Source organism: Sphingopyxis sp. EU05-FHT14B03 (assembly GCF_058790875.1).
Window position 1 is genome coordinate 170,258 of sequence record NZ_JBYTDC010000004.1, and the last position, 57,671, is coordinate 227,928.

General features: G+C 64.5%; 47 protein-coding genes (2 of these 47 running past the window's edge). 15 read left to right on the forward strand and 32 right to left on the reverse strand.

Going from position 1 to position 57,671, the window contains the following annotated elements:
- The 5 genes from AC3WS4_RS22245 to AC3WS4_RS22265 all read right to left on the reverse strand — a co-directional run.
- Nucleotides 1-1,388, reverse strand: partial view of a recombinase family protein gene (locus AC3WS4_RS22245; RefSeq protein WP_492740445.1) — the 5' portion only. It extends 181 nt beyond the left edge of the window; 1,388 of the gene's 1,569 nt are visible here — the first part of the coding sequence; its start codon is at nt 1,386-1,388; its stop codon lies off the left edge, out of view.
- Nucleotides 1,389-1,927: 539 nt separating this feature from the next.
- Nucleotides 1,928-2,464, reverse strand: coding sequence for a lytic transglycosylase domain-containing protein (locus AC3WS4_RS22250; protein ID WP_492740446.1), 537 nt, complete (start codon nt 2,462-2,464; stop codon nt 1,928-1,930).
- A complete protein-coding gene (gene mobF / locus AC3WS4_RS22255; RefSeq protein ID WP_492740447.1) occupies nt 2,454-5,411 on the reverse strand; it encodes a MobF family relaxase in 2,958 nt (985 codons plus the stop codon). Before mobF ends, AC3WS4_RS22250 begins: the two co-directional genes overlap by 11 nt.
- A complete protein-coding gene (locus AC3WS4_RS22260) occupies nt 5,408-7,402 on the reverse strand; it encodes a type IV secretion system DNA-binding domain-containing protein (RefSeq protein WP_492740448.1) in 1,995 nt (664 codons plus the stop codon). The genes mobF and AC3WS4_RS22260 overlap by 4 nt, the downstream gene beginning before the upstream one ends.
- Nucleotides 7,399-7,701 carry a hypothetical protein gene (locus AC3WS4_RS22265; RefSeq protein WP_492740449.1) on the reverse strand — a complete coding sequence of 101 codons (303 nt, stop codon included), beginning with the start codon at nt 7,699-7,701 and terminating at the stop codon, nt 7,399-7,401. The genes AC3WS4_RS22260 and AC3WS4_RS22265 overlap by 4 nt, the downstream gene beginning before the upstream one ends.
- Nucleotides 7,702-8,163: 462 nt before the next feature.
- Between AC3WS4_RS22265 and AC3WS4_RS22270 the strand changes: the two genes are divergently transcribed.
- Nucleotides 8,164-8,403 (forward strand): hypothetical protein, encoded by a 240-nt coding sequence (locus tag AC3WS4_RS22270; RefSeq protein WP_492740450.1) that lies wholly within the window; start codon nt 8,164-8,166, stop codon nt 8,401-8,403.
- 197 nt (nt 8,404-8,600) lie between these two features.
- Here the strand turns inward: AC3WS4_RS22270 and AC3WS4_RS22275 are convergent, their stop codons facing one another.
- Entirely contained in the window at nt 8,601-9,572 is a 972-nt protein-coding gene (locus AC3WS4_RS22275) for a DUF2493 domain-containing protein (RefSeq protein WP_492740451.1), read from the reverse strand.
- Between the two features lie 438 nt (nt 9,573-10,010).
- On the opposite strand from AC3WS4_RS22275, the gene AC3WS4_RS22280 reads away from it, so the two are divergent.
- The gene (locus AC3WS4_RS22280) at nt 10,011-10,475 is read left to right on the forward strand and encodes an SRPBCC domain-containing protein (protein WP_492740452.1); all 465 of its coding nucleotides are present in this window, start codon (nt 10,011-10,013) and stop codon (nt 10,473-10,475) included.
- Nucleotides 10,476-10,520: 45 nt separating this feature from the next.
- Here the strand turns inward: AC3WS4_RS22280 and AC3WS4_RS22285 are convergent, their stop codons facing one another.
- The 3 genes from AC3WS4_RS22285 to AC3WS4_RS22295 form a co-directional block, all read right to left on the reverse strand.
- Nucleotides 10,521-10,757 carry a DUF6117 family protein gene (locus AC3WS4_RS22285; RefSeq protein WP_492740453.1) on the reverse strand — a complete coding sequence of 79 codons (237 nt, stop codon included), beginning with the start codon at nt 10,755-10,757 and terminating at the stop codon, nt 10,521-10,523.
- A 7-nt stretch (nt 10,758-10,764) separates the two neighbouring features.
- Nucleotides 10,765-11,787, reverse strand: a complete 1,023-nt coding sequence (locus AC3WS4_RS22290; protein WP_492740454.1) for an SLOG family protein — start codon at nt 11,785-11,787, stop codon at nt 10,765-10,767.
- A 74-nt stretch (nt 11,788-11,861) separates the two neighbouring features.
- Nucleotides 11,862-12,329: a DUF736 domain-containing protein gene (locus tag AC3WS4_RS22295; RefSeq protein ID WP_492740455.1), complete on the reverse strand. Its 468-nt coding sequence runs from the start codon at nt 12,327-12,329 to the stop codon at nt 11,862-11,864.
- A gap of 176 nt (nt 12,330-12,505) precedes the next feature.
- Between AC3WS4_RS22295 and AC3WS4_RS22300 the strand changes: the two genes are divergently transcribed.
- From AC3WS4_RS22300 to AC3WS4_RS22310, 3 genes are all read left to right on the forward strand, one after another.
- Complete coding sequence (locus AC3WS4_RS22300; protein ID WP_492740456.1) at nt 12,506-12,697, forward strand: hypothetical protein; 192 nt, start codon at nt 12,506-12,508, stop codon at nt 12,695-12,697.
- A 384-nt stretch (nt 12,698-13,081) separates the two neighbouring features.
- Complete coding sequence (locus AC3WS4_RS22305) at nt 13,082-13,861, forward strand: hypothetical protein (RefSeq protein WP_492740457.1); 780 nt, start codon at nt 13,082-13,084, stop codon at nt 13,859-13,861.
- A 230-nt stretch (nt 13,862-14,091) separates the two neighbouring features.
- A complete protein-coding gene (locus tag AC3WS4_RS22310; RefSeq protein ID WP_492740458.1) occupies nt 14,092-15,702 on the forward strand; it encodes a hypothetical protein in 1,611 nt (536 codons plus the stop codon).
- 145 nt (nt 15,703-15,847) lie between these two features.
- Here the strand turns inward: AC3WS4_RS22310 and AC3WS4_RS22315 are convergent, their stop codons facing one another.
- On the reverse strand, nt 15,848-16,450 hold the full coding sequence (locus AC3WS4_RS22315) for an NADPH-dependent F420 reductase (RefSeq protein WP_492740459.1): 603 nt from the start codon (nt 16,448-16,450) through the stop codon (nt 15,848-15,850).
- Between the two features lie 26 nt (nt 16,451-16,476).
- Nucleotides 16,477-17,229 carry a 3-oxoacyl-ACP reductase family protein gene (locus AC3WS4_RS22320; RefSeq protein ID WP_492740460.1) on the reverse strand — a complete coding sequence of 251 codons (753 nt, stop codon included), beginning with the start codon at nt 17,227-17,229 and terminating at the stop codon, nt 16,477-16,479.
- Between the two features lie 108 nt (nt 17,230-17,337).
- Between AC3WS4_RS22320 and AC3WS4_RS22325 the strand changes: the two genes are divergently transcribed.
- From AC3WS4_RS22325 to AC3WS4_RS22340, 4 genes are all read left to right on the forward strand, one after another.
- Nucleotides 17,338-18,267, forward strand: a complete 930-nt coding sequence (locus AC3WS4_RS22325; protein WP_492740461.1) for a LysR family transcriptional regulator — start codon at nt 17,338-17,340, stop codon at nt 18,265-18,267.
- Between the two features lie 148 nt (nt 18,268-18,415).
- Nucleotides 18,416-19,801, forward strand: a complete 1,386-nt coding sequence (locus tag AC3WS4_RS22330; RefSeq protein WP_492740462.1) for an anti-phage deoxyguanosine triphosphatase — start codon at nt 18,416-18,418, stop codon at nt 19,799-19,801.
- Nucleotides 19,798-22,431: a PD-(D/E)XK nuclease family protein gene (locus AC3WS4_RS22335; protein WP_492740463.1), complete on the forward strand. Its 2,634-nt coding sequence runs from the start codon at nt 19,798-19,800 to the stop codon at nt 22,429-22,431. Before AC3WS4_RS22330 ends, AC3WS4_RS22335 begins: the two co-directional genes overlap by 4 nt.
- Nucleotides 22,428-25,778 carry a UvrD-helicase domain-containing protein gene (locus AC3WS4_RS22340; RefSeq protein ID WP_492740464.1) on the forward strand — a complete coding sequence of 1,117 codons (3,351 nt, stop codon included), beginning with the start codon at nt 22,428-22,430 and terminating at the stop codon, nt 25,776-25,778. The genes AC3WS4_RS22335 and AC3WS4_RS22340 overlap by 4 nt, the downstream gene beginning before the upstream one ends.
- 3 nt (nt 25,779-25,781) lie before the next feature.
- Here the strand turns inward: AC3WS4_RS22340 and AC3WS4_RS22345 are convergent, their stop codons facing one another.
- From AC3WS4_RS22345 to AC3WS4_RS22355, 3 genes are read right to left on the reverse strand one after another with little or no spacing between them, the layout of a single operon-like run.
- Nucleotides 25,782-28,457, reverse strand: a complete 2,676-nt coding sequence (locus AC3WS4_RS22345; protein WP_492740465.1) for an RNaseH domain-containing protein — start codon at nt 28,455-28,457, stop codon at nt 25,782-25,784.
- Nucleotides 28,450-31,989, reverse strand: coding sequence for a pPIWI_RE_Z domain-containing protein (locus tag AC3WS4_RS22350; protein ID WP_492740466.1), 3,540 nt, complete (start codon nt 31,987-31,989; stop codon nt 28,450-28,452). The genes AC3WS4_RS22345 and AC3WS4_RS22350 overlap by 8 nt, the downstream gene beginning before the upstream one ends.
- The gene (locus tag AC3WS4_RS22355) at nt 31,986-33,059 is read right to left on the reverse strand and encodes a pPIWI_RE_Y domain-containing protein (RefSeq protein ID WP_492740467.1); all 1,074 of its coding nucleotides are present in this window, start codon (nt 33,057-33,059) and stop codon (nt 31,986-31,988) included. Before AC3WS4_RS22355 ends, AC3WS4_RS22350 begins: the two co-directional genes overlap by 4 nt.
- A gap of 233 nt (nt 33,060-33,292) precedes the next feature.
- Between AC3WS4_RS22355 and AC3WS4_RS22360 the strand changes: the two genes are divergently transcribed.
- Nucleotides 33,293-33,838, forward strand: coding sequence for a hypothetical protein (locus AC3WS4_RS22360; RefSeq protein WP_492740468.1), 546 nt, complete (start codon nt 33,293-33,295; stop codon nt 33,836-33,838).
- Between the two features lie 13 nt (nt 33,839-33,851).
- On the opposite strand, the gene AC3WS4_RS22365 is transcribed toward AC3WS4_RS22360, so the two are convergent.
- The gene (locus tag AC3WS4_RS22365; protein ID WP_492740469.1) at nt 33,852-34,637 is read right to left on the reverse strand and encodes a hypothetical protein; all 786 of its coding nucleotides are present in this window, start codon (nt 34,635-34,637) and stop codon (nt 33,852-33,854) included.
- The gene (locus AC3WS4_RS22370; protein WP_492740470.1) at nt 34,634-34,906 is read right to left on the reverse strand and encodes a hypothetical protein; all 273 of its coding nucleotides are present in this window, start codon (nt 34,904-34,906) and stop codon (nt 34,634-34,636) included. Before AC3WS4_RS22370 ends, AC3WS4_RS22365 begins: the two co-directional genes overlap by 4 nt.
- 182 nt (nt 34,907-35,088) lie before the next feature.
- On the opposite strand from AC3WS4_RS22370, the gene AC3WS4_RS22375 reads away from it, so the two are divergent.
- Complete coding sequence (locus AC3WS4_RS22375; RefSeq protein ID WP_492740471.1) at nt 35,089-36,807, forward strand: ATP-dependent nuclease; 1,719 nt, start codon at nt 35,089-35,091, stop codon at nt 36,805-36,807.
- Nucleotides 36,800-38,215: a UvrD-helicase domain-containing protein gene (locus AC3WS4_RS22380; RefSeq protein WP_492740472.1), complete on the forward strand. Its 1,416-nt coding sequence runs from the start codon at nt 36,800-36,802 to the stop codon at nt 38,213-38,215. The genes AC3WS4_RS22375 and AC3WS4_RS22380 overlap by 8 nt, the downstream gene beginning before the upstream one ends.
- 24 nt (nt 38,216-38,239) lie before the next feature.
- On the opposite strand, the gene AC3WS4_RS22385 is transcribed toward AC3WS4_RS22380, so the two are convergent.
- From AC3WS4_RS22385 to AC3WS4_RS22460, 16 genes are all read right to left on the reverse strand, one after another.
- A complete protein-coding gene (locus AC3WS4_RS22385) occupies nt 38,240-39,091 on the reverse strand; it encodes a GIY-YIG nuclease family protein (RefSeq protein WP_492740473.1) in 852 nt (283 codons plus the stop codon).
- Nucleotides 39,092-39,099: 8 nt separating this feature from the next.
- Nucleotides 39,100-39,588: a hypothetical protein gene (locus tag AC3WS4_RS22390; RefSeq protein WP_492740474.1), complete on the reverse strand. Its 489-nt coding sequence runs from the start codon at nt 39,586-39,588 to the stop codon at nt 39,100-39,102.
- A 182-nt stretch (nt 39,589-39,770) separates the two neighbouring features.
- Nucleotides 39,771-40,616, reverse strand: coding sequence for a hypothetical protein (locus tag AC3WS4_RS22395; RefSeq protein ID WP_492740475.1), 846 nt, complete (start codon nt 40,614-40,616; stop codon nt 39,771-39,773).
- A 124-nt stretch (nt 40,617-40,740) separates the two neighbouring features.
- Nucleotides 40,741-42,366, reverse strand: a complete 1,626-nt coding sequence (locus AC3WS4_RS22400; protein WP_492740476.1) for an ATP-binding protein — start codon at nt 42,364-42,366, stop codon at nt 40,741-40,743.
- A gap of 157 nt (nt 42,367-42,523) precedes the next feature.
- Nucleotides 42,524-43,456: a hypothetical protein gene (locus tag AC3WS4_RS22405; RefSeq protein ID WP_492740477.1), complete on the reverse strand. Its 933-nt coding sequence runs from the start codon at nt 43,454-43,456 to the stop codon at nt 42,524-42,526.
- Nucleotides 43,456-43,692, reverse strand: coding sequence for a hypothetical protein (locus AC3WS4_RS22410; protein ID WP_492742987.1), 237 nt, complete (start codon nt 43,690-43,692; stop codon nt 43,456-43,458). The genes AC3WS4_RS22405 and AC3WS4_RS22410 overlap by 1 nt, the downstream gene beginning before the upstream one ends.
- Nucleotides 43,682-43,978: a sigma factor-like helix-turn-helix DNA-binding protein gene (locus tag AC3WS4_RS22415; protein WP_492740479.1), complete on the reverse strand. Its 297-nt coding sequence runs from the start codon at nt 43,976-43,978 to the stop codon at nt 43,682-43,684. The genes AC3WS4_RS22410 and AC3WS4_RS22415 overlap by 11 nt, the downstream gene beginning before the upstream one ends.
- 73 nt (nt 43,979-44,051) lie before the next feature.
- Nucleotides 44,052-44,339, reverse strand: coding sequence for a DUF5983 family protein (locus AC3WS4_RS22420; protein ID WP_492740480.1), 288 nt, complete (start codon nt 44,337-44,339; stop codon nt 44,052-44,054).
- Between the two features lie 18 nt (nt 44,340-44,357).
- A complete protein-coding gene (locus AC3WS4_RS22425) occupies nt 44,358-44,549 on the reverse strand; it encodes a hypothetical protein (protein ID WP_492740481.1) in 192 nt (63 codons plus the stop codon).
- Entirely contained in the window at nt 44,546-45,124 is a 579-nt protein-coding gene (locus AC3WS4_RS22430; RefSeq protein ID WP_492740482.1) for a hypothetical protein, read from the reverse strand. The genes AC3WS4_RS22425 and AC3WS4_RS22430 overlap by 4 nt, the downstream gene beginning before the upstream one ends.
- 75 nt (nt 45,125-45,199) lie before the next feature.
- A complete protein-coding gene (locus AC3WS4_RS22435; RefSeq protein WP_492740483.1) occupies nt 45,200-45,394 on the reverse strand; it encodes a hypothetical protein in 195 nt (64 codons plus the stop codon).
- A 63-nt stretch (nt 45,395-45,457) separates the two neighbouring features.
- Nucleotides 45,458-46,648: a DUF932 domain-containing protein gene (locus AC3WS4_RS22440; protein WP_492740484.1), complete on the reverse strand. Its 1,191-nt coding sequence runs from the start codon at nt 46,646-46,648 to the stop codon at nt 45,458-45,460.
- Nucleotides 46,649-46,834: 186 nt separating this feature from the next.
- Nucleotides 46,835-47,539 (reverse strand): hypothetical protein, encoded by a 705-nt coding sequence (locus AC3WS4_RS22445; protein WP_492740485.1) that lies wholly within the window; start codon nt 47,537-47,539, stop codon nt 46,835-46,837.
- 134 nt (nt 47,540-47,673) lie between these two features.
- Nucleotides 47,674-52,002, reverse strand: coding sequence for a strawberry notch-like NTP hydrolase domain-containing protein (locus tag AC3WS4_RS22450; protein WP_492740486.1), 4,329 nt, complete (start codon nt 52,000-52,002; stop codon nt 47,674-47,676).
- A gap of 164 nt (nt 52,003-52,166) precedes the next feature.
- The gene (locus tag AC3WS4_RS22455) at nt 52,167-54,188 is read right to left on the reverse strand and encodes a ParB/RepB/Spo0J family partition protein (RefSeq protein ID WP_492740487.1); all 2,022 of its coding nucleotides are present in this window, start codon (nt 54,186-54,188) and stop codon (nt 52,167-52,169) included.
- A 174-nt stretch (nt 54,189-54,362) separates the two neighbouring features.
- Nucleotides 54,363-55,271, reverse strand: coding sequence for a DUF7146 domain-containing protein (locus tag AC3WS4_RS22460; RefSeq protein ID WP_492740488.1), 909 nt, complete (start codon nt 55,269-55,271; stop codon nt 54,363-54,365).
- 354 nt (nt 55,272-55,625) lie between these two features.
- On the opposite strand from AC3WS4_RS22460, the gene AC3WS4_RS22465 reads away from it, so the two are divergent.
- The 3 genes from AC3WS4_RS22465 to AC3WS4_RS22475 all read left to right on the forward strand — a co-directional run.
- A complete protein-coding gene (locus AC3WS4_RS22465) occupies nt 55,626-55,973 on the forward strand; it encodes a MarR family winged helix-turn-helix transcriptional regulator (protein ID WP_492742989.1) in 348 nt (115 codons plus the stop codon).
- Between the two features lie 243 nt (nt 55,974-56,216).
- Entirely contained in the window at nt 56,217-56,747 is a 531-nt protein-coding gene (locus AC3WS4_RS22470) for an RNA polymerase sigma factor (RefSeq protein WP_492740490.1), read from the forward strand.
- On the forward strand, nt 56,744-57,671 hold the 5' portion of the coding sequence (locus tag AC3WS4_RS22475; RefSeq protein WP_492740491.1) for a FecR family protein. It continues 83 nt past the right edge of the window; only the first 928 of its 1,011 coding nucleotides appear in the window; its start codon is at nt 56,744-56,746; its stop codon lies beyond the right edge, outside the window. The genes AC3WS4_RS22470 and AC3WS4_RS22475 overlap by 4 nt, the downstream gene beginning before the upstream one ends.

The window sequence follows — 57,671 nt, forward strand, 5'->3', positions numbered from 1 at the left end:
GGCGGCTGCAAAGTAAACATTTTGTGGGCCTTCCTCGCAAGGTCGAGCAAGGCAATTCCATCATCGACAAATACGTCTTCCGCATTGTTGAGGAGGTCCGACTGGCGTTGGCAACGCTCTCTTTCCTCGCGCCAAGTGGATGCCATGCGATCGTGCATGTCGGCGGTGATGCGGCCATCAAGGTGGTCGGCGTATAGTTTATCCAATCGGGACTGAAGCCTGTCAGCGTCCGCTCGCAGGCGCGTGATCGTCTCCAGTCGCTCTTTGCTCTTGTCGGCGTGCGATTCGCGCAATGCGCGTTCAATCAGTGCGAACACGCTGTCATTCATCTGCAAACGCGCGAGCTGTTGGGCGAACGCCTCGGCGAGCGTCTCTTCCCGCACATATTTTTCCGGGCATTTCTGTTTGAATCCGGAGCAGTGGTAGTAGATGTACCGGCCTTGCTGCATCTGGGCCACTACCGCGCAGCCGCAATGCCCGCATGTGATGAGCCCGGTGAAAGCGAAGCGCATGGGCTTTGCCCGAACATTGCTGACGCTGCGGCCGTCGAGAACCTCCTGGACATTCTCCCAGGTTTCCGTGGTGATCAGCGGCTCATGCGTGCCCTGGTACAGCCGCCGCCCCCATTCGAAGGCGCCGGCATAGAGCCGATTGCGGAGCATGGAGTGGATGGTGCTGACGCCGACGGGAAGTTGGCTTCGCCGATATCGCAGGCCCGCCTCGCGAGCCAGCTTCGTCACCTCCTTCAGGGAATAATTTCCTGTCTCGAACCACTCGAATACCCGTGCGACGACGGGCGCGAGGTCAGCGTCCGGAACAATGATCTTTTTGCCCTGAGGACCAACGATGTTCAGATAGCCAAGAGGGGCAACGGATGGCCAAATGCCCTGCTTGGCCTTCTCCAACATGCCTTTTCGGGCTTCCTCGGAGAGATTGTCGACATAGTTCTTCGCCATCAGGACCTTGATCCCGTGCATGAACTTTTCGGAGGATCGAGAATCGCGGGAAAGGACGGTCCCTTCCTTGACCAGATGTATCTCGATGTCGAATTCGTCGAGCGTCACCCAGTCTTTCAGATTGCGATAGAGGCGGTCGGTTTTCTCGACCAACAGGTGCCGGACGCCCGGATGCCCTTTCAGATATTTGAGCATCGCCTCGAACTGCGCTCGCCCCGTCTTCTTTGCCGATTCGACGTCGACATATTCCTCGGCGATGATCAGGCCGCTCTTGGCGGCATACTCCCGAATGAGCGCGATCTGCGCATCGATCGAAAATCCTTCCTTCTCCTGCTCCGCGGTCGAAACCCGCGCATAAAGAACAGCCTTCTGGGCGGTCGTCGACCGCTCACGGCGGCTCGCCTGGGATTTTGCCTTACGGGGTCTCGCCATTGCCTTCCTCACTTCACAAAGCGTGTTGCTCGGCCCCCTCCTCCCTCTTTTTCCGGACAGGGCGGTTGAGCCTCAGCAGCCGTCGTCATCGGCCATAGACGCCGTAGGAGGTGGAACTACGGGGTTCTTGCGCGGCCGCCCGCGGGGACGAGGCGGGCTTTCAGGCACAGGTTTTTTTCGGGGTCGACCTCGAGGCCGCGGCTTTGGATGGTTGCGAGCTCCCTCACCCGGCTCGTGGTCGGAAACGACAGGCTCGCCGGCGGCCCGGCCGACCTCCCACTTCACCAGCATCCACATATAATCCGCGAGATTGCCGAGGAAGTTGCGGGCCTCGTTCTCCGAGACCGGACGCTTGAGTTGGTCCTCGAAGACCGCCTGTGCATCGAGCACGAGTTGACGCGAGAGCGCGCTTCTCCGGATGACCCAGCGATCCGTCCTTGGCCGATCATCATCGGCGAGCCGGCGAGCAGCGGTGATGTCCTCCGCCTCCGCTACGGCTGGCACCTCGCCATATGCGGTGCCGTTCAGACGTACGCGCCTCATTGCGCGTCAGCCCCGTTTCGCACTGGGCTGAAAACATCAGCCCCGAATCGGTGCGTCAGATGGCGCACGACACTCGACGCATAGCGCCGCTGCCGCCAGCCGGTCGGGCTGTGATAAACGCCGATCGCCTTCCAATAGTCCCCCGTGACCGCGAGACCCGAAAGGAAGATCCAGCGTGCGGCATCGACGTTGAAGCAGGCATCGTTGGTGAGCCACCAGCGAATCCGTTCGGGAGGACTGCGGGTCACGGACGCAATTTTGCCAACCCACCAGCTATTGATCTGGAGCGGCCCCAGATCATGGCTACCATCGCTATTCCGGACTTCGGCCCCAATCCAGCCGCCTTCCTGATCGCGCAAGCCCCAGAGCGTCTTCTCGAGCCATTGACGGCCGCCGGCCGCCGCACGGATGCATCGACCGATTCTCTCCTCCGCGACCGGCCTTTCCGCCTTGGCGCGCGTCGCGCCGGCCGGGCACGGCGCGGCGAAAGCGAAAACAATCGCCAGCACCAGGCAGCGACGACTAGCGGTCATGGCCGCCTCCCTGGTGCGCATGGTCAGGGGCCGGCTGCTGAGGCTGCCGGATCTCGGACGGTTCGCCATGCGAAGGTGGCGCCCGGCCACCATCGAGAATCGACTGGACAAATCTGTCCATCGTCTCGGCGGCCGAGAGCATGCGGTTCGCGAGGAAGACGCCGATCCCTCGCGGCTCGGGCTGTTCGCGCAACGCACGTTCGAGCGCTATCCTCGCCCGCCGCTCCTCACGGTCGCTCCGCTGCTGGTCGCGCAGCGTGTCGAGACGTTCGCCATGGCGGATGGTTCTGCCGCGCACATTGTCGCGACCCAGGCGCCCCAGCCCCTCCAGCGCCGAGGTTTTTTCGCCCGACCTACGCTCGAGTCGATCGACAAGCCGTTTCTCGTCCTCGGTCCAGAGCTTTACCCCGAACCGGGCGCGGGTGATGGCGGTATAATAATTCTGGCCCGTAACCAGCGGCGAGTTCACCGGCGCGAGCACATAAACACGGTCATAGGTCTTGGACTGCGCCGAATAAACGGTCTCGGCATAGCCATGGTCCCAATTCTTGTGATGGCCGAGATCGATCGTCTGCACCCGTCCGTCGCGGTCCCAGCGGATCGTCGCCTGCGTGCCCTTCAGCCGCTCGACCGTTCCGCGATCGGCATTGCGAACGCCAAGGTCATGGGCGACGAGGCGCCACTGAATACGATCGCCCGCCGCAAGATCGCGTTCCTCCGCCTTGAACACATTGGCCTGCGAGGCCCGCCCAAGGCTCGGATCCCAGCCAATGATCCTCCCATTCTCGTCGACGAGCCGGACGATCTGGCGGCCGCGCGCGTCGCGGGCGATGCCGACAACGCGATATTCGGTGTCGCGGGCGATGCCGAGGCCGGTATGGTCGCGCGCGAAGACGAGCACCTGCCCGCCTGAATAGAAGCGCGCGAAATGCTTCTCCTGATCCGTCATCCCCGAGGGGGTCAGCACGGCGAGACGGGTTTCCTCGGCCGCGACCGCGCCTTCGGTCTTCAGCGCCTCGCGCACCTTGGTATTGACGATGAGCCGGGTCGCATTTTCGAGGACGAGGATATTGGTGTTCGCCCGGCTTTCGGGCTTGAGATGCGTCCATTCGCGGACGAGCCCTTCAGCGAGCTTGTCGGCCCCCTCCCCGCTCGACACCTTGTCGAGATTGGCGAGCGAGGCGGCATAATTGAAAAGCCGGGCCTGGGTGACCGCCGCCTTCATTGCCCGCGTTTCCTGGCGGACCGATTCGGGGAGTTCTGCCTTCGGGAGCCCCAAGCGCTGCATCAGCCAGAAGGCCTTGCCCTGTTCGATCGCACCGGTCTGCCGATTGTCGCCGAGCAGGATCAGACGCGCCCCGGTCAATCGGCTGATTTCGAGGATCCGCAGGGCCTGGCGGTTGCCGAGTTGCCCCGCTTCGTCGACCACGAGCACATAGGAGTCGTCGAGCCCGCGCCCGCCACCGGCCACGAGACTGGCGACGGTCCGCGATTCGATACCGGCGGTCGCGCCAAGATTGGCGGCGGCCGACGAGGTTGGCGCAAGGGCGATGAGCTTTGTGCCGGGATCGGCCGCTTCCTTCAGCGCCTTCACCAGCGTCGATTTACCCGCGCCGGCGACACCGTGGACGCCGACCACCCTGTCCGCCGTCGAACCGATATGGAGGAGTGCGGCCTCCTGCGCCGCATTTAGCCCCGACTCCTCGCTCATCCGCTCCAAACGCTCGCGCGGCGCGATGGGTGTGACGTCGCCGAGCGCCAGCGCAAGATGATCGGCAAGCGCGAGCTCGAGCCGTGCCGTGCGGCGGGTGGTGCGACCACGGGTGTGAACCCCATCGCCTGTTTCCTCTCTCGTCGCGAGGAGCTTGGCGCGTTGCTCGTGCGCCTCGACGAACGGCCGCACGTCGGCCAACCGCACCTCTCCCACATGGCTCGCAAGCGCGGTGCGATAGAGCTCGCCGAGATTGTTGACCGCCTCGCGCCCCTCCGACTGGCGTATCCCGAACAGCATCGCGCGCGCGGCCACCGCAGGGGCCACCGGCAGCGTTCGCTCCCCCGTCAGCTCAGCCGCCGCGATGACCTTGTCGATCGCTTCCCGATGGGGTTGCAGGCGGGCTGCCCAGCGTTGCTGGAGCTCTTCGAGGGAGGCGCGCTGCTTGGCGCCGCGGGTCTCGTAGAAGGAAATGCGGCGCGCGGCCTGCCCGGTGAGAGCATGCTCCCGGGCGTGCTCCTCGATCTGCGCCACCCGCGTCGAATAGGATTCGATGATCTCGCGCGCGATGCCGGAGATCTCGAACAGGCCCTTGCGGGGATCGAACGCGATGCCATGCCCGATCTCGCGCAAGTCATGCGCCAGCGCGTTGCGGTACACCTGCCCCGCGGCCATCTGCCCGGCGAACATGGCCCGGGTCTCAAGGCTGGCCATGGCCGCCCCGTCCTCGCGATTGGTCATGTTCATCACGACGACATGGGTGTGGAGATGGGGATCATGCTCGCGCGAGGCATGTTCGGTGAAGCGCGCGAAGATCAGGCGGCCGGTCGTCTCATGGACGATCTTGCCCTCCTGCCGGTGCCGTAGCGTGGCGTGCTCCTCCAGATAAGCGAGCGCTGTCCCAACGGCGCGTTCATGCGCTTCGAGAATTCGGCGATCCCCCGACACCAGCGCGAGGATCGACACCGACTTGGGGGCGTTGATCGAGAAGTCCCATCCCGGATGATGCTCGATCCCGCCGTCCTGCCGGTGCCGGCCGAGTTGCTGTCCGGCGACAGTTCCGGAAAGCAGGGCTTCGAAAATGGCGGGATCGACCTTGCCTTCGAGCCCAAGCTCGGCGGCGATCCTGCCGCCCCACTCCGAATGCTCGTCAGCGCCTTTGGTATAATAATCGCCCACCGTATAATAGCGGGCAAGGTTCCGGGGCGTGCCCTTGAGGCGGCGGGGATGGATCATGCCGGCCTCGCTTCATCCCGGTCGCCGTCGCGGCGGCCATGCTGGCGCAGGCGGAATCCCGCGGGCTTGCCGAACAGGCTGATCTCGGGCTGCGGCCTCGGCGGCGGCGCCCCCGGCTCCTGGGGTGCGGGCGACGATCCGCTCTCGGGCGGCTGCGGCTCGGGAAGCGGCAGGGTCGGCGCATCATCCCCCGCGCGGCGGCGTTTCGGCTTGCTCGCCGGCGGCTTGACCTCCGCTTCGGCTTCCGCGGCACCCGCCGCCGCCAACCTGACCGGCGGCAGGGTGCGTTCCTCATAGCCGACCGCGATCGAAGCAACCCTGTTGTAGCGGTCCTCGAAGCGGACCACCGGAAGGTTGCGGCCGAACCGGAGATAGCCCGCGAGGTTCGGCAGATTGGTGACCTCGGTGTGCATGACCAGCGGGCGGGTCACCTGCATCCGCGAGAGATTGACCCCGTCGCGCATGTCGTTGACGCCGTAGCTCATACCTTCATTGGCCTCGACCTGCTCGACCTGGCCGAGATTTTCGCTGACATGCTTCGCGGTCGGGGTGTCGTTGGCGCGCAGCGCCACCCAGGTCGAGCAATAGCCGGTGATCGCGGCCGCATCCTGGATCCCATAGGTCGCCTCGAGCTGCGGGTAGCTCTGGAAACCGAGGATACCGCATCCGCCATATTTCCTGGCACGGGCGAGGAAGTCGGAGAGCGACGGCAGCTTCTGGAGGGTCGGAAGCTCGTCGATGACACAATAAAGGCGCCGATCGCGGTCGGGCGCCATGCTCATGATCGCGCTGATCGCAATGTCGAGCCAGACCGTGATGAGAGGCCGGAGCGAGGGAAGCTGGTCGGCCTTCACGGTGATGAAGAGCCAGCTATCGTCCTTCTCGTTCGCTACCCAGTCGCGGATCGAAAGCCCGTCGACCGTGTCGTCGAGATAGGAGAAGCTGCGCATCACCGAAGCAAGCTCGGCCTGGATGCCCGCCGAGGTCCGCTCGCCCTCCGTCGAAATGAAGGCGGCGGCGTCGGTTCCCGCGGCGAACGCAGCGAGGTCCTTGAGCTTCGAGCGCAGCAGCGTGTCGAGCAGGATCGACACGAGCGTGCGTTCCTGCCGGGCGAGCTTCCGCAGCACCGCAACGAGCGTGCCGCGCGCGGCCTTCGCCCAGAAAGGATCGCCCGCCTTGTCGGGAATCGTGGACTCGGCGATCTGGTCATAATGATAGTCGCGGGGCACATCGACCCAGGGCGACCAGGGGTCCGCACGGGCGTCGAGCGGGTTCAGGAGGATATCGATCCCGGGGCGGTAGAATTTCTCGACGAAGGTGCCGGCGGTGTCATAGACGATCGCGCGGCGCCTCTTCCTGCGGATGCCGTCGAGCATCTTGACGATGATGTTGGTTTTGCCGGTGCCGGGGGCGCCGCAGATCAGGATATGCTCGGGCTCGAAGGCGTCGGGCACCCGGACGCCGCCGATCTCGAAGCTCCCGCGCCGCTGCCAGCGCAGCGCGCGGCGGACCTGCCGGACGGTGCCGAAGCGAGCCCCCCGAAGGAACTGGTTGGAACCGAGCCCCCGTCCCGTCCGGGTAAAATAGAACCAGGCCCAGGCGAGGACGGCGAGCGCAAACACCCCCGAGAGCGCCGCCCCGTGGAGGAGATAGGTCTCGAAGGCATGGAGCGTCTTCTCGGCAATGTCGGAGTCCAGGAGTGCCTTGGGACTCGTCCAATATTCCCGGCCTGCTGGCGTCCTGAACAAGATGGGTGCGGCGCCTCCGGGAACCGCGTCGCCCACCATCGCCGCCTGGCCGAGCTTCAGGAGCACGAAGCGCTCATAGTCGGTGGACTTCTCGAACGCGTACCAGAGGATGCCGCCGATCCAGATGACGATCCCGGCGAGGCAGGTCTGGTAGAAGACCTGGGTGGCCATCCGGACATTGTGGACGATCGCCTGTCCGCCCCGGGTCCAGGACCCCAATGTGTCGTGACGGAAGATGCTCATGCGCGGTCCTGCTCGGGATCGAGCAGCCCCCTTTCGCGGAGCAGGCGCCGGGCGTCGTCGAGTCCCTCTTCGAGGGCCTCGGGCGATCGCCGACCAATCGACTTGGCGAGGATCGCTAGCGTCTGGATGCCGGTCGCGTGAAGCTCGTCGAACCGGGCGTGATAGCCGGCCGGATCATGGCCCTCATAGCGGTCGAGGACATCGCGGATATAGGCGGAAGGGGTGGTCCCGCTGGTGCGGGCGGCATCGATGAGACGGTCGTGAAGTGCGTCGTCGAGACGAAGGGTTATTCGGGCCATGCGCTGTTCCTGAGCAGCGCCGGCGCATGATGAAGCGCGGCATGTTTAGCAGAATAAGATCACTATCTCAACTATTTATGCCGGCAGACGCTGTCTGACGCCGTATGACAAGCCGGATCAGCGGCTTAGCCCGCGCGACGCGCGCTCATGTCAGACGCTGTCCGACGATCGGTGACATCGCGTCGAACGCGCGGTGACGCCGGAAACCCACGCATTCCCGGCGATTCCGCGCCCGCAGCACCCGTGCGTACGGTGCATTACAAACGCCCTTGCGGCGTGCGTCCTTTCTTCGCAGCGCCTTGTGCGCTGCGCCGCCTCGTGCCGGAAGGCGCGGGGCACCCCGGAGGGGATTTTCTCTCTTCGGCCGGCGGCACGCCGGCCCTTCCTGTGCTTGCATCGACGGAGCCTTTTTCGGATAAGGGAAAGCGGCGGGCGGACCTCCTTTTTTGAAAGGTGTGATCCATGTCCAAGATGACCGATCGAGAGCGTCTCGCGAAGATCGACAGCGACCAGAGAAAGCTTGCCGAGGAGGCCGAGGCGGTGCGCCGTCAGCTCCGCGCCCGCTATGGCGCGCTCACCGCCGATATTCCGGTGGAGCTTCTGACCGAACGCGAATATAAGGACGTACTCGCCTTAGCGACCAAGGCGGGCGGTGCGGCCGCTGTGGCAGCGCTGAAGGCGCTCCCCGCGGCCGCCACCTGATCCCGATCATCGCCGGAACGGCGTCCCTGCGACGAGCACGGCGGAGCCGCGCGCAGGAGGCCGATGGCGCTCTCCAGAGCGGTATCGCATCGCCCGCGCGAGGGACCCCAAAGGGGTCCACGAACGCGGGCGAACCTCCCCCCACCGACAAAAAAGGCCGATCCGGGACGACCCGGACCGGCCCTTACGTGAGGCGCTCAGGCGGCGAGGCGCTGATCCCTCAGCCGGAAGAAATGCGCCGGAACGCCCTTCCCTCGTACCAGCCGGGCGAGATGCGACTGGAGCCCGTTGCCTTCGCAGACGACGGCCTCGACCGGTTCCAGTCCGAGCAGCGCCTCGTTGCGCGCGAACCCCGCCCGCTGCCCCAGATGCCGCCACTTGCCGAGGGTGAAGGCGATGAGCGGCACCTTGCGGCTCGCGGCCCAGGCGGCGGCGATGGCGTCGCACCCCTTGTCCTGTGCGGTCGTCGCCAGCACCATCATCGGAATGCGCGCACGGATGTCGTCGAGCCGGTCCCAGAGCATCCGGTCGTCGGCCCATTGCTGCCCGCCCGAGAAGAGGACGATGGGTCCCTCCGGTGCGTGGCGGTCGATCCGCTGCTGGCGCCGGGCGGCAAGGAAGTCGGCGGCGGCGACCACCGATGCGGTGCGCTTGCTCGACACCAGCGATCCCCTCGGCGCGGACCAGGGGCGGCCGGTCTCGGCGGCGAAGGTCTGGGCGGCATGGTCGCGCAGGCAGGCGACCGCGTCGCGCGCTTCGTCGAGGGACTGGCAGAAGGTCTGCGCTTCCTCCAGCTCGGCGGTCAGCACCTCGCTGCCGTCGGCGTCGCGGACGAGATCTTTGACCTTGCGCGCCGCCTTGTCGGCCTCGGCGTCGAGCTGGTCCGCAACCTTGTGGAGGCTGTGAACCATGCCCCAGGCGATGTGGCCGGCGAGGCTTTCGAGGCGGGTGTCGCGGAAGAGATCGAAGAAGGTGCGGACCACCATTTCGGTCGCCAGTTCCGCCTCGCGGGCGAGCGGGAGCCCGGCATCAGTCTCGTCATCGGCATAGCTCATCCGGAACCCGTCGACGGTTTCGGTGAAGGCGTGCTCGAAGGTCGGGCTTGCGGTCTCCTCGGCGATGAGGTCGGCGATTTCGTCGTCTGTGCGGATGGAATTGAACGTCGTCATGAGAACCTCCTTGAAACGAAAGAGGTCTTTTTCCCGGCACGGGCTCCGAGCGACGGGGTCAAGGATCGGGCGCAGCCCGACCGCGCAGCGGCGATGGGGGTCACGATTTTCCTTGGCGGCGCGCCGACGCCGGATCGGGTGCGCGACGCCTGCTCCGCCAAGGAAAATGGTGGGGCCCCGTCGTCCTTGAGGCCGGCGCTGTCCCCGTGCCACGCTAAAAAGAGTTGAGAGAGAAGAAGAGGCTTGCGAAGCGGGGGCTCGACGCCCCCGATTCGCAAAAGGGGTGCCCCATAGCGCTGGCCCCAAAAGGACCGGGACGGGCTCGACACCCGGGCCGGGCCTTTGGCCCTTCGAAGGACGCTGGCGCTCCGGCAACAATGACAGCAGCCCGTCACCGGGTGGCGGGACAGCCCAAGGGAAGGAAGAAGGGATTTGGAGGTGGGGGAACAGGCAGAGCGGGTCGACAGCGCGTCGCGGATCATTCTCGCGACGCCGCGGGTGCTGTTCAGGACCTTCCTCGATGCCGAGACGTTGAAGGCGTGGCGCGTTCCCGAAGGGGTCGCGGGCAGCTTCACCGCGCTCGATCCGCGCACCGGCGGCGGCTATCGCCTGAAGCTCCTTTATGACGATGAGACCCATGGCGTCTCCGCACCGGGCATGGACCTGATCGAGGGCCGCTTCGTCGATTTCCTGCCCGACGAACGTGTGCTTGAGGCGGTCCGCTTTCTTGGGCTGAACGGACATGATGCCGGGTCGATGACGTTCGAGACGCTGATCGAGGCGGCGCAGAGCGGGACCAAGGTGACTCTCCGCGCGACCGGGATGTCCGAGGCAATCGACGCGGACGCGCATCGCGAGGCGCTCGCCGCGTCGCTCCGCCGGCTGGCCATGCTCACCGAATGACGACAAAAGGCGGCCTCTCCACTTGGGAGGGCCGCCTTCAGGGGATTAATGCGCCGTCGTCGGGCTGTGCCCGGGCGGCCAGATGAGATCGTCGGGCTTCCCGTCATGGAGCATGGCGAGCGGGGTGATGCCTTGGATGCCGCCGTCGCGCCACATATCGCAGACGACATAGACAAGGGCGCCGGTCGCGCGGTCGGTGCATTCCATCAGCGCGAGGTCGCCCCGTTCGGCGGCGCGCAGCAGCAACGAATAGTTGCGGATGCAGAGGCTGGAGAAGGCCATGGTCGCCTCACGCCGCCCGGGCGAGCGGGATCGCGGCCCCCGGCCGCACCGCCGCCCCCGCCGGGATCGCCGCCTCGCTCTTGCGGAAGGCGTGGATCGGAACGCCCGCCTTGCGCAGCAGCTGATAGAGGTTCGCCTGGAGTCCCGATCCTTCGCAGAGCACGGCCTCGACCGGCGCGAGGTCGACGAGCTTGCGGTTGCGATTGAAGGCGACCTTCTTGCCCGAGCCGTAGAGGCCATAAGCGACGAGCGGCACGCCATTCTCCGGGCGCGCCGCCCAGGCCGCCGCGATCGCGTCGGCGCCCTTGCGCTGGCCGGTCGTGACCAGCGTCATATGCGGCACGCGCGCCTTGACCTGGTCGAGCCGGTCCCAGATAGGTTGCCAATTCTCCCAGATTGCTGGGCCGGAGAAGACGACGATCGGCCCCTGCGGCAAATGGCGCTCGCGGCTCGCGAGCTGCCGCGCGCGCAGGAAATCCTGCACCGCGATCTGGCTCGCGATCGAGACGGTCGAGGCGCGCGTGCCCTTGGCCGGAGACCAGGGCCAGCCCGAGAGCGCGCGATACATCTCGGCGGCATAATCGCGCATGCATTCGATCGCATCGCGCTGCTCGGCGAGCGAGCGGCAGAGAAGCTGCTTGTCCTCAAGGCTCGTCGCATAGACCTCGCTGAGATCGGGCCGGCGCGCGAGGTCGCCCAGTTCCTCGGCGATCGCATCCTCGCGGCGCTCGATCTTGCCGGCGACGAAATGGAAGGAGTTGACGACGCCCCAGGCGATGTCGGGGGCGAAGGGTTCGAGCCGGGTTCCGGTGAACAGGTCGAAGATGGCGGCGACGATGCCGCCGCATTCGGCCTGCGCCGCGATCGGTTCGGGCATGTCATGCTCGCCGGCTTCTTCGCCCGGTTCGACGATCGAGAGCGGCATGGGATCGCCGAAAGCGGCCTGGAATTCGGGGGTAGCGACGGCTTCGGCATAAAGCTGCTTGAGATCGGCGAAGCGGTCGATGCTCGGAGGACGGGTGCGGGTCATGGCCGGACCTTTCTGATGCTGGATAAGAAAAAGGCCGGGAGCGCTGACGCCCCCGGCCCGGTCGGGATCGCCCGTCAGAAGGGGATCTCGTCATCGACGGGCGCCTGGCTGCCCGCCATTTCGTCATTGCTGCCAGCGGTGCTGTCGCCGAAGCCGTCGCCCGCGCCCCCGCCATCATAATCGCGGCGCGCCGAGCGGACCGCAGGCCCGAAATCGTCGCGGCGCTGCGGCCGACGCCAGGCGACGCGGTAGCCGTCCTCGTCGCTGCCGAAGAGCGCGATCGGCAGCGCCTCGGCGAGGCTCGGATCGTCGATCGAGCCCTGGAGGAAGATTTCGCCGGTGGTGTGCTTGGCGACCGCTTCCCAGAGCGCACCGACCTGCACCCAGCGATTGCCGACATTGAGCGCGACGATCTCGAAGACCGGGGCGCGGTCATTGTCGCTTTCAACCGGGCGGAGACCGAGGCGCGGCAGATCGATCGTGCGGGTGGCGATCGAACCCAGAAGACGGCCGTTACGAACGTTGAATTCACCGATATTCATGAGACTTTCCTTTGACTTGACGTCACTCCGGACCATCCGAAGCGACACCAGCCAAAGACCCTCTCTCCTCTCTGTCCCGGCCCCACGGCCGCGCGCCGACGCCCGTCGGACAGCCCGCCCTCGCCGCCCGCACCGGCGCTCGCGCCGCGCCGTTTCCCGCGCTATGATGCCGCCCCATGGACTCGGAGACGATGCGAACCGTCGCGCGGCTGGCGCGGTCCCGCGCCGAGCGCGGCAGCTCAGCCGCGCAGGGCGACGGCCTCGAGCGGCTGGGCGCCGCGCGGGCGCTCCGTCAGCTCGCTGTCGATCTCGAGGTCACGGCCGACGAGTTCGACCGCCGCCCGCACAATTTCCGGCCGCGCGGCTGACCACCGCCCCAGCCCCGCCCCTTCCCCCGCGCTTTTCCTCGTCCGGCAGCCGATCGTTACCCGGCAGGGCCGAGATCCGGCGCAGCCGGAGCTCGGTCGGAGCGGCGCGCCAGCGCCGCGGAGATAGAGCGGCGGTGCCCGCGCCAGCGGGCGGCCGCCCTCCCCTCACCCCCTTCGGCACAACGATTCAGAGCGAACCGCCGCATCATCCCTTGCGGCACCGAAACGGGATTCCTATATCGGTGAGCGGGTTGGACACCTGTGACCTGTCGCCGGGTCAAACGTCTGAAGAGCGTCCTGCTTTTGCACATCGGAACCGAAGCGACCCTTCCATCGGGCTGCTGCATAATCGGCGAACGGCCATGCCCATATTGGAGGTGCTTTGTGTTCACCCTTTCCATTCCCGTCACCGCGTCCGCCATCGACACGATGAAGCTGTCGCTGACCAGGGCGTTGCCGGACGTCAAATCCTCGCATCGCTGCGAAGCGCTTGCGCGGGGTCTCAGCTACCGGACCTATGCGTCGCTGAAGGCCGATGCCGGTTCGGGCAGCCACGCCGTCGCCGATGGCGCGGCGTTCACGGCCTATCTCGCGCGGCATGATTTCCATGTCACTAGCTCGGCGCTGTACCGTGCGGTCGCCAAGGCCGCGCTCCAGCAGGTGGCCGAACGCTATCCGACGCTCACTGCCGGCGGGTTCGGCATCGGCGAGTGGCAGCGCGATGACACGGCAGCGGGACGGCGCAAGCGCTTCGATGACGATCGCGCCGAACTGGTCAGCGAGCATGCGGTCAAGCCGTTCCTCGCGAGCCTCGTCTTCGTCTCGCGGGTCGAGCGGACAAAGACGATCCGGCCCGCGACCAACAGCTATTGGCTGAAGCATATCGCCGAGAATTATGCATGTAGCTATCCGGATGGTGAAAAGCTCGGGCCGATCTATGTTCCGAACGGCCTGCTGATCGCGGCCGCGATCCATGCCGGGTTCGACGTGAAGCCCCACACCGACGATTATGGCCGCGAGACGCTGAACGCGCGCTTCAACATGGGCAAAGCGTCGCTCTACGATCTCGATTGCGAGATCCGCCCTGACGGCGCACGCGCGCAGGACCGCCAGCGCAAGGAGCGACAGCACGCCACGCGGCGGGCGGGTCATATTCGCTGGTAAGGCGAGACCGGCAGGCGCGGCGGTGCGAAACGAACGACTGTCTGGCCTGAGTTGTTAGCCGTCGCCTATTCAGCGCTCATATGGTTGGCCCTTTTCCTCCCGGCAATATCGTTCCGCTAAGCGCCAGTTGCCCAACGATGGCCATACCGCCCGCTTCAGCCCTTCGAAGTTGCGGTGCAGCATGATAGCGAAAATACCGCAAACACTTGCGATGACAGCTGGAAGACTTGATGACCGAACCAATTGCCACCCGTTTTGCCCAGACCGCTCACCGGGAGGCGATCGACCGCTTGTTCGAAGGACGCTGGATCACGCTTTACAGGCTTGTGGATGAAGAGGCCTGGTACAGTGGCCTTATTGCTGCCGACAAGGTGCCGGGCGCGCTCGCGGACATCCAGTGGGATCTCCACTGGGGGAGTTTGAGCGGCCCCGGTGTGGTGCTTTATGGCTCAGGCGATAATGCCGAGGTCGGCTATGAGCGCCGTCCGGACGAGGGCATTGAACCCCTGGTTATCACGCGAGAGCGAGGCAGCTCGGGATTTCATGTCGAACTGACCGAAGACCTGCGGCTGTATCTCGACCTGTTTCCCGGCGCAGACGGCACCTTGGTGCAGGCCAATGCCAGCGGCAATGACGACGTCGTCGCCCGGATCGCCGCCGAGGAGGTGCAAATCCTCAAGCAACCGCTGCTTGCCTATCTTCAGGCTCGCCAGATGCACCTCGCCATATTCTTCGACCATGTCGTTACACTCGAGGATACGGCCAAAAATCCCCTTCCCGAGGGGCAGCGCTATGTCGATGTGCGCGAGCCGGATCGAACATGGAGCTTCGGCTCGATGGACGACTATGGGCCACCGATATCGCGTTTGTGCGGCAAACGGCTCCTGGCGCCGCCGCCGCGGGCGACGAAACTCGATAAGGGCGAAAGTCGCCATGCCGATTTCATCATCGGCGAGGATGCTATGGGCAATCCAGTCGAATATTCGTCGAATCCGGCGGGCCTTGCCAACCTGTTCGGCAAGAACCCCGGCGCGCCGGATTATCTGACGCCGGTGCATTTCCGTCGCGAAGTGCTCGACCGCTATTTTCATAATCCCGCTCGCTATGCGGTCAGCGATGGCGTGGTTCGCCGGGATCCCCATTGGGTTCTGCGCATCGACGACGATCACAGCGAGCGGGTCATCGTGTTCCTCGGCGATCTCGGGCGCGACATTCCTTATACCGAACAGCTCCATTGGCGCGCGAATAATATCCCGCCAGAGGGCGGCCTCAGCAAGACGGCGCACGCCCGCAGCTTCGAGGCGAATTTCGCCGACGGCGAACAGCCCGAGCATCGGTTCAAATTTGCGTATGAACGGTTCATCGAAAGCTGGACGGCCAGGCATGGCTGGCCGCTGTTCAGGCCGCTTCCACCGGGCGATCGTCATCTTCTGGTCAAACTTCACGTGCCGACCAGCGACAATCCGGCCGAACTCGATGCGCAGCTCCTCGGTCTCACGAAAATCCTTGTCGACAGCCTGAACGACACGGCGCTTGACGCCGCGCTTGCCGAACCGATCGAGGGCGAGCGCAGTCTTGCCAAGCTCGAACGCTATCTCATGCGGGAGGGCTATCCCCATGTCTTGCGCGATGTTGCGACACTGCGAGCCCTTCAGGGCCTGCGCTCGACGGGGGCAGCTCATGTGCGTGGCTCGAACCACGAGAAGCTTCTGCGGCGCATCGGCTTTGATGGGAAAGGCGCACCCGCTATTGTTGCCGAGCTACTCAACCGGACGACCGAAATGCTCGATGCACTCGCCGCGACCTGTTTGCAGGCGTCACCAGGCGAGCAGAATCTCTGAATTGATGGCGAATTTCCTTGCCAGGATAGCCCCACGCTAGCGTCCATTCTTCCCGGCTTTCCTGGCTAAAGCCGATAGGCTGCTGTCGGACAGCGCACGACATCCAAGGCGGCATGCGCCCCGGATGTTGCCCGCTAATCCACCGTCAATCGAACTTGACGAGATTGAGCGTGGGGAGCGGCCCGCCGGGAAACTGAACGAGCCGGGCGCCGAGGGAGAGCGGCCCGAGGTCGATCCCGGCGAAGCCGAGCCGGTCGATAAGTGCACCAATCTCGGCCTTCGCGGCGACATCGTCGCCCGAATAGAAGAGGACGCGCTTGCCGCCCTCGCTGCCCGGATCGCCGGCGACGAGTTGCGGCTGGAGGTGATTGAAGGCCTTCACGACGCGCGCGCCGGGAACGAGATCAGCGAAGACGTCGGACGATACGCGGCCGCCAAGGTCGGCAGGCTTGAACAGCGGTGCCTCGATCGGATTGTTCGCGTCGACGACGATGCGCCCGGCAAAGTCGGGCAAGCCGGCGAGCGCCGCGGGCAGCTTCGACCAGTTCACCGCAACGAAGACGATATCCTTGGCCGCCGCTTCTTCGCGCGTTCCCGCCGTGATGTCGGGGCCGATTCCCGCGACGACGTCGGCAAGGCTATCGGGCCCGCGGCTGTTGGCGAGGGTTGCGGGGATGCCGTTTTTGGCGAGGGCCGCGGCGATGGCGCGGCCGATGTTGCCGGCGCCGATGATGCCGATGCTTGACATGATATTGTTCCTTTCGACTTTGGGTTTCAGGCGGTCAGGCCGCCATCGGCGACGATGTCGGCGCCGGTGACGAAGGCGGCTTCTTCGCTCGCAAGGAAGGCGACAACGCTGGCGATTTCACCCGGTTGGCCATAACGGCCGATCGCCATGCCGGGGCCGACGATTGCGGAGACCGGGCCGTCGGCGGGGTTCATGTCGGTGTCGGTCGGGCCGGGATGGACGGTGTTGACCGTGATGCCCTTCGGGCCGAGGTCACGGACGAGGCTACGGTTGAAGCCGGTGATCGCGCCCTTGGTCAGCGTATAGACCGACGCGGTCGGAAAGGCCGCGTAGCGCGTCATTGACGACCCGATGTGGATGATGCGGCCGCCATTCTTCATCTGGCGCACCGCTTCCTGTGTCGCGACGAACACGCCGGTAACGTTGACCGCGAGCATCCGCTCATAATCCTCGAAGCGGAACTCCTCGATCGGCGCGTTGACCGCGACACCGGCATTGTTGACGAGGATGTCAATGCCGCCGAACGCCTCGACGGTGCGTGTGACCGCCGCGCGCACCGCATCGGGATTGCCGGCGTCGGCTTCGATCGCGAGCGCCTTGCCGCCTGCCGCCTCGATGTCGGCGACGACCCGTGCCGCGCGATCAGGCGACGCACTGTAGGTCAGCGCTACGGCGGCGCCGTCGGCCGCGAGACGTTTCGCGATGGCTGCGCCGATCGAGCGTGATCCTCCGGTGACGAGCGCAACCTTGCCGGCAAGTTTCTGGGTAATCTCGGTCATTATCTTCACTCCTTGCTTGATTGGTGAAGCGAAGATGGCGCAATCATTGCGTCTCGATTAGACGGAATTGATTTGTTATATTTTCAACTAAACATTGAAAGTGAGCGAATGGAAACGCTGGCTAATCTCGAATCCTTCGCGAGGAGCGCCGAACTCGGCAGCTTTTCGGAAGCCGCGCGTCGCCTGGCCCTTACACCTGCTGCCGTGAGCCGGAATGTGGCGATTCTCGAACGCAATCTCGGAGTTCGCCTGTTCCATCGCTCGACGCGCCGGCTGACGCTGACCGAAGCCGGTGAGACCTTCCGCCTGGCCGTCGTCGGAAGCCTCAGTGATATTCAAGCAGCGATCGCCGGGATTGCGTCCGATAGCGGCGAGCCCTCGGGAGCGCTCAAGGTCAGTATGGCACCGACTTTCGGCATGATGCACATCCTCCCGCTGCTGCCGGCCTTCCTCGAGCGATATCCGCGCATCCGACCAGAGTGGCATTTTGAGAACCGGCAGATCGATATGGTTGCCGAAGGATATGATGCGGCGATCGGCGGCGGCTTCGACCTGTCGCCCGGGATTGTCGCGCGTACACTGGCACCGGCGCATATCGTTGCGGTCGCTTCACCCGCCTGGCTTGCAGGTCGTACTCCGCCCGCCGATCCGTCGGGGCTCGAGCCATTGGACGGGATCGTCATGCGGTCGCTGCAAACCGGGCGGATCAGACACTGGACGATGCGCGACGCTGCGGGGACCGAGATGCCCGCAACGCTGCGAGAAAATGTCGTCGTCAACGATCCGGCCGCGATGCGTGCGGCAGCGCTGCTTGGACTTGGCGTGGCGCTGGTGGCGGTACCCGACGTGCTGCCCGATCTCGAGAGCGGTGCGCTCGTGCGCCTGGTTCCGCGCTGGTATGCCGATGCGGGCGCGATCTCGATCTACTTTGGATCACGCGCGCTGCTTCCCGCAAAGACACGCGCTTTCGTTGACTGGTTGGCCGATGCTTTCAAACGCGACCAGTTGGCCAGACGCTTTGCGGGAAGCCTTTCGTAGATTGCGGCATATCCCGATCTGAACACTGGTGAGGACAACCGCGTGGGCAATGATCTTACTTATGCCCTCGAAGGAATGATTTCGCATTTGTACAAATCTGACGAAGAATTTCATCCCGGGCCTATCTTCCTTGAATGATCATCGATAGATGTTGCGCATGAATTGGGAAGAACGCCGCAGCGGCTGGAAGAAAAGTGAAGCGGACGCCCGCTCCAACGCCGACATAGATTATGGCAGAATCATTCACTCAGCGTCTTTTCGGCGGCTGCAGGGCAAGACCCAGATCCTCAATCTCGGCGACAGTGATTTCTATCGCACCCGCCTCACCCATTCGCTCGAAGTCGCCCAGATTGCTGGCGGCATTGCCCGACAGCTGCGGCACGACAATCCAGATCACCCAGCGATTCCGCATCTTCCGGACCTCGCCCTGATCCAGGCAATCGGTGCCACACATGATCTTGGTCACCCGCCCTTCGGGCATGGCGGCGAAGTGGCGTTGAACTATTGCATGATGAAGCATGGCGGTTTCGAAGGTAATGGCCAGACCCTGCGCATCCTCGCGCGGATCGAGAAGTTTTCGACGGGCAATGGAGCTGACCTCACGCGGCGCACCTTGCTGGGAACGCTCAAATATCCCGTTGAATTCAGCCGTGCCGCAAATCCCGAACGCCGTCCGCAGCTCATCAGCGATCAGTCGGTGCTGCGCCTCATCGACCGGGACCGCTCCAAGCCGCCCAAATGCTTCATGGACAGCGAATTGCCCGTGGTTGCCTGGATCCTTGAAGGCCTATCCGAAAGCGACGGGCAGCTTTTCACCGCAGTAAAGCATGTCGACCCGCCGATGGTGGCGGAAGGCGAAGAAGCACCGCTGCCCGAACATTTCAAGCCACTGCACAAGTCGTTTGACTGCAGCATCATGGACCTTGCCGACGACATCGCCTTCGGTGTCCATGACCTTGAGGACGCAGCCGCTCTCCGTCTCGTCAGCGCGGCGGATTTCGAGCAGCATGTCAATCCGGCGATCTGTGCGCACTATCTGGACTGGGTCAATTCACGCAACCGCACGGCGACCGGTAACGACGTCTACGCATCGCTCGTCCGAATGCTTTTTGGCACGGCTTCGGAACGCAAACATGCCGTCAGCCTGTTGGTGGGATACTTTGTTCTTCACTGCACAATTCGGGAGGAGACGGGTTTCGACGAGCCGCTTCTTCGCTACCGGGCCGACATTCATCCTGATGCGAAGCGTCTGCTCAACGCCCTGAAAAAGCTGGTTTACAAGATCGTCATCCGTAGCCCCGAGGTGCAGCATCTCGAGTTCAAGGGGCAACAGATGGTCGTCGCGGTCTTCGAGGCGCTGAACTCGGAACCCGAGGCGTTCCTGCCGCGAAACACCTTCCGGCTATATGAAGAGGAAGACAAGGACCCGAGGGTCATCTGCGACCATGTCTCGGGAATGACCGACACCTTCCTCCTCAAGACCTATGAGCGTCTGTTCAGCCCGAGAATGGGGTCCGTGTTCGACAGCATATGAGCTATGACGCCCGGACAGTCGTGGTGCATGGACCGCTTGCGCTGCATATGCGGCGCCTGGAAGCGGCGCGAACCTGCGAGCTGGGATTGCAGATCGTCACGCTGCCACAACTCGCCGCGCGGCTGGCTGGCGGCTTTGCGCGCCCGGCCGATGCCGCCGATCTTGAACTGGCGGCGCGAAGCGCTCTTGGCGATGGCGGCTTTGCCGAGATCACGCCGCTGAAGGATCTGCCGGGCATGGTCAGGGCGCTCGTGCGAACGCTGGATCGGGTTTGGCGCGCGGCTATTTCGCTCGATGCACATAAGGAACTTCATCCGCGCGTCGCCGATCTCGCCTTGCTCGAGGCACGCGTACGGCAGGGCCTGACCGGCGGCGCCTTGATCCCGCCCGACCTCATCGCCGCCGCGCTGGACCGGCGCCATCTGTTCGCGCGGCTGGCCGGATCTGTAACCTTCGAGCAGGTTCACCACGTCGCGCCGATCTGGCGTCCGCTTGTAGAGGCGCTTGCCGAAACCGGTCCCGTTCTTTGGCAGGGGTGCAGCCCCCCAGCCGGGTGGGCAGCGGGCGACGCGCAAATTGCCTCCAAAAGGCCCGTCCCTGTCGAGATCGTGACCTGCGCGCATCCACAGGCCGAGGTGATCGAGGCGCTGCGGTGGGCGCGGGCATTGCTGGCGTCCGGCAACGCCGGCCCAGCCGAAATCGCCATTGTCGCAGCTTCGCCCGAAAGCTGGGACGACAGCATGCTGGGCCTGGCGGCGGGCTCAGGACTGCCCATCCATTTCAGTCACGGCATCCCCGCCCTCTGCAGCATAGAGGGTCAGGCGTGCGCGGCGCTTGCCGATTTGCTGGCGCAAGGCCTGTCCTATGGCCGCGTTCAGCGGCTTCTCGCACACAGCCTGGGGCGATGCCCGGCCTGGCCCGATACGCCTGGCCAGCCGCTTGCCGGCGTAGCCCCGGGAGGTGCTCTGGCAACGCTCGACCAATGGCGCCGTGCGCTCGACATCGCGGCGGCTGGGCGTTCAGACCAGTACGATATCGCTGCAATGCTGATGCCTGCACTTGAACTGGTGTCCACCGGACTCGACGGGGCGGCACAGGCGGGGGAGCAATTGCTGCCGCGCGGTGCGACGGCGCTGTGGCGGACTGCCCTGCGCCGCGCACCGCCCGCTGCCCTGCCCTTCACGCTCTCGAGCCTGCGCATCGCCGATGGCAGGGATCCGGGCGCGAATATCGTCTGGGGCCCCGCAGCGCATGTAGCGGGCGCGCCAAGGCCCTGGGTGCGGCTGCTGGGCATGACCTCGCGCGCCTGGCCGCGATCGCGCCGGGACGACCCGTTGCTCCCCGAGAATATCCTGCCCATCGATCGCGCGCTTAGTCCAAGCCGACCCGAGGAGGATCGCCGGCACTTCACTGCGATCTGCAACGGCGCATCGGCCGGCGTCTCGCTGTCCTATGCGCGGCGGACACCGCAGGGAGGCGCGCAGGCTCCAAGCCCCCTGCTCCCGCCCGATTTGCCGCGCCGCCGGCTCGGTCGCCTGCGGATCCCTAAACATGCCTATAGCGAAAGCGATCGCCTGCAGGCTCGACCGAAGGACGGCGCTGACCAACCGCGACTGGCCCGGCCCGTCAGCTGCGCTCGCGCGCGCCGGCAGCGCGAGCTTACGCCCTGGGACGGACTGATCCGCCCGAATCACCCGATCATCCTCGAAACGCTGGCGCAGACGCAGTCGGCGTCTTCGCTGAGACAGCTCCTGCGCGACCCACAAGCCTTTATGTGGCGATATGCGCTCGGCTGGCACGCGACGCTCGAGGAGGCGCACACCTTGTCGCTGACCGACCGGGCATTTGGCGAAGTCGTTCATCAGCTCCTCCAATATACCGTCGTGACACTCGAAAACGGACCAGGGTTTGCTCGCGCCGCTGTCCATGAGGTCGAGGATGCACTGAGCCAGGCAACCGAGCGGGTGGCGCGGCAATGGCCCGCAATGCGACCGACACCACCTCCCATGCTCTGGCGCCACACGCTCGAAGAGGCAGCAAGACTGGCATTGGCAGCGCTCAGGCTCGATGAATTCAAGCCCGGCACGCGCAGCTGGACCGAGGTGCCGTTCGGTGAAGCGGGCGCGACCGGGACATTACCCTGGGATCCCGAGCCGAAGATTCTCATCCCGGGGACGCGTCTTACGATCAGAGGGCGGATCGACCGGGTCGAGATCGCTGTCGGCGACACAGCGGTTCGCGTGACCGATTACAAGACCGCACGCGCGCCGGGGAATGTGCAGGCGCTCATACTCGACGGTGGCAAGGAATTGCAGCGCGCGCTCTACAGCATCGCCGCCCGCCATCACATGACCGATGCCGCACTCCATGCCGACCTGGTTTATCTCGGCGACGAGACGCCCCGGCGACACAAGCTTCAAGATCCTGAAGCGGCGATGACACGGGTTGGCGAGTTGCTCAACCTTGCCACAGCGCTTCTTGAACGCGGGGTCAGCCTGCCGGGACCGGATGACCAGGAACGCTGGAATCGATATCGGCTGGCCCGCCCCGCCGTCGGCGAACCGACCGCCAGGAAGGGCGCGATCGACGAGGCTTTCGGCACGTTTCGGCAGGTCTGGCGCGAGCGATGAGTATGGCGCCCTCCGACAAGCCCGCACAGGACGCCGAAGCGAGACGCCGCGCGCTGACGGATCTCGACGCTACGCTATTGGTCGAAGCGGGCGCCGGCACAGGCAAGACCTCGCTTCTCGCTGGTCGAGTGACGATGCTCCTCTTGAACGGCATCCCGCCAGGCCAAATCGCGGCGATTACCTTTACCGAAGCGGCGGCGAGCGAACTCGCCGAGCGGGTGCATGCCTATGTCTCGGAATTGCTCGCCGGCTCTGTGCCCAAGCCGCTCGAAGCTGTCCTCAGCGGGGGCATTGATGTGCAGCAGCGGACATCGCTGCAGACCGCCGCGCTCCGGTTCGATGAATTGACCACATCGACGATCCACGGCTTTTGCCAGATTCTGCTCGCGGACTATGCCGTCGAGGCCGATATCGATCCTGGTGCCCAGGTGATCGACGAGGATTCAGCCAAGGCAATGTTCGACCGCGTGTTCGATGCCTGGCTAACCGATCGTCTTTCCGGCTTGCCGTCGAATGATGATCCGATCGCGATCCTCACGCGCGAGGACCCACGCGGTGTTGTAGCGCTCTTCCGCGAGATTGCGGGGATGCGGCGCCGACATCGTTCCGCCCGGGCCCCGATGCCGGATATGACCGCGCGGCCCGATATCGAATTCCTCGATGCCGTAGACAGCCTCAAGCGGTGGTGTATCGCGGCGCCGCCCGAGCCATTTGTGGCAAAGTTTGTGGACGAACTCGAAGCGCTTGCCGCCCCTTATACCGGAAGCTTTGCGACACCACCGGGCTTTGCCCAGCTCTGGCGGCTCGCACATCCCACGCGGTCGCCGCGGATGGAGCGCGACAGCCTTCAGCTTCGCGTGCCCCGGACCGAGCATTTGTGGCGCATGGCCGCGGGCGCCGAGGCCGCGCCCGCGCTGGAAGAGGCATTCCAGACGGCGTTCGCGAGAGTAGATGCAACCTATCGCCAGTTGCTAGCGGTCATAGGGGGCGCGATCACGGCGCAGCTTTCGCAGGAACTCGATGCGGTCCTCGCCAATTATACCGCGGCCAAGCGCGCGTCTGCCGTTCTCGACTTCGATGACCTGCTCGAACAGGCAACCGCGCTGCTGCGAGGCCATCCGCCCGTACGCGCTGCACTCGCGGGCCGGTTCCGCTACCTGCTCGTCGACGAATTCCAGGATACCGATCCGGTTCAGTGCGACATCGTGTTTCGCCTTGGCGGGACCGATCATGCCGAACGATGGGAGGATGTGCCCCAGCGTCCCGGCGCGCTGTTTCTGGTCGGCGATCCGAAACAGTCGCTGTTCCTGTTCAGAGGGGCCGCGATCCGCAGTTACGAGGCCGCAAAGGCGGTGATCGCCGGAGCCTTTCCCGACAATATCCTGCAGGTCACATCGAACTTCCGGACGATCGAGGACATTCTCACCTATGTGAACTGCTGCTTCGCGGCGCCGCTCTCCTTGCCGGGCCAGCCCGGCTATGTGGCGCTCGATCCTACCAGACGCGAAAGGCGCCACGATCTCGCCTGCGCAGCGCGGCTCACGCTCTCACTGCCGCATGATGCCCGCGTGGGTGAAATCCGGGATGCGGAAGCTGAGGCGGTGGCCGAAGCCTGCGCTAAGTTGGTGGGCGGGCTCGACCTGAAGGAAGCCGATGGTTCGGTCCGCAAGGTGCGGCCGGGCGACATTGCGCTGCTCGCGCCCGCCGGCACGCAGCTCTGGCGCTACGAACGTGCGCTCCAGGCGCATAAACTTCCTTTTGCCTCCAAGGCGGGCCGCGGTTTTTACCGGCGGCAGGAAGTCCAGGATCTCGTTACGCTCACCCGCTTGCTCGCCGACCCCGCCGATACGCTGGCTCTTGGGGCCTTTCTGCGCGGCCCGCTCGTCGGCATGACCGATGAAGCGCTGCTCGACATAACCGCCGCGCTGCCACGCGAAGCTGATACCGAGCTTCCGCGGCTCACTTTGCGTACGTCGCTCGAGCATGTCGCCGACCAGGATTTGCGAAGCCTGCTCGGAACTTTGCAGGATCTACGGCGCCGCGCGCTGTTCACGACGCCGAGCCAGCTGCTCCTCGAGGCGGTCGAGCGCCTAGCGATCCGCGTCATCCTGACGCGGCGCGATCCCAGGCGGGCGAGTGCGGCCATCGCCAACGTCGACCTGTTTCTCCAACGCGCGGCTGCCTATGCGGTGCGCGGGCTGCGCCGCTTTGCCCAGGATGTCAGTGCCGCCTGGTCCGAGGATGAATCGCAGAGCGAAGGGCGTGTCGATTCGGAAGGAGAGGCCATCGACATCGTCTCGATCCACAGTGCCAAGGGCCTGGAATGGCCGATTGTCATCGCCATCAACATGGCAAGCCGGCCGCCGCCGCGCGACCGGATCGTCCACCGTTCCGAGGACAATAGTCTCCACTGGACGGTTGGCGGGGTTGCCTCGCCCGGGCTTGCGGCAGCGCTCGACGCCGAAGCGCATGAGCTTGCCTGTGAGCGGGCGCGCCTCCTTTATGTGGGATGCACAAGAGCGAAGGATATGCTGATCCTTCCGCGCGGGCAAAATTCGGACGCAAGCACCTATTCGAAAGCCGTCGATCTGTGCTTTGACGCGTTGCCGGAACTCGATCTGAAGGGCCTCACCGGGACCCCGCCGAAGCCCGACCGCGGCCCGGCGAACACGCAGGACGGCGATATATTTGCAGCCGAGGGTGAGCGCATCAGGGCGATGTCGAGGCCGATCGCCTGGCTGAAACCAAGCGCTCATGACAATGACCTGATCATTTCCGACGACGTGACCGAGGATGATGGCTTCGACCTTGTCGAGGGCGATGCGCCAGAAATCATCGGTGCCGGACGCTTGCGCGGCCTGTTGCTGCACAAGCTCATCGAGGAAGTCTTGTGGGAAGGACTGGATGAGGGTCTGTCAGCACTTGTCGCCCGCGCCGAGCGCCTCATCGTCGATCTCGCATCGCATGACGATTCTCACGAAACGCTGCCCGACTGCGGCGAGGTGGCCGAAATGGTGCGAACGACCCTGGCGCTTCCCGAAGTTGTGGCCCTGCGTCCGCATCTCGTTCCCGAAGTGCCGGTCTACGGCATGATCGCGGATCAGGAGACGGAATCGCCGCTGGCGGGACGCGCCGATGCGCTGGCAATCGAGGATGGCGCCATCAGCGTCGTGCTCGACTGGAAGAGCGATGTCGCGCCGGGAGAACGCCAGCGCCAGGACCATGTCGATCAGCTCCGGCTCTATATGGCGGCAACCGGCGCCCCCCGGGGAGCGCTCGTCTATTCCAGCCTTGGCTGGGTACGATGGGTCGATCTTCCGGCCGGCTGGAGTGCTGCGCCGAACTAGGGCCTAGAATGTGATCCCGCCGGCCAGCAACCGGAGTTCGTGAAGCGGAAACGGGCTTGTCGTATCTACCCGGGTCTGGACGTGCGCGCCGCGAAGCCGGTGGGTGACGGTCGCGAGCTCCACCGCCTTGTCGCCGGGTTGCATGAACATGACACAGACTTCGTCAAGCTGCGACGATACGCGATCGACGTCCAGCTGCGCGCTATGGACGTTGCTTCCCTGTTCGCCATGCCGCGACACCATCGAGGCGAAGCTCTGGGGATGCGAGACGCTCACCGGCTTGGCCTTCAGCGCATAGAAGGTGCGGGCCGCGCCATCCCATTCGAACAGGCCACTGGGCCATTTATTCTCGACTTCATGATAGTAAAAGGGTTGTCGATTGGTGTCAGGGCTCACGCGGATCACCCTCAGATTGGGCACGGATTGCGGCGTCAGAACGGTCCCGCCGAGACGCAGCGCGTCAAAAGCCAGTTCGCCATTTGCAAAGGCGTCGATCTTGTGGCGAATGGTCTCGCCTTCGGCAATCACCAGTGCGGGGCCGGCACGATTGATGTCCTCCAGGACTGTCGCGAAGAATTCGTTGTAGCGCGCGAGATTGTCTGCCTGCTTGCCGCGCCCGAATTTGCCATAGTCGCCCTGGAAGATGCGTAGCGCCGCGCGAGCATAGGGAGACCAGCGTGGTGCACCATTCTCGTCGGGCGTGGCGCATTCGAGAAGCTTCCCGCGCACCCGAACTGCAAGCGGGATAGCCTGGCTTTCGCGCGTCCCCAGACCAAGCTGTTCCGCATTGCGCTGGACGATGGTGAGCGCGGCGGGGCTCAGCGCATCGGGCAGAAGATCGAGCGGCAGCGCTCCCAGCATGCGAAAGCAATCCCGGATCGCCGCTGCATATTTTTCATCGTCCTTCGGCTTGGCTTCCTTGTCCGCCGGCGCCTTTTGGGCGCTCTCGTCGGCGGCACGCGTGTCCCACAGGACGATCTGCGGGATGATATCGTGGCGCGCGAGCTCACGGCGTGCGAGCTGGAACGGATCCTGTTTGGGCTTGTCGAGAAGGGCCTTGGGCATTTCGACCAGGGCGCAGGCGATACCCGTCTCCCCCGCCCGCGCCGATGCGATATGCGCAGCCATCCGGGCAACGACGCCGTCGCGCGCTTCCTCGCGTTTCAACTGGCGCAGCGTGGAGAGCTGGCGATCGTTGCGGCCATGCGCTTCCTGCTCGGTGAGTTCCGGAAGGGGGAGCTCCTCGGACAAGACATCGGCCGCGACGCTGCGGACGCGAATGACCAGGCCGTCATTCCATTTCAATTCGCGGTCGTTCCGCTCGTCCGGTGGCCCGAACCGCTGGCTCAGCAGGCCAACGACACGCTCGGGCGTGGCCTCGCGAATATGGAAGACATGGAAGGATAGCTCCGGCGCGCCCCCATTTCCGGTTAGGGCATCGATAACAGCACGCCGTGCCGAGGCATGGTCGGTATCGAAGGTCCGCTGGATCTTGTGTTGTGTGGTGCGGCGCGTCAGCGGCGCCGCGCGCGTGAAGCCAGCGCCTTCGAGCGCGTGATCGAGCGAGTCCCCGATATCCTTGCGGTCGGGCCAGGAAATGCCGGTGCCGCCGGGCAGATATTTGTCCTTATGAACCGTGCCGAGACGCGGCAATATCCAGAGTCCTTCCTGGTCAACCACGGGCTCCGCAAGCTCGCCAGGCGCGAGGCTGCTTTGATTGGTCAACCGCCGCAGCAAATCGAAGACCTTTTCCTTATCCTTGTGCGGCCACATGCCGACGGCGGCGCCCGGTTTTCCGTCGGGGCCATCGGGCCCGCGGCGGGCCTGGAACTGGAAAGACGTATGGCGCCGCGTCGCGTGGCCGAAGGCCTCATTGGCGGGCAGGAAGATGTCGAGCGAGCGCCGCGGCGCCTGCCTCGAGGCATAGCGCGTGACGCTCCCCCAGTTGCGGATCGATGGCCGTGCCAGCACATGCAGACCGCCACGTTCAGGGAAGGTCGCGGCGTGAAGCGTGATCACCTCACTCCACAAACCCTTGTTCGTTCCGCGCTTCGGGGGGAAGGCGACAAGCTCGAGCCCCTCAAAGGCTGAGCTTTGCGCCGTCCTGGGGATCAGGATACGGCTTTCTCCGGAAGAGAACTGAAGCGGCCGGCCCGCCAGGCGGTGCGCGGCGTGCGCTGCAAGCGCATCCCAGAACATTGCATCCTTTGCAGAGGGACAGGCACCCGCGCCGTTGTCGAGCGCGCAGGACACGTTGAACAATTCCCAGCCATCATCGGATTGCGCGCTGGCTGCGACCTGCATGCGCATGTCGGCTGGCTTGTCGGGATAGAGCGTATTGACCCAGAGTTGCAGCGCCATCTGCATCCGTTGCCTGAGATCGGATGTCAGCCGCACGTCGCCGACAAAACAGAAGCTCAGCCGCTTGCGCTGAAGGGAGCCATCCCATTCCGGGCGGACAAAGGCGATCTCGGGAACGAACCAGGCGGTGAGTTCCGGCAAGCCGCGAAGAATGAGCGACATAGGCTGCGTTTCATTGCGCCCGGCCTTTTCGCGGGACCATTGGGTGAGCGTTTCCTGGGCATTGGCTGAAATCTGGAAACGCGTGATCGCAAGATGCTCATCGGGCGCGAATGTCGTGTTCCAGACATTGACCTGGAGCGTATCGACCTTAGACATGCAATAACCCCCGAGTTTTGTTGAGCGCGTCCAGAAATGGCCGGTAGAGCAGCTCGGGCACCTCGACATCGGCCCCGTCGCTCGCTCGCATGGCGAGTTCGAGCTGCCGGATCGCCTGCACGAGCACGCTGGATTCCGGCGTATCCTTCTTGTCCTCGAACGACATGGGAGCGAACTGCCGGTCGACAAAACCGATGTGCACGGGGCAGCCGTTGCGGATACCGCGACCGATCGTCTGCCAAAGCGGCGTGAGCATGTCCCAGGCAAACTGGGCCTTGTATTCGGCCGAGAGTTCGCTGTAGCCGCCGCGCGAGTAGAGGCTGTAGCGCACGATGTTGGTGGCGGCGTAGCGCATCCGCCGCGCCTTCTGCGCGAGCCGTTCATCCGGCAGCTCGGAGTCCGATCGAAGTCCCCGGTCGAAACGCTCCTCGGCGTAGCGATTGAGACGGCCAATGACCGATGACAGATCGTCCGGCCGCGGATGGGGGCGGTGCAAGAAGTAGATCGAGGAGATCGCCGCGCGACTATCGGTATTGAGGATATTATGGCCCCTCGCGACGATCTGCATCGGCGCAACCAGGATGGAACCTTCGGACTCCTCACCGAACCGCTCGATCAGCGACCGGGGAAGTTCGCGTGCGCGGCGGAGCCGCCGGGCTTCGCCGGTCTCGCCATCGTCGGCGCGGTCACGTGTCAGGCCAAACACCTTCCAGTCGGCATAACCATGACCTTCGAGCGTCTCGAGAAGGGCATCGGCCACGATCGCAGCATCGGCGTAGGAGTTGGTAACGAGCAGCGAGCGCTTCCGGTTGGCTATCTGATCGGCGCCCCAGCTATGCTCCATGCGAGACCAGTTCGCCTCGATGAGGTTGGCATCGTCGCGCCGTGTCGCAAGCCTGCGGGCAATCTCGGCCAGTTCCTGGCGCCGCTCGCGCTCAGGAAGCCCGGAGATGCGGATTTGGCTGCCATCGGGCTTGCGCAGCGGCACAAGTTCAAATTGCGATCTGCTGATCGCCTCGAGTTCGATCGTCGGCTGCATCAGCACGCCTTGCGCGGGCACCTGGACATCGAAGCTCGGGGACGCCGCGTCCATCGGCTTGCCGGTCCTGGGATTGGCCAGCCGGCGGCTGCCGCCAGCCCAGCTTGTGCCGCTCAGCATCAGGACATGCGGCCCCGCCTGACCTTCCGCTGCCAGCAGGTCGTGCAGATGGGTGATGAGATGGCGGCCTACGCCGAGATGGTTGATGAGCGTGAGCTTGCCGCCCAGCGAATGGCGTTTCTCAACCGGAGGCTCGTCGTAGAGGAGGCCGAACACGCCGCCCGCCGGATTTGCAGGCAAAAGCGTGCGATAATGTTTGAGAAGATTATTGGCCTGGCTCAGCAGCTGGGCATCGTCGATCCCGAAGTCGATTGCGACCGATGGCTGGGCCTTGACGAGCCAATAATAGTGCATGAGCACAAGCTCGCTTATCACGGCAAGCAGAAGGACGAGCGCGTTGCCGCGGCGCCCGAGCGCCGCGCGGCCCTCGCCCGTCGCGTTGAAGACGGCCAGCGGGCCATCGAGCTGTGCCTCGATCAGCTCGGCGAGATCCTCATAATAATCGGCGACGACCGCCTCGCGCGCGATTGCCTTCAGCGCATCGGCAGCCGCGCCAAGCGCGGGATCGCGAAACTTTGGCTCGGCACTGTCCCGCTCCTCTTCTGTGACCGAGGCCGCGCGCGAATAGCCGGAGATGGCGCTCGCAACCTTGATCACCTCGAGAAAGTCTTCCTCGAGTTCCGGATCGTCAAAGCTGCGGCCCGGAGCGGCGAGGCCCAGCACTTCCTGCCGCCTGCGCCAGATCTCGTAGAGGATGCCGCCCGCGGTAAATGGCGTGTTGCGATAGAAGGCTTGCAGGTCCGCGGGCTCATTCTGCAGCAGGGCATAGAGTGAGCCGATCAGGCGGTAGAAAGTATGGAAATTCGCCTGCCACTTGGCGTTGACCTGGCGGCGGAACTGCTGACCGCTGCGCTCGCGCAGTGCTTCGGAAGAACGCGCCCCGATCGTGGGTGCATAGACATCGCGCTCGTCGCCCATGATCGGCGAACGCGGCGCGAAGATGTCGTCCATCGTCTTCTGGACCGAGTCGACTTCATCGACGATCATCAGGTCGATCTCGTACTGGAAGAGCTCGGGCAAGGTGAGATGGCTCGCCGCTGTCCATTTGTCGGGCGTCATATGGACGAACGCCTGGGGCGTCAGCGCCACCACCTGCGCATCGACCGCAGAGCGCTGCTGCTCCTGGGCCGGGCAAACCGCCCAAAGCGGACAGGAGCGCGTAGAGTCCAGCGCGATATCGTCATCAAGCGCGGCATCGTCGATCCGCTCGGCATCGCGGCGCTGGGGAATCAGGCGATGGCACGGCTTTTCGCGAAACTCCGGAAAAGCGGGGCTATGCCCCGGCCCGCGAACGACAACAGGTTCGCGCTGATATCCGTCGAGCGGACATGCGACGCTGAAATTCTCGGCGAGATCACCGATCGCATCGAGCGACCAGCCGGTCGACGAGAGGCCCTGCTGCCAATGCATCGAATTGAGGTGCCGGTCGCGATTATGGAAGCTGGAGAGCACGGTCGCCGACACGCCGTGGCGCCGAAGCCGTGCCACGACATTCGCGCCCTGGACCGTGTCGGAAACCAGCATGCCGATCCGTTTTCCGCCATTACCCAGCGCAAGGGCGAACACGATCAGCCAGACCAGCGTCGATTTGCCCGATGACAGCATTCCCAGCACATGGACTGCGCCGTCGAGCGTCACGGTCTCCCCGTCAAAAAACTGGCCGTCGACCCCCTTGAGCGCCAGCTTGGAAAGCCGGTCTGCAAGCCGGAGCTTGGGCAATGTCGCCGGCCAGTCCGGTTGATTTTCACGGGCGTCGACCTTTGCGGCGGCAGCCTCAAGCTCGCGCAGTGTAAGGCGAATGGGCGGATTGCGTCGCCGCGGCGCGAGCTTGTGCCTCGGCGCCTCGACATCGGGAAGCCCCGGCACGCGATAGGAAAGCAAGGTATCGCCGCGATTGGTCTTGACCAGCGCCTCACCGGCAATCGCAACCTTCAGCTCACGCTCGATCCAGGGCGTTGGCCGGGCGAGCTGGGCATCGAGCAGCGCTATCAGGCCGGCGGCCGCCGCGCTGCGCCGTTGCGGTATCCGTCCGACGATCGTGTAGCAGCGAAAGGTCTCCGGCAGCGTTCCATGCTCGCGGCATGCGTCGAGCCAGGCCGAAACCGAGCTGTACCGGCTGGCAAGATGGCGAACGCCCGCAAGCGCCTTCGCCGTCTCGGGCGCGATCTCTCCGAACATTGCGCGGGGATAGCCCAGCATCAGATAGGGTAACGCGCCGACATCCTCGCCCGGCAGGCGGCTTGCGAGCACATGGAGGCAAAGCTCGGTCAAAGCGAGCTTGCGCACTGTCTCGCGGTCGACGTCGCGCGACGCGGGATCGACCGTGTGAAGCAGCTTCACATAATCGGCTACAAATTCGCGATCCGTCCTCATGCTACGCCAAGCTCCGCGACGAGGTCGGAGGCGGTTCGCAAATCGATCGGCGGTTTGCCCGCAGAGGCCCGGAGCGCCTCGAACCGCGCAGCGAACCTTGGGTCTGCGGCAGTGAGATAGTCGGGGATGGCGAGAAAGCAGACATGGTCGGCCTCATAGGTTTTGAAGCCGGAGAAGCGTGCCGACAGCCGCGCCGGGGAGAAATAGTCCTTCACATCGATGGCGATGCGCCGCGACCCGTCAGAGGAGACCGCGACGAGGTCGACACGGTCGAGCTGGGGCCAGAGCGAGGTGGCCCATCCAAGCCCCGCAAGCCGCGCAGCGAGGTCGAGTTCTGTCAGACCAGGCAGGAGCCAGAAAGTCCTGAACGCGCGCTTCAGATAGAGCATGCCGGGGCGATAACGAACCGTGTCATGCTCGCCGGCCCGTGCGCGTCTGATCGCTTCCGGGTCCCGGCTTTCGGTATGAAATCCACGCCCATCGCGCCGGAGCACTGTCTTGCTTACCGTGCAGATCGGCAATTCTCCGTGGAGCGCGAGACTCTCGGGCGCGCGATCGTAGAAGGCCTCGATGATCTCGTCGATCCGTTCGACGCCGGCGAGCCAGGGATCGGTAAGGACTGTCGCGGACCAGTTGGTGAGCAATGGATGCTCGATGACGGTTCGGCGCCAGGCGCGGTAGATGTCGTCGCCATCGACACGGTTGCTGCAGAGGCTGATCAGCATTTCGAACCCGTGATTCTCCTCGATCTCACGCTCGGGATCGCCGCCGGGCACCGCCAGACGCAGACACTCGGTCGTCGCCTCGCCATTGGCCACGAGCCGCGCTGCAATGAACTCGCCGTCGACATCCCAGTCCATATCCGGCGCCCAGCGGACCAGCGGCTCCTGTGCGGCGCGCATGAATCCCTGAAGATCGGTTGGCCAGATCTGGCGACCATGGGTCACATTGTGCGCGGACGCGAGATCGAGAAATCGCCGGAGGTTCGGACCATAGGGGGCGCTTAGCCAGCCCTTGGCATCGATAGCCCGCTGCACCTCGATCACAGCTGTCGCGGCAAGCACGACCATGTCCCGCTCGCTCCGTGCGGGCGGACCAGGCATTTCGAGTTGCTCGAGCCGCGCGACGACACCTGGGGGCAGCGCGCTGTCGTCGTTGAAATAGCGATAGAGGGACGCGCGGCCGATGCCGAGAAGCGAGGCGGCCATGCTCTTCCAGCGACGGCCATAGCCCAGCCGTTCGCCGAACAGGAGCTGACAACGATCATGGAAAGCATTCATTTGCCACCCCCATTATGAGACAATTGAGACACTATCGCCCCAATCGTCTCATCGCAAGCAATTTTGTTTTCGGAGAATGTTTTGGCTCCGCGGCGCGACGCCGCCGCAATTGGACTGCTAGTCGGCATGGCCGAGCAACGGGTAGCGACGACGTTACGGTTGACCGTTTCGGGCGCCTCGATGCGATCACCAACAATGCAGGCACCGGATCAGTCTCGCGCTTCGACATGGTGCGCGTCGAGGATTGGACGTCAATTTGCGCGGCGCGCTCTACGGCTTTGCCGCGCATGCTCGCGACTGATTTCGTGGATCCGATCACCGATCAGGCGGTTAAGGACGCCACGGGGAAGCGCATGACTGATACCGGCTCCCGCCCGACGCTATTGCGTGGCATCCTCTACGCGCTTGAACAGCCTCCGATGTCGGCAGCATCGCCATTCGTCCGACCGTGCAGGACTGAATGCGGACGCACGCCCGTGCTGCGATCGGGGATGATTGAAAGCTGCCGAAATCGAGCCTGTTCAAAACGTATCGAGGTGCAGCTGTGGGAGGCGAATATGTCGAGCTGATCGAGAGCGCTATTTATGGATATCCGCGTAATTCATTCCGGTGATGGACGGGAACACCCATCCGGTCGAGCGCGGCATAAGTGAAGACGAGATTGATACCCCTGCCCTCACGCGGCTCCGTAAGGCCGAGCAGCGCGAAAAAGGCGTCACGCAGATCAAGACGACGACTCTTGCCAACGGCATCGCGGCCGAAGCGCATGACGCAGCCGGCCAGGAGGTCCGCGGCTTGCAAGCAGGCGTCCTCTGCGCTGGCCGCAAAGCGAAGTTCGGCCGCCCCGGATACATCATAATCAGCAAAGGGCAGACGCACGATGTACCCCTGTCCAGCGAGCGCGTCCATCTGCGCCTTGGTGTCAGCGAGCACGCGGCTATATTGGAGCTGCTCGTCATGGACGAGGTGGATGCCATCGAGGCCATCGGGCCGCGAGAGATTAATGCGCCCATAGATATGAGCAAGCGAGGTCAAGTTCGGGAGCATCCAGACCAAGCGGTCGGTCTCCGTCCGGTCCGGCAATGGCAGGAAATCATCGACGCTGGCGCCCGACATATTGGCGCGGTCGCGGGCCTCCATGGTGAGCAACTGGCCCATGCGGGCGACATCGTCATCGGATGCGTCGAACCATTCCCAAAGATCATTGAGAAGAGTCCGGATCGCCAGGATCGACGGTTCGCGGCACGCGGCGAGATAGCCGAGCAGGACGGCATCGGCCGGTTCGTCGGTTAGCAGTTCGGCGACCGCGTTGCGGACAGGCTCGGGCACGCGGTCCAGGCCGAGGCCGCTGCAAAGCAGATAAGTCACGACATGCGTGGCAATGAAGAAGCGCTTGTCGACCAGTTCGATATTTGCCGCTGAGGTCTCGCAGCGAGCAATAATCTGGCGGCCCTCGACAGCGTGAAGTCCGCACGATGGGCGTTGACGAACTTGTCCCAATCGGCATCGGCCCGGCCCCCGACCGCTGTGTTTTTCAGGAATCGCTTTTCCTTCAGGACGAATTCGAAGCGCGAGAACCAGTAGAAGAAGTCGAAGGCAAGGTCGCGCAGCTCCTGGTCGATTTGATCACGGCGCATTCTGTATCGGCTCCACGAAAAGAATATTCTGGCTAAGCCGACATCGACCCGGCGTATCTATCGATGGCAGCGGTGGATTGATAATCGGTTCCGCCCTCAGTCAATTTTGCTCCCCTTTGACTATCGGCAGGCCGTGACAGACGCTAGTCCTCTCCATAGAAGTTCAGGGGGCGACGAGAAAAATGGCGCGGATTCGCAAGGTTGAGATCAGAAATTTCCGTTCGATCGCCGGGCTGGACTGGTTCCCGCTTCCCGGCATCAACTGCCTGATCGGCCCAGGCGATAGCGGCAAATCGACGATCCTCGATGCCATCGATTTTTGTCTGGGAGCGCGGCGGACGCTCACCTTCTGCGACGATGATTTTCACCGGCTCCAGCTCAATCAGCCGATCCGGATCACGGTGACGCTGGGCGAGCTCGACAGCCATCTCCGCTCGATGGAGGCCTATGGCCTGTACCTCCGCGGGTATAGTTTCGAGAGCGGTGCGATCGAGCCTGAACCGGGCACAGGCCTCGATACCGTGCTCACCATCGAACTGACCGTCGGCGACGATCTGGAGCCGCAATGGCAGCTGGTCTCCGAGCGCGCTGCGGCCCTTGGACAGTCGCGCAATCTGAGCTGGGCCGACCAGGTCCGCCTCGCGCCGACAAGGCTCGGGCAATCGGGCGAGCATAATCTGAGCTGGCGACGCGGTTCGATCCTCAACAAGGTCTCGGACGAGCGGGCAAGCGCTGCCTCGGCAATCGCGCAGGCGGCGCGCGACGCGCGCCTAGCGTTCGGTGACAAGGCAAAGGATCAGCTCGCCGAGGCTCTGGCAGCGGTCCAGGCAACGGCCGGACGGCTGGGTGTCCCGATCGGCGGACAGGCCCAGGCCCTGCTCGACGCGCACGGCGTGAACGTCACCGGCGGCACGATTTCGCTTCATGGCGGCGATGGGGTTCCGCTGCGCGGGCTTGGCCTCGGATCGGTTCGCCTGCTCGTTGCCGGGCTGCAGCGGCATGTCGCGGGCGACGCGCCGATGATCCTTATCGACGAACTCGAACATGGCCTCGAGCCGCACCGGATCATTCGCTTGCTGACCGAGCTTGGCGCCAAGGAGGCGGTGCCTCCGCTCCAGGCCTTCGTGACCAGCCATTCGCCGGTCGCCGTGCGCGAACTGTCCGTTCAGCAATTGCATGTCATGCGCCCCGGGCCGCTCGGCCATTCGGTCACCTGGATGGGGCGTATGGATGATGTCCAGGGGACCGTCCGGGCGTTCCCGGACGCTCTCCTCGCCCGCTCGGTTCTCGTCTGTGAGGGCGCAAGCGAAGTCGGGTTCATCCGGGGGCTCGATCTCTATCGTCAAACAGAAGGTCATCCGTCGCTGACCGCACTCGGCGTCGCGCTTGTCGATGGCGGCGGCGACACGAGCTTCGCGCGCGCGATCGCTTTCCAGCAGATGGGCTACAGGATTGCGGTGCTGCGCGACAGCGACGTCGCGGTGCATGGCGATCTTGAGACGACATTCCTCCAGCGAGGCGGTCAGGTCTTCAAATGGACGGATGGCCGCGCGCTGGAGGACGAGCTTTTTATGTGTCTCTCGGTCGGGGGCGCCAAGCGGCTCGTCGAGCGCGCGGTCGAGCTTAAGGAAGAGAGCATTGTCGCCGAGCATATCCGGTCGGTCTCGCAGAACACCTATCAGCTCGACGCGCTGCTGAACCTCGCCGCCTTCGGCAGCCTCGATGACCCCGCGCGGGCGATGCTCGGCCGCGCGTCGCGGACGCGCAGAGGCTGGTTCAAGAGCGTCAGCGCGATGGAGGCGGTCGCGCTCGAGATCGTCGCGCCCGATTTGGCTCAAACCACCGGCGGGCTACTTCGCCCGACGGTCGATGCGATCTTCGGCTGGTTCGGCCATGTCTGACGGCCTGCCCGATCTGCTCGCGATCGCGCGCGGCGCGATCGTGGCGCCCGCCGGATGCGGCAAAACCGAGCTTTTGAGCCGGACACTCGCACGGCATGAGGCTCGCACGCCGATTCTGCTGCTCACTCATACCAATGCCGGCGTCGCGGCGCTCCGCAGCCGGCTCGACCGTGCCGGCGTGCTACCGCGGCACTACCGGCTCGCGACCATCGACGGATGGGCCATGCGGCTGATCAGCACCTTCCCGCTGCGCTCGGGCCATGATCCGACCATTCTCGAAGGGCGGACGCCAGGCTATGTGGCGATCCGCCGCGCGGCCGCGCAGCTTCTCGCCTCGGGGCATATCTCCGATGTCGTTCAGGCGAGCTATGCCCGTCTGCTGGTCGACGAATATCAGGATTGTTCGAGCCTCCAGCATCAGCTGGTCACGACCCTCTCCACGCTGCTGCCGACGGCTGTAGTGGGTGATCCGATGCAGGCGATCTTCGGGTTCGATCGCAATGATCCGCTCGCCGACTGGGACCACCAGGTTCTTGGCCATTTTGGCCTTGCCGGTGCGCTTGGCGATCCGTGGCGATGGCGAAACGCGGGTACCGAGAGCTTCGGGCGCTGGCTCCTTCAGGTCCGGGGCGAGCTTCATGCGGGACGGAAGGTGGATCTGCGGCAAGCGGTCCCCGAGGTGCGCTGGGTCCAGCTCGACGGAAGTCAGAATGATCACCCCAAGCAGCTCGGCGCGTGCCAGAGCCGCTCGCCGGTGAGCGATGGCTCGGTCCTCATCATCGGGGATTCGCGCAATCCTGGCAGCCAGCAACGCTTCGCCAGCCAGACCCCCGGAGCGGTCACGGTCGAGGCGGTCGACCTGCGCGATCTGGTATCCTTTGCCGAGGCCTTCGACCTCGCAAGCGCTCAAGCGACCGGCCAGATTCTCGAGTTCGCGCAGAAACTCATGACCAATGTGGGCGCGAGCGCCTTGATCCAGCGCCTCGACACGCTGCGGCGCGGGCAGGCGCGCAAGGAGGCGAATGAGATCGAGGCCGCAGCCCTTGCCTTCGAGGGCGACAGATGCCACCGGCGGGTGGCGGATCTTCTGGTCGAACTCAACAAGCAGACGGGCGCACGCGTGTTCCGGCCCGCGGTCTTCCGCGCCTGCATGCAGGCGTTGCAGCGCTGCGAGCGGGACGGCACGGCCTTTGTCGACACGGCTATTGCGATGCGCGAGGAATATCGGTTCGTCGGACGCTCGCTGCCCCGCCGGGCGGTCGGCAGCACATTGCTGTTGAAAGGTCTCGAAGCCGATGTCGCGGTGGTGCTCGGCGCAGACGAGCTCGACGCGCGGCATCTCTATGTCGCAATGACCCGCGGTTCCCGGCAGCTTGTGATCTGCTCGCAGTCGCCCGTGCTCGGCTGACACCCTGGGGCAACCTCGGATCGGTCAATTTTGGTTGAGCCCGATGGAGCGGCTGAGCAGCTTGGCCTTCCACTGTGCCTCCATGGCCAGGATATCGGCGTCCGATGCCGAAGAGCCGGCGACCTCGAGCACGCTCACAATATAGTCGGAAGGGTCGCGGATGCGCAGGGCGACATTGCCGCCGTGCCCCGACGCGACATAGTCGCGCCAGCGCGCGAGGAAGCCGCCGACCGAGCAGGCGGACCCGACATAATGTTCACGGGTACGCGGACAGGCGAGAAGATAGACGCCGCGGCTGGCGCTGAGCACTTCTTTCCAGCCCGGCGGCATGGTCTCGATTTCCGAGAGCGGACGGATGAGGTTGGTGAACCCGGGAAAGGGTTCCTCGCGGAAAGCGCGCAGCAGCTCGACGATCGGCTTGTCCTTGAGGTCCGCGCGCTGTTTCCAGGCCCGGCGGCTGCTCGCGCTGTCGCCCCAATGGATCGTCAGTCGGCCGATATAGTCGCCCAATTCCGGCACGAGCCTGCAATCATATTGGTCATATTCGGCCCAGCCCTTGTCCTCGCCAATTCGCTTGCCGGTGAACGGATCCATCGCGCCGGCGGGCACGGTTCCATCGAGGGAAACGGCATAGAGTCCAACAAACAGGGTGCCGCCGTCGGGCGGCGCCACGAAGCTTGCCCAGTAACGGCCCCGAAAATGGCTTCGCTGATTGCAGTCCTGGGTGCTCTGATACCGTTCGAAGGCGGCGGGATCGTCGCGCCAGAGCGAATAAGGCGTCCGGCCGCGAACCTTCTCGGTCTGGTGGCGGAGGAGGCGCACCTCGGCCGGGTCGATGCCTTCGGAGCGCAGCAGCATGTTGAAGGTGAGCGGCATGGCGATCGCTAGTCGGCTAGGATGGGATCGACGGTCGGCAGCGTGCAGCGCATCAGCCCCGCCTTGTCGAAATAGGCGAGAAATGTTTCGCGCGGCCTCGGCAGGCCGTCAACGAAACGCGCGGGTTCACAGCGCCAGCGATCCTTGGCTGCTGGACGGATCGCCTGCCGGGGCATCCAGGCGATATGGCGCGGGGCCGGATCCTCGAGGCCGGCAAAGAGCGGGATCGCGAGGATCATGTCGTCATGAAAGGTCGTGATGGGCCCCACATAACCGTATCGGGCCTTGTCGGTTTTTCCCTCGGTCGGATATTTGCCTTTCACCTGGACCGGCCGAACGATCGTTCCCTCGGTGGCGGCATAGGTCGCGATCATGTCGAATCCCTGGTCGCGATGCGGAAAGTAGATATTCCATCCGGCATCGGCCATCAGGCCTGCGACATACATTTCGGCGAAATAGTCGCGGGATCTCCAGATGGATTGTTCCTCTTCGATCATCGGTCGATTGCCCCCCGCTGCCCTGCACTAGCTTCCGATGGACTATGAATGTTTGCTTTTGCAAAAGCGAGTTATCGTCTTGTCGACATCCGAGGCAGGATGCGCGACAGGCATCGGATTACGATCGAAGCGGCAAGCTGGGTAAGCGGCGGACAGACCGCCATATGCCGCGTGGCCGCGCCTTATTCGGCGAGGTTGGTGAGGCGGACGATATAATGAGCGTGGCCGGGGCCTGCCGCGCCAAGATGCTCATGGCACATGGCGATGATATGTTCCCAGATTGTCGCCGGCATGTCGCTATCGCTGCCCTCGCCAGTGAGAGCGGGGTCGACCAGAACGATGACGTCGGACCATTCATCAACCGCGCCGCCCGCGCACCAGGTGAATTTAGGCGTGCCATTGGCGAGCCAGGCGCGAAAAGCCGGATCGGCGAATATCTCGGGCCGATTGAGCACGAGACCGCGGCAGAGCAGCGTGTCCATGAGGTTTCCTTCAACCTTCCCGCGGCTCCAGGGACTCTCGGACGCCGCCAACTCGACCTCGAAAGGCCCGCTCCAGTCGCGAATCCATTTCGGGGCGTTCCCCTCGAAACGCATGGCATCGCGTTCCTCATCCCACTCGGACCAGTCGCTCTCCAGCGGGAAGCGTCCGAGCACGAGCGTGAGCGGGACCTCCCAGGTCGCGGGATTCTCGCTGTCGACCGTGACGGCATAATCCCTGATCCAGGCCTGGGGTATGAAGCGAAGAGTGACCATTTCGGTGGGGTCAGCCGGCAGCGCCAATGTCTCCTCGGGCAAGTCCCGCCGAGAAGCGACCGCATCAAGGACCTCCTCGACATTGGCGATCGCCATTTCGAGCCTGCGGATCGCTTCGTCGCGGTTGTCGCAGCCTTCGCTCGACGCAAGTTCGATCATCAGGAAGGCGAAAAGCGTGTCGCCCACGCTGCGTGCTTCGCCGATACTTGCCGTGCCGGCGAAGTCGCCATTGGCATAAACCTCGGCGCAGATGCGCTGAAACGGGTTTAACATCGTCTATCTCCTGCAAGGATTGAGCGAGACCCAGGCGTTGCCGGAGACCAGCCAGCAAGCGGCAGGCCGTAGTTCCGGCGGCAGCGCGGTCAGAAGTTGGCTAGGGGTGTAAGGGGAGCCCCGCTCAGGCCTGTTGTTCTGGCGCCGACACGATGCTCACGTCGATATCGCGGCCAGTGATCGTCGCGGTCAGGGATTTTCCGGCGGGAACCAGCCAGGCGATTTCCGCAGCGAGCGCGCACGCGATCTGATCGCGGAGGGCTGCATCCCCGCCGAGCAACAAATTGGTTGCCACGAAACGCGCATCCTGTCGAAATCGGTCGCGCTGTGTTTCGCAGCTGTCGCAGTCGCGATCATCGCTCGGGCTGAAGAGACAGGCCTCAAGTATGTCGGTGAGGCGGCCGGGTTCGACGGATGCCGTCTCGTCGATGAAGATCGATGCATCGTCGATGCCGAAGCAATCGACCGAGCGGACGAGTATATCGAGGGGCTTGCAGCAGAGGCGCTCGCGCGCGTCCGGCACGCTCGGCGTGGCGATCGTCGCTTCCAGCCGAAGGTCCGACACCATCCCGGTGTCGATGCTCGGCTCGACAGCTACGCCGTCCACGCAGACATCAACCCCGCTCCGCTGGAAATGGAAGCGAAGCGCAACCACGCGCGGCAGGGCGTCGTACCAGGCGTAGCCCTGGAAAGCCTGCTCCTCGCAGACGGCGCGCCCACCGAGCGTTTTCCGGTCCGTCAGCGCAGGTGCCGCGCTCTGCTCGATATCGGGTTCATGATGGGGCACAATAATCATGGGCTCGCCGCGCACGATCGCATCGATCGGCCTGCCGACGCGATAGTCGGCCAAGCTGGGCGACCAGCCATCGAGCCAGCGCGCAGCTTCGGGCAGGGGCACGCCGAGTTTCCTTGCCGCTGCCCAATGCTTGAAAGCGAGCCGGTGTTCGGGCTGGAGCGCGATTGCCCGGTAGATGGCGCGGGTACAGGCGATGTCGAGGTCCGCAAGCGCCTTGTTCGCCACGAACTCCTTCCGCGCGGGCAGCACAAGTTGGAGATCAGGCGCATCGAGGATGTCGATGCGGACGGTCCAACAACTTCCCTTGGCGATCTCGGCGACGTGGGGCATCGATCGCGCGACCGTCAGTCCATGAAAATTGACCCGGCGATCGCCGAAGTGAGGCGAGCCGCGGTCCTTGAAGATGCCGATCCGGCAGCCGTTCCATTTCTCGACATGGACAGCCTCGGCGAGGAAATCGGATTGCGCGAGCATGACCTCGTTGAACGCGACCGGCAGCGGATAATAGAGTGCCGCACGGGCGGACGCTGCGCCGATCCCGTCATTCCAGGTCTCCGGCATGTCGATGGTGATTTCGGTGCCATGGTCGATCCCCGCAGGTTCGACGCTGATGGCCATACCGTTTTCCCAGGCCCCCGATGGAACAACGATACGCCAGCCGCCCGTCTCCTGCGTGAAGGAGCGGATCTGGACGCGCTTGCCCGCAAGGCTGAACACGCCCATCCCGGCTGGATCCTCGCGGTGGCGCGTCGCCTCGTCCCAGTCGGATTGGCCAAGGGTGAGCAAAGCCGAGGGGTCGCCGATCCCGCGCCCGTCATCGCGGACCCGGAGCACGCGCTGGCCATCGGTCATTTGCGCCGTTTCGATTTCGACGCGAGTAGCGCCTGCACGCCGCGCATTTTGCAGCAGTTCGCCCAGAACGTCATCGACCGTTCCGTTGAACAGCCGCGTCACCTTGGTGAGCGCGTCCTGACTGACTTGGGCGCAGATCGTCGAGGGAAGGGTCATGAGCGGTCTCCGAAAAGCAGCAACATTGCCGCGCCCATCCCCTCCCCCTTTCCCTCCCGACGACCGAGCCGAACGGGAAATAGCCGCAGAGGCTCATTCCAGTTCAAGCCGCCTCGCCGAAATCGCCGGCGTGGAAACGGGAGAGCCAGTCGTGCATCGTCGGTCGCTCCACAAGATCGACGCGGGCGGCGGCGTCCTGGAAGGAGACGAGGTTGGCAGGCGCCGCGGCCGTGATCCGATCGATGATATCGGGCGCGAGCAGCCCTTCGTCGCGGATGAACTGCGTCATCGACCCCGGGCGCGGTTCGGAACCGCGACAACCCTTCACGGGCTTGCGCCAGAGCCCGTCCACATTTCTGAGGCGAGGATGCGCGCGCGCTTCGACGAGGATGACCAGCCGCAGATAATCGGCCGGCAAGGAGCGCACCTCGTCGGGCTTCATGGCGGCGCAGAAGAAACAGGAGGATTTGACCGGCACCGGCAGCCCCTCGAGCCGAATGCGCGCGATGCAGTCGGCGCGCGTCCATCCCCATTCGCGCAAGGGGTAGCGGAACGCGAAGCGCGGATCGTCATAACCCTCGCGATCGGCGTAGCGCCGCGTATCGGCCGGTGAGCAATCGTAACCGATGAGCTTCGTGACCCGCTCGCCCCGCGCCCAGGCGGCGCGCGCCGGCGGCCAGCTCTCCGCCCAGCGGTCCTGCGGGGCGATTTTCCATTTGACCGAGCAGCTGTGGCGCCCGAAGCTGATCGAGGGGAGCGTCCCGTTGGTGAGCAGATTTTCGAGCAGCGAATGATAAGGGGGCCAGTGACGGAAGCGCTGCGGCTCATAGCGCACGACATGATTTTCGACGCCATGTTCGTCCATCCAGGTGCGGAACAGCGGCACGAAGCGATCGGTTTCAGGGCGCTCGCTTCCGGTGTCCGCCATCAGCACGGCATCGGGCGGCTCGCCGCGTGCGACGAGCTCGACGATCATCGCCGTCGAGTCGACGCCGGCGCCCCAGGCGGCGAGGACCGGTGCGCGACGCCGCGCCATCAGAAAATCCACGCGAGAATCCGCCCGGACGTGTCGGGCGGGGTTGAGGTCACATGGACCGGCTGGATCGGGTCGTCGGTGCGCACGACATATTGGCGGCAGCCGGTCGTGTGGCGAAGCCTAGTCGCCAGGACATAGGCATGCTCGAACGAGGCGAGCCGGGCGCGCAGGGGAGACAGGGTCTGCATGGCGAAATCCAGTTGCGGGCGCGGCGCGAACGGGCGCTCAATCGCCATCGAGCGCCGTGGCGATCGCGAGCAGGGCGGCCGCGAGAAGGGCTTCGACCTCGGCGGTGGGCAGATCCAACCGGTCGGCGATATCGGCGATGGTGTGATCGTGAACGCGGTGCATCGTGAAAACGGCGCGCTGATCCTCGGGGAGCGCGGCGACCGCCGCACGATAGCGTCGCTTCAGGTCCGTCTCGCGGTCATGCGCCGAAGGTTCGCCGGCGAAGGCCGCCCGGTAGGCACGTGCGGTGCGGTGGATGAAGGCGGTAATCGCCTTGAACGGGTGTCGGAGCATGGAGACCTCGTGGGTTGGAAAGATGCATCGCTGCCGATGCGCTCTTCCCCGCCCCCTCCGCTCCGCCGTGCCGCTACCAGGGAAAGGTCGGCAAGCTAGGCTCGGTGGGGCCGTCGCAATCGAGGAGAACATAGTCGCAGCCATGCGCGCGGCCGAGCGCCAGGATCGCGGGTATCTCCTTGGGCAGATGTCGCGCGGCTTGCCCGGTGTCAACGCGGGTCGGAAGGAACCAGCCATATTGGGTCGGCGCCACGCCGAGCGGCTGGCGCGCGGGAGAGAGATCGGCCCAGTTATTGAAAAGCTCTGCGGTCGCGCAGCGTATATGCGCAGTGCTCAGTACCAGAAAGAGTCCGGTTTCCATGGCATTGATCTCCGAGGTTCAGAGGTTGCGGAGGGCCGCGGCGAAGTCGCGCAGTAGGATCGTCATTTCGGCGCGCAGATGATTGCGGTTCAAAACGATCCGTTCGGGGACGAGGCTGCGCCCGCATGGCATCGTGAAACCCGTCGCCGGAAGACCTCCGCGCGCAAGCCAGGCCGCCGGGTCCGCCGGGTCGAACGCCTGCTCGGTCATGGGGCGGGCCGGTCGAACGCCCTCCACGCAGCTTTGGCATCGGACACGGACATGTCCCGGAAATTGTTCAGGCAGAATTGCACGAAATCGAAATCATCGGCGAGATCGGGCTTGTCGAGCACCACGGCCAGGTCGCGCGTGAAGCGCTCCAGCGGCGTGACATGATCGGCGGGAACCCAGCGGGCGAGATCGTCGCTCTCCGCGCTGCAGATATCGCAGGTCGTGCAATCATAGATGCCCGAGATCGACCAGTCCTGTGCGTTGACATCCCAGCGTACCGCGGCGTCGCGCAAGAGCTGGTCAGAGCCGCAATGGGCGCAGACCGGCTTCTCGCGCGCACCTGCGGGTGGCGGCTCGGGATCGCCCGGATCGAGCGGGGCGATCGTCATCGCGTAGGAGAGATCGGGGATGCGACCGTTGAAATAAGGGCTCGCCTCGGCGGCGGCCGCGGCGGCCGTCTCGATATCGCCGCCAAGGGGCTGCTCGACCTGGAGCGTATCAACCGCGAAGGACTCGCCGCCGCTGAAATATTCGACGCGCACCTCATAGGTGTGACGGGCGGATGTGGTGACCATGATGGAATTCCTCGAAAAACGAAAAAGCCCGGCGCTGGGCCGGGCCTTGATGGGGTTCATGGAGAGGCGGGCGCGCTAATCCTGGAGCCCGCCGCCAGCGATGTCGGTGATCCAGGATGCGGCTTCGTCGAAGTCGGCGTCGCCCTCCTCGACCAGTTTCGCGAGCGCGAGCGCGCCCGTCCGGCCAAGCTGGCCAAGCCGCTGGATGGCGGCGAGCAGGATCGGCGCGAGCGTGTCGGCGTCGGCCGTGTCGAGGTTCGATAAGGACATAAAATTCTCCTTGGATTGTGATGAAATTGTGCCTCACCGATGGGACGGCGGAGCGGGCGGCCATCAATTGGCGCGTTGCAGCAGGCTCCTGGCCTTGGTTTCGAGTTCAAGGCGGTTGTCTTGGTGCGACCTGGTCCGGGCGACCGCGGTGATGCCGTTCACGAAATCATAGAGCGAGGCCGGCGGATGCCCTTCCTCGTCGAGCACACTCGCGATGATCCGCTGCGTATCCGATTTCGAGAAACCGCGATTGCGCAGGAAGGTGGCGCGATCCTCGTCGTTGCGCGCGACGATCCGCTCGCGTGCCGTCTTGATGCCGTCGATGAACCGGGCGGGCGAGGAGTCGGCGAATTGGGCCAGGGCCGGCTCGGCTTGATGCGCGAAGCGATTGGCGGCGAATTTGGAGTGGCGGATGTTGATCTCCTGGAAATTCTCGACGCCCCAGAGATTTCGGTTCATGCAGACTGCGCGAAGGTAGAAGGTCGCGATTCCCAGCGTCTTGGAGCCGACTTCCGAGTTCCAGCAGTAAAAGCCCCGGAAGAAGAGGTCCGGGTCGCCATTTGGGAGTTTGCCCGCCTCGATCGGGTGGGTGTCGTCGACGAGGAACAGGAAGACGTCGCGATCGGAGGCATAGAGTGTCGTCGTATCGCGCGAGACGTCGACATAGGGGTTATAATGCATCGTCGTCCAGTCGAGAACGCCGGGCACTTTCCACCGGGTGTCGCCCGTTCCATTACCCGCGAGGCGCATGACGGCCGCCACGAGCTCATGGTCCCAGATGCGGCCATAATCGGGGCCCGTAACAGCGCGTAGTTCGGTCCGGCCATCGCTGGTTTCAAGAAGCTTCACCTGCTCGCCGCGATGATCGATCAGTCCGTGCTGCATGTTGATCCCGGCGAGCGCGGCCGGGAGCGTGCGCAGATAGGAGGCGGGCGCACCGACCAGACTGCAGAGCTGGCCGAAGGACCAGTTGGTCGGCGCGACGGGATCTTCGCGGCCGGGAACGACGAGCGTCAGGCGTTCGGGCTCGTCGCTGCGCGCGACCACGCGAACCGCGCGGCTCTCGACGATGCGCGTCGTGGCAGCCCCTGCGCGGGCCCGCACGCGCCCATAGAGGTCGGGAAGCGATAGGAAGCGCTCGTCCTCGGGCCGCGAGAACCATTCTGACGAGACACGGCCGATGTTGCGGCCGCGGCTGATATCAACCTTATAGGGTGCCTGCGCAGGGCGCGTGGCGGGAGCCATCATATTCATGGAAGGGGTCTCCTGGATTGGGGACTTGGAACAGCACCGCGCTGCCCCGCCCCTGCACACTCCCCTCTCCTCTCCCCAACATGGAGCCCGTTCAGATGCCGTCAGCGGCCCGGCGATTGTCGCCGCCGCGATGGATGTCGGCTGACCTTGGGCGATCCAGCGCCCGGTAATGCCCCGAGCTGGTCCTCAGGCGGCTACGGCGAGCAGCCATTCGTAAAGGAGGTGGGCATCGGGCTCATATTCCGAGCCAATCGCGATACGCACGCGTATCCCTTCGCAGGCGAAATCAGCGGCGCGCGGGAATTCCAGATAGGATGCGCCGTCGAGAATGACGTCCTTCGAGCGGACGGCGGTGATCGTGCGCGTGGTGCCAAGTGCACGATGCCCTTTGGGCGCGGCGACGAGCTTGAGTTGCTGGTCAATTTTCAGCGATTTTCGAAAGTGCGCGAGCGTCACCAGCGGCTCGACGGGATTTTGCGCGCCGCGACGGCGCGCGAGTGCGGACCAATAGGCGCGGCCGATCCGCACGTCGGCAAAGAATGAACAGTTGTGGAAGTCCTGGTAGAAATTGGAACGCGTGAAGCCGAACCGCTCCATCTGGTCGCGGACCCTGACGATCATGGTTTCCTGCGCCTCGCGGCCGGAAAGATCGTCGGGCGCGTTGAGTATCTCTGCGGTCACCTTGCGTCCGCCCGCATATTTCTCGGTAGTGACCGCGATGTTCATATCGGGAAAATGCGCGGCTAGATGCACGCGGATGCGATCGGCGAGCTCAGGCAATGGCTCAGCCTGCCGGTAAAAGTCGCCCTGATAGTGGAAATTACCGCGCTCATCATGGCTTGCCTGGCTGTAGAGCTGCGGCGCGAAAGTTGATGCTTGGGTGTCGGACATGGTGAACCTCGTCGTTGGACTGCGACCCGCAAAGGCCTGCCCCACGCCTCCCCCTTTCCTTCCGCTGCCAAGAAGACGTGGTTCGATCGGCTCTTGTTGATGAAGATCGTGGCTCCGGATGGCACCGGGCTCCGTCAGGCAGCGGCCCGCAGCTCTTCGTTGCCAGCGATGGCCGCAACGATCGCTTCGGCCTCTTTCGGCGGGACGAATATCCGCGTCTTGTAGGCGATGATCTCGGTAAAGCAGCCCAAAGCCTTGAGCCGGGCGCGGGCATCGGGCGGGAAGCTCACGATCTCAAGCCGTGGTTCGTCATTGACCATGGAGCGGCGAAGACGTGCCGGTTCGAGCCCGGGGATCGCGGCCCCTTCGGACGAGCGGGCCGCGCTGACGATTTCCGCCGGCGTGAGGCTGATCGCCATGCTGATCCCAAAGGCGGCCGCCAGGCGTTCGAAGCCGGCAGGCGAGACGATCCGCCCGAGGATTGCACTGCCGCTGGTGTCGGCGATGCGCCACACCCGGACATCATCGTCGGGCAGCTTGTTCCACACCGGCAGCAATAGGCCCGTCGCGACATTGATGTTGCTGGTCTCGATTTCGTGCGCCGCCGCGTCGCATTCCGCCTCCCAGAGGCGGGTAAATTCCGCCTTCCTGATGCGGCGCCACTGGCTGCCCGCGAGCTTCGCTTCGCGGATGCGATCCGAGCCGGTCGGCCGAATGAGTTCCCAAATCCGGATCGACCGGCCTTCGTCGTCGAGGATCGACCAGGACGGTACCCGGATCGCAACGCGGCCCGACCGCCCGTTGCGGAGGAACTGGATCTCGGCGCAATCCCGCCATTGCTCGAGCAGGGCTCTGAGCGCGGTGACGCGGCGGCGGCGCCTCAGTTCGATCCGGCAGAGCTTGGTTTCGGCGCCGGTTACGGGATCGCAGCGCAGCAATTGTTCGTCGACGACGCGCATCTCGTCGGCAAGGATCGTCTCGACGCCGACATCGAGCGTGCCGGCTTCGCGCGCGACCTGGATGCGGGCCTGGATGAGCCCGAAATATTCCTCGAAGATCGCATTCTGCGTGGCGATGCGCAGCGCGAGCAGGCGGTTCAGCCAGCGCTGGATCGGCGGCAGCTTGTCGAGCAATTCGCCGCTGTCCTCATTGACGAGCTTGAGACCCGTCATCGCGACATATTCGGCGAGCGACGTGCTCTTGAGCTTGCCGCGATGAAGGAGCCTGTACCATTGCTGCAGCGCATCCTTGGCATAGTCGCTTTCGAGATTGTCGCTGGGGTCGAAGAGATTCTGGCCGCCGGCCTGGCGCTGGCCGCGCGTGAGCGCGCCGAGACTGTCCAGCCGGCGCGCGATCGTGCTGATGAAACGCCGTTCTCCCCAGCAATTGGTCGCGGCCGGAATGAAGATCGGCGCGCTTTGCTGGTCGGTGCGGTTGGAGCGACCGAGCCCCTGGATCGCGTTCGACGCCCGCCATCCCGGCTCGAGCAGGAAGTGGGCCCGGCGGCGGTCTGCGGTCGGGCATTTGCGGTCGGCATGATAGCTTCGCCCCGTCCCGCCCGCGTCGGAAAATATGAGAATCTGCTTCCCGCCGGCCATGAAGGCGTCGGCCTCGGCGATATTGCTGCGTGCGGTTCGCCGTTCGATCCGCTGGCGGCCGGCGATATCGGTCAACAGCCGCCGACTGCGTCCAGTGACCTCGGCCACCCGCTCGGTGCCGAAGCGGGAAATGATCGCATCAAGCGCACTCGGAATGGCCGGCATCGCGCAGAGCTGTTCGATCAGTTCATCGCGAGCGCGCAGGGCTTCCTGCGAATGGACCGGATGGCCGGCCTCATCGACAATGACCTCGGATCGGGCTTCCCCGTCCGCGCCCTTGAAGACCCGTAGCTGGCGCGTCGGAAAGGCGGTCTTCAAATATTCGATCATATCGTCGCGCGGCGTGAGCTCGATCGCAAGGTCAGCGCGCTCGTCGGCGGAGAGGCCGGAAAGGCGGCGTTCGAGCATCGCCTCGGCGGTGGTGACGAGCTGGATCACGACATGATGATCGAGGGCCAGGTGATGCTCGATCGCGTCGATGAGCGTCGGCAGCTTCATCGCGATCAGCACCTGGCCGAAGAAGCGCTGTTTGGCGCTTTCGAAGCGTGAGAGCGCTGCCCCCTTCGCCTGGGCGTTGAGCGATCGCCCCGTCATGCGGTCGACGATGTTGGTCGCTTCGAGCACATCGTCGAGCCGGCGGTGGATGATACTCCAGGCGTCGGCATAGGCGTCATAGACACGAATCTGATCATCGGTCAGAACATGTTCGAGCGGCGCATATTCGACGCCGCGGAAGGTGAGCGAGCGCGCGGTGTAGAGTCCGAGCGCCTTGAGATCACGCGCGACGATTTCCATCGCGGCGATGCCGCCGCTGGCGATCGCGGCCATGAAGGCCTCGCGGGTTTCGAAGGCGGTCCCCTGCCCCCAGAGACCGAGGCGGGTCGCGTAGCAGAGGTTAGCTGGATCGGTGGCGCCGGTCGCGGAATTATAGAGGACGCAGGCGCGCGGCAGCAGGTTCTGGAGCCGCACGCCGGCAAGCCCCTGCTCGGATCCTTTCTGCGTTCCGTGAATGGTCTCGGTGCCGGCGGCATTGGCGAGCTCGTGCGCCTCGTCGAAGGCAAGCAGCCCCTCGAAGTCGGCGCCGAGCCAGCGCAGGATTTGCTGAAGCCGCGATGACCCGTCGTCGCGCTGCGAACGAAGGGTCGCATAAGTGACGAACAGGATGCCGCTCTGCATCGGAATGTCCGATCCGAGCGGGAAGGCATCGAGCGGCTGGATATCGATCGGGAGACCGCCGAGCGCCAACCAGTCGCGGCGTGCATCCTCGATCAGCGCGGCGCTCTTCGAGATCCAGAGCGCCTTGCGGTGGCCCCGGCACCAGCGGTCGAGAATGCAGGCCGCGAGCTGTTGGCCCTTGCCGACGCCGGTGCCGTCACCGATCATATAGCCCATGCGATAGATTTGGCCGTCTGCTTCCGGACGCAGCGTGGTTCCCGCCGCGTCCGGCGCGTGACGGCCTGGAAGATCGCGCTCGAAGGCCTGGCCCGCATAGATCACGGTCTCGCGCTGTGCGTCGGAGAGCGCCGCGACCGCCGATGCGGGAAGAAGCGGCCGGTAATGCGGCACCGGCGGCAGGATCGAGGACATCGCTACCGATTCGACCAATTGGTCGGGATGCGGATTGGGAGCAGGAAAGGCGATGCGCGTGAGCCGCCAGGGGACATAGATACCAATCGGATCCTCCGCGGCCGGGACCCGGTCGAGTATCTCATAGGCAAGCGGCTGCGGTGTGGCGTCGATGGTGACGGGAACCGGTGGGGCCGCGAGACGCCGAACATCGGCGAGGCCACCCAGAAGCGGCCGCGACCGGACGGGCGCGGGGGATGATGCGATCAACGCGCCCGCAGGTCCGGGGTCGGGTTCAGGAGGATTGACGGGAAGGCGTGGCGGCAAGCCGGAGAGAATCGTGAGTGCTTCGGCGAAGTTCCCGGCGGGGTGCCGCTCGGTGGCGCCGGTCCAGCCCTTGTCGAAAATGCAGAGGCGGATGGTGATCGACGTACCGTGCCGTGCAAATGGTCTCCCCTCCAGCATGATTTCGACACGCGGCACCGCGATCTCGCAGGCGGATTGATAGCTCCTCGCACCGGCACCCTCGGGCGCGAACGAGGGCGGCATGATAGCGACGCAGCGGCCACCCGGGACGAGCCGCAAAAGCGCGGATCGGAGGTGCCGGGCCCCGGCATGGCGATCCAGCCCGCGCCCTTCGCTTCGGCCGAAGGGAGGATTGATGAGCACGACCGTGGGTCGGCATGCGGGGTCGATCCTATCGTCGATGAATTCGGCGTCGTGCCGCGAGACGGACTGACCGAAGATGGCCGCAAGCAGGTCAGCGCGCGCCGGATCGCGCTCGTTGAGAAGGAGCGCTGCGTCGGCGCGCCGCGCATGGACCGCGAGCATACCGGTGCCTGCGGAAGGTTCGAGCACAATGTCGTCGGCGGTCATGGCAGCGGCAACACCGACCAGCCATGCGAGCGGAAGCGGCGTCGAGAATTGCTGCAGATCGACTTGCTGCTCGCTGCGATAAGTCTGGGTAGGCAGCGCCTGCGAAACATCTTCGAGCGCACGAAGTCGCGCCGGGAGGGTCGCGGAGGCGGACAGCGGGCCATCCGGGTTCAGCAGCAAGAGGATCTGGGCAACTTCGAGCGCATCATAGCCATCACGCATCGACCATGTGCCGGCAGCGTCGCTCGCACCATGGGCTTCGGTCATGAGCGACTTGATGGCCTGACGGCTGATCGCGCCCTTGGCGGCGAGGCGCGCGGCGATCGCACGGGCCACGGCGAGCAGGATCGCAGCGCGTGGATCTTCGGGATCGGCGTGCGCGGATGGATCGGACGTGAGCCCGGAACGGTCGGAAGCTTGCATGGGACTCTCCTGGTCAGGAACGGCTCCGCGTCCCCGAGCCCCCTCGCTCCGCCGGTCGTAGGCGACGGGTGAGATTTTCCATTTGGTCGGGGCAAGGCGAGGCAGGGCGCGAGTTTTGGCGAGATGGGGCCGCAGCAACGCCGCGGCCCCTGGACGAACGCCCGTCAGGCGGCCTCGGGCAGCGCCTCGTCGTCCTGTTGGGCGCGCGCATCCAGATCGTCGCCCGAATTCTCGGACGTTTCGACGTCGACCTGATCCACCTCTGGCACGAAGCGCATCGCACCGGGGAGCCAGGAAAGCGCCCGGTCCTTGACCTCATTGTCGACGATGATCGACCCGGCAAACAGCTTCTCGGCCGAGACGGCAAGGTCATATTTCCGCGATGCGGTATAGCGGCTCGCGAGTTCGCGGCCGCCGATCGCCTCGAAGAGCTTCAGGATCGCGGGCCTGGTGATGCGGTCGAAGAAGTTGCGCGCGGTCGGCCTCCACCAAGACGCGACATCGATGCCGAGCTTGGCGCCGAGATGGTTGAGGAAACCGCTGCCAGCCGCGCCATCGGGCACCGAATGGAGCGTCCGCGCCACGGCCCAGCCAAGCCAGGCGGCCCGTACCTCGTCGTCGAGCGCGCAGAAGGCGTCATAGCGCTCTTCCATCTCCTTGTGGTTGATCCAGCTGCGATCGAGCGCGGCATCGAGCTTCGTCCAGGCTTCGGCGGCGGGCATGCCGCTTTCGAAGTTTGCGACCCTGGGATGCGGCGCGTTCGCGCGAAGCTCGCTCGGCATGCCGTAGCTGCCATAGGTTCGCGTCGCATTTTCGACCATGATGAACGTTCCGAGGTCCAGCGCGAAATGCGGATCGCTGGCGACATGGAGCGCGAGAAGCTCGGTCTTCATCATCGCGAGCTCATCGCTGAGCCGTGCGCTGTATTTGACCTCGTCCTTCTCGTCGTCCGCCTCAGCATCGTCGCGAGCGTCTTCGTCATCGCCATCCGCATCGCCGTCGTCTTCATCGCCGGCTTCCTCGTCGGCGTCGGGCTCGACATAAAGCTGCTCATGGAGGAGCGGCTGGCCGTCGCTGCCGATGACCACATAGGCGATCGCCGCGGCACGCTGCTCGTCGGTGATGAGCACGCCGGTATCCTCAAGGGCTTCAAGCTCTTCGTTCAGCACCTCGAGACGCTCATATTGCTCTTCGCTATAGTCGCCGGCTTCCGCGGCGGCCTTTTCGATGTCCGCGACCTCGGTCTCGATCACGGCCTTTCGGGCAACAGCATCCTCGCTCAGCGGCACGGGCTCGCCGTCGAGATGATCGAGCTGACAGGTTTCCATATAGGGGACGCGGCCCGCCGGAACGGCACGAACCTCGGCGAAGCCCTCGCGATCGCGAATGGCGACGGCGGCAGCGACAAGCTTTTCCTCGGCAAGCCGTTCGAGGATATCACCATCGATCCAGGTTTCGGTCTCGGTATTCGAGAAGAGGTCGCCGTCGATGCGGCCACCAGCAGCCTGATAATCCTCGCGGCCGACGAAGACCGCCTTGGGATCGGCGCCCTTGTAAGAGCCCGCGGCGAGGCGCCGCCGGATCTCGCCCACATTGCCCGCATGATAGCTGTCGCCGAGTTCCTCGAAGACGCTCGCCTGCCGCTGCGTGTCCGACGTGCTTGCATAGGCAATGGCGATGTCGAGCGTGATCTCCTCGCGGCGGAGCGCCTCGAAGATCGGCTCGGCGAGATTGGCGAGGCGCAGGCGGCCTTCGACGAAACGCTTGGTCAGGCCGAGGCGCTTGGCGACCTGCTCGACCGACTTGCCTTCCTGGTCAATCATGTTGCGGAACGCCTCGCAGGCGTCCGCCGGGTTCATCGCCAGATTATAGTAATTTTCGGTGAGGCTCATCTCGATGGCGTCCTTCTCGTTCGCCGTCACCATCACGGGAACCTGAAAATCCGCAGGCAGCTTCCCTTGCGCGATCTGTTCGTGAACCGCGCGCAGCCGCCGGCCACCGCCGATGATGCTGAAATGGTCCTTCTTGCGCTTGACCGCGACGCCGATGAGATTCTGCAGGACGACACCGGTCTCGCCCAAATTGGCAGCGAGTTCGCCGTCGGCCTCCGCATTGCTATGCTTGCGGACGTTGAGCGGCGACACCGAGCAATTGACGGCGAGCGCGTAGATGATTGGATATTGCATGATGGTACTCCGGTCGCGGAGCGTCCTGACCATCAGGCCGCAATCCGCATCGGGCCCCTTCCCCCTCCCTCCAGCCGCGCTCGGCCGGACCGGTGATGACGATTTCCTATCCGCCCACCTTCTCGCCGAGACTCCATCCCGGAATGCTGGCGTGGAAATCCGGACCGCATCGGGTCAGGCGACGTGGGACAGATGGCGGTCGCCGTTCGCGGCCAATCGCCGCAAAACGTCGTTCCAGTCGTTCAGACCAAAGCAGGGAAATCGGGTCACGACGGAACGCCCGGGACGGGCATGAACCTGCTCCGCAAGATGCGCGCCTGCCCGGCCAGCCCTGTCCGCATCCGGAAGGACTATGAGGTGTTCGATCGCGTCGGGCACGCGGATCCGGGAGAGGCGTTCGCTACCAAGGGACGCCCACACGGGAATTCCAAGGAGGACCATGGCTGAGAGCGCCGTTTCAACGCCCTCGGCGAGGCCCAGAATTGTGTGCGCAGGGGCGAGGCGAACCGCGCCGGCCATAGGGCGGCCGAGCGTCAGTTTTGGTTTTTCGAGATCGGCGGCAAGGGTCCCGGTGGACGGGTCAAGAAAGATACGCTGGATCGCGACAAGCCTTGGTCCCTCGGTGATCGGGGCGATGATGGCGCCGCGAAAACGGACGCTCTTGCCTCGCCCCAGAGGCGTGCGCGGATTGTAACGCAAGGCAGGGGTCTGAATCGCGAGGGCGCGCGAGCGCAAGTAGCGAGCTCCCAGCGTGTCTGGCAGCGCATCCGCGCCCTCCCAGATTTGACGTGCGCGCTCACTCATCGGTGATGTCGCGTGGATGGGAGTCATGGGCGGCACGGGCGCGATCGATGGAATATTGAAATGAAGTCGGCGGATCGCCCGCAATATCTCGGTGGCCGGACAGCCCGCGAAACATTTGAACAACAGGCTCCGCTCGCCGATCCGCACGGAGAGGCTCGGATTTATATCGTCGTGCGCAGGACATCGGCACATAGCGCCGCCGTCACGCCATACTCCGCCGAGGGCCTTCACGAGATTGATTGCGGCTGACTGAAGAACAAGATCGCGATTTGAATGCATTTTGAGGGAATCTCGTCGACGAAGAACAGCTATGCCTCTTCACCTCTTCCTCCCCACCGGCTTTTGTGGGCAGCAACAGCATCGAACCTTTTGGATCCGATTTGGTTTTTTCTCTGATTTTCTGAATTTTTTACAATCTCGGCGCCCGGTCCGCTGCGAGGCTGATCGTTGGCGCAGGAGGCAATCCATGGCAGGGACATTGATACGCCGGCGCGCCGGCGTATCGAGTGCTCTCGCCGGTCGTCGCGTTGCACAATATGTCATCGATCGGGGGGCCAGGGGCCACCCCGCTACAACAGAGACAAGGCGCGTACGCTGATGGCGGACGCGGGTTCTCCTCGCCCACCCGTGGAAATGGATCGCATCGCCTTTGCGCGATTGATCGTGCGTGTGGTTCGTCATGTCGGCGATCGATTGGGGCGTGACCTGTTTTCCATGCCCGCGCTCGATATGATGCTGGATCTCTATCTTCGCGACGAGCATCGCCCGATCTCGCTCACCAGCCTCTGTGGCGCGACCAACGTCCCGAGCCGCACGGCGCTGTTCACGATTAATCGGCTCGTCGAGTGCGGGCTGTTGACGAGACATCCCGATCCCCGGGATGGGCGGCGGGTCAATGTCGATCTGTCGGCGAGCGGCCTTCGCCTGCTTGACGAATGCGTGGAGGAACTGATCGAGCTCACCGGGCGAGGCCGCGCCTGAGGCGTTGATCAAAGACATGGTTGCGAACGCGCCGGATGTGATGCACATTTGATGGGCAGCGCGTAGATTAGCCGGCGCCGTCGCTGTGGAATGAACCTGCCAGGCATCACGGGCGCGCGTCCATTCAGGTCACGCGAGAGCAGAGGCAATTGCCGGCATCTCCGGATGGCCTGCCCGTGACTATCACCTATTTTCCGTTTTCCCCGGCTGCAACCGGTCACGTCGCGATTCCCGTGTGATCCGATGTCCTCCCATATCGAAGATCGTGGCGAAGAGATCGTCGGCGAGAGCCGCGATCTTGAAGCCGTGTATCGCACCGAGGCGCCTCGACTGGCTCGCTATTTTAAATTTCGCTTTCGGGGCCTGGAAGACCCTGAAGACCTCGTGCAGGAAGTCTTCATGCGCATGGCGGCGGGGCGTTCCATCGCCGAGCTTCGCGATCCCCAGGGCTATTTCAAGCGCATCCTGCGCAATTTTCTTATCGACCGAAATCGGAAACGTCGGCGGCAGCCCGGATTGGTATCGATGGAGGGCGTCGAGCCGGCCATGGAACCCGATCAGGCCCATGCGATCGAAGTAAGTCAGATGCAGGATTTATATCGTGCGGCGGTGGATGCGTTGCCGCCTAGGACGAGAGAGGTATTTCTCTTACACCGAGTGGAGGAATTGAGCGTCAAGGTCATTGCAGGCCAGCTTGGCATTAGCACGCGAACTGTGGAATGGCACATCGGAGAAGCGATTTTCCGGATTGGAAAAGCACTGAATATAAGATGAGCGATCAAGATTCTCACGACGCACCGGATGATGACGGCCTCATGGGCGAAGCCACCCGGTGGTTTGGCCGAATGCGCGGTCCGGAAGCCGAAAAGCACAAGCCCGCGTTTGAGGCATGGCTGGCTCGAGGGGCGCTGCACCGGGCGTTCTATAATCGCGCCGGCGAGATCTATGCGATGGGCAAGTTCCTGAAGGACGATCAGGAAAGCCAGCCTGGCAGCGGTTCAAGGCGAAGCCCGATCCTGGTCTCGCTAGCTATCGCGGCGGTCGCCCTGGCCAGCGCTTCCGCTGTCCACTTCTTTGGATCGGATGACGCAACCAAGCCGGCGGTTGCCACCGCGAGCAGTTCGACGCTGCTCGTCACCCGCGAGGGCCAGGTTTTGACCCAGACGCTGCCGGACGGCTCCAAGGTAACGCTGGAGCCGGAAAGCGCGCTCAGGATTCTTTTCACGGCCAAGCAGCGAGGTTTGCGCCTTGAGCGCGGTCGCTCCCGGTTCGAGGTCGCGCATGAAGCGCGCCCCTTCATCGTTCTCGCTGGACGCGGGAGTATCACGGCGCGGGGCACCGTCTTTGACGTGAGCCTGTCGCATCGCGATCGCGTGACCGTGCGTTTGCTGCAAGGGAAGATCGATGTCGCCATGCCGCGGACCTCGAACAAGACTCCGTCCGTGAGGCGTCTCGTCGCCGGGGAGAGTGTTTCGTTCGGCGAGCCGTTGAGCCAGCCGACGGTGCCGGTTTCTCCTGTCAGCGGTGCAGCGCCTGGCGACGTGGTTCCCGTGCCGGATATCCGCGAATTCACCGCGACGCCGCTGGGTGACGTGCTGGCGCTGTCGAACCAGCGCCGCATGGCTATCCGATTGATGGACAGCGAAGTTGCCGCCTTGAAGGTATCCGGTCGATTCCGCCTTGATGATCCGGAAAAAC

Bases quoted from the DNA above. Each gene is read 5' to 3' on its own strand.
- AC3WS4_RS22380 (WP_492740472.1), top strand. From the start codon at position 36,800: ATGTCTGACGGCCTGCCCGATCTGCTCGCGATCGCGCGCGGCGCGATC.
- AC3WS4_RS22355 (WP_492740467.1), bottom strand. From the start codon at position 33,059: ATGGTCGTGCTTGCCGCGACAGCTGTGATCGAGGTGCAGCGGGCTATC.
- AC3WS4_RS22440 (WP_492740484.1), bottom strand. From the start codon at position 46,648: ATGAATATGATGGCTCCCGCCACGCGCCCTGCGCAGGCACCCTATAAG.
- AC3WS4_RS22295 (WP_492740455.1), bottom strand. From the start codon at position 12,329: ATGAATATCGGTGAATTCAACGTTCGTAACGGCCGTCTTCTGGGTTCG.
- AC3WS4_RS22375 (WP_492740471.1), top strand. From the start codon at position 35,089: ATGGCGCGGATTCGCAAGGTTGAGATCAGAAATTTCCGTTCGATCGCC.
- AC3WS4_RS22385 (WP_492740473.1), bottom strand. From the start codon at position 39,091: ATGCCGCTCACCTTCAACATGCTGCTGCGCTCCGAAGGCATCGACCCG.
- AC3WS4_RS22345 (WP_492740465.1), bottom strand. From the start codon at position 28,457: ATGTCTAAGGTCGATACGCTCCAGGTCAATGTCTGGAACACGACATTC.
- AC3WS4_RS22395 (WP_492740475.1), bottom strand. From the start codon at position 40,616: ATGTTAAACCCGTTTCAGCGCATCTGCGCCGAGGTTTATGCCAATGGC.
- AC3WS4_RS22265 (WP_492740449.1), bottom strand. From the start codon at position 7,701: ATGGCCCGAATAACCCTTCGTCTCGACGACGCACTTCACGACCGTCTC.
- AC3WS4_RS22470 (WP_492740490.1), top strand. From the start codon at position 56,217: ATGTCCTCCCATATCGAAGATCGTGGCGAAGAGATCGTCGGCGAGAGC.
- AC3WS4_RS22320 (WP_492740460.1), bottom strand. From the start codon at position 17,229: ATGACCGAGATTACCCAGAAACTTGCCGGCAAGGTTGCGCTCGTCACC.
- AC3WS4_RS22330 (WP_492740462.1), top strand. From the start codon at position 18,416: ATGTTGCGCATGAATTGGGAAGAACGCCGCAGCGGCTGGAAGAAAAGT.
- AC3WS4_RS22435 (WP_492740483.1), bottom strand. From the start codon at position 45,394: ATGTCCTTATCGAACCTCGACACGGCCGACGCCGACACGCTCGCGCCG.
- AC3WS4_RS22250 (WP_492740446.1), bottom strand. From the start codon at position 2,464: ATGACCGCTAGTCGTCGCTGCCTGGTGCTGGCGATTGTTTTCGCTTTC.
- AC3WS4_RS22315 (WP_492740459.1), bottom strand. From the start codon at position 16,450: ATGTCAAGCATCGGCATCATCGGCGCCGGCAACATCGGCCGCGCCATC.
- AC3WS4_RS22425 (WP_492740481.1), bottom strand. From the start codon at position 44,549: ATGACCGAGCAGGCGTTCGACCCGGCGGACCCGGCGGCCTGGCTTGCG.
- AC3WS4_RS22310 (WP_492740458.1), top strand. From the start codon at position 14,092: ATGACCGAACCAATTGCCACCCGTTTTGCCCAGACCGCTCACCGGGAG.
- AC3WS4_RS22445 (WP_492740485.1), bottom strand. From the start codon at position 47,539: ATGTCCGACACCCAAGCATCAACTTTCGCGCCGCAGCTCTACAGCCAG.
- AC3WS4_RS22340 (WP_492740464.1), top strand. From the start codon at position 22,428: ATGAGTATGGCGCCCTCCGACAAGCCCGCACAGGACGCCGAAGCGAGA.
- AC3WS4_RS22300 (WP_492740456.1), top strand. From the start codon at position 12,506: ATGGACTCGGAGACGATGCGAACCGTCGCGCGGCTGGCGCGGTCCCGC.
- AC3WS4_RS22420 (WP_492740480.1), bottom strand. From the start codon at position 44,339: ATGGAAACCGGACTCTTTCTGGTACTGAGCACTGCGCATATACGCTGC.
- AC3WS4_RS22370 (WP_492740470.1), bottom strand. From the start codon at position 34,906: ATGCGCCGTGATCAAATCGACCAGGAGCTGCGCGACCTTGCCTTCGAC.
- AC3WS4_RS22450 (WP_492740486.1), bottom strand. From the start codon at position 52,002: ATGCAAGCTTCCGACCGTTCCGGGCTCACGTCCGATCCATCCGCGCAC.
- AC3WS4_RS22430 (WP_492740482.1), bottom strand. From the start codon at position 45,124: ATGGTCACCACATCCGCCCGTCACACCTATGAGGTGCGCGTCGAATAT.
- AC3WS4_RS22410 (WP_492742987.1), bottom strand. From the start codon at position 43,692: ATGGCGATTGAGCGCCCGTTCGCGCCGCGCCCGCAACTGGATTTCGCC.
- AC3WS4_RS22390 (WP_492740474.1), bottom strand. From the start codon at position 39,588: ATGATCGAAGAGGAACAATCCATCTGGAGATCCCGCGACTATTTCGCC.
- AC3WS4_RS22275 (WP_492740451.1), bottom strand. From the start codon at position 9,572: ATGACGACGTTCAATTCCATCCGCACAGACGACGAAATCGCCGACCTC.
- AC3WS4_RS22325 (WP_492740461.1), top strand. From the start codon at position 17,338: ATGGAAACGCTGGCTAATCTCGAATCCTTCGCGAGGAGCGCCGAACTC.
- mobF (WP_492740447.1), bottom strand. From the start codon at position 5,411: ATGATCCATCCCCGCCGCCTCAAGGGCACGCCCCGGAACCTTGCCCGC.
- AC3WS4_RS22405 (WP_492740477.1), bottom strand. From the start codon at position 43,456: ATGGCGCGGCGTCGCGCACCGGTCCTCGCCGCCTGGGGCGCCGGCGTC.
- AC3WS4_RS22465 (WP_492742989.1), top strand. From the start codon at position 55,626: ATGGATCGCATCGCCTTTGCGCGATTGATCGTGCGTGTGGTTCGTCAT.
- AC3WS4_RS22460 (WP_492740488.1), bottom strand. From the start codon at position 55,271: ATGCATTCAAATCGCGATCTTGTTCTTCAGTCAGCCGCAATCAATCTC.
- AC3WS4_RS22335 (WP_492740463.1), top strand. From the start codon at position 19,798: ATGAGCTATGACGCCCGGACAGTCGTGGTGCATGGACCGCTTGCGCTG.
- AC3WS4_RS22350 (WP_492740466.1), bottom strand. From the start codon at position 31,989: ATGAGGACGGATCGCGAATTTGTAGCCGATTATGTGAAGCTGCTTCAC.
- AC3WS4_RS22415 (WP_492740479.1), bottom strand. From the start codon at position 43,978: ATGCTCCGACACCCGTTCAAGGCGATTACCGCCTTCATCCACCGCACC.
- AC3WS4_RS22290 (WP_492740454.1), bottom strand. From the start codon at position 11,787: ATGACCCGCACCCGTCCTCCGAGCATCGACCGCTTCGCCGATCTCAAG.
- AC3WS4_RS22270 (WP_492740450.1), top strand. From the start codon at position 8,164: ATGTCCAAGATGACCGATCGAGAGCGTCTCGCGAAGATCGACAGCGAC.
- AC3WS4_RS22285 (WP_492740453.1), bottom strand. From the start codon at position 10,757: ATGGCCTTCTCCAGCCTCTGCATCCGCAACTATTCGTTGCTGCTGCGC.
- AC3WS4_RS22260 (WP_492740448.1), bottom strand. From the start codon at position 7,402: ATGAGCATCTTCCGTCACGACACATTGGGGTCCTGGACCCGGGGCGGA.
- AC3WS4_RS22455 (WP_492740487.1), bottom strand. From the start codon at position 54,188: ATGCAATATCCAATCATCTACGCGCTCGCCGTCAATTGCTCGGTGTCG.